This window comes from Agarivorans litoreus (genome assembly GCF_019649015.1).
In the GTDB taxonomy this organism is placed as follows: domain Bacteria; phylum Pseudomonadota; class Gammaproteobacteria; order Enterobacterales; family Celerinatantimonadaceae; genus Agarivorans; species Agarivorans litoreus.
In genome coordinates this window covers 1,267,914-1,325,584 of record NZ_BLPI01000001.1, presented here as the reverse complement: position 1 = coordinate 1,325,584, position 57,671 = coordinate 1,267,914, and the positions used below count along the sequence as shown (strand labels likewise).

General features: G+C 44.9%; 55 protein-coding genes and 1 tRNA gene (2 of these 56 cut by a window edge). 31 read left to right on the top strand and 25 right to left on the bottom strand.

The genetic code is table 11. From position 1 onward, the window contains the following. Positions 1-46: the 5' portion of a 30S ribosomal protein S21 gene (rpsU, locus tag K5L93_RS06175; protein ID WP_016403353.1), read on the bottom strand. It extends 170 nt beyond the left edge of the window; the window shows 46 of its 216 coding nt (coding positions 1-46); its start codon is at positions 44-46; its stop codon lies off the left edge, out of view. 221 nt (positions 47-267) lie between these two features. Here rpsU and tsaD point away from each other — a divergent pair, with 221 nt between their 5' ends. After that, the gene (gene tsaD, locus K5L93_RS06170; protein WP_220718932.1) at positions 268-1,290 is read left to right on the top strand and encodes a tRNA (adenosine(37)-N6)-threonylcarbamoyltransferase complex transferase subunit TsaD; all 1,023 of its coding nucleotides are present in this window, start codon (positions 268-270) and stop codon (positions 1,288-1,290) included. 32 nt (positions 1,291-1,322) lie between these two features. Here the strand turns inward: tsaD and plsY are convergent, their stop codons facing one another. Next, complete coding sequence (gene plsY / locus K5L93_RS06165; protein ID WP_220718931.1) at positions 1,323-1,916, bottom strand: glycerol-3-phosphate 1-O-acyltransferase PlsY; 594 nt, start codon at positions 1,914-1,916, stop codon at positions 1,323-1,325. A 123-nt stretch (positions 1,917-2,039) separates the two neighbouring features. Between plsY and folB the strand changes: the two genes are divergently transcribed. Genes folB through K5L93_RS06150 form a run of 3 tightly spaced genes read left to right on the top strand, consistent with a single transcriptional unit; the run spans position 2,040 to position 3,718 of the window. Continuing rightward, on the top strand, positions 2,040-2,405 hold the full coding sequence (gene folB, locus K5L93_RS06160; RefSeq protein ID WP_016403350.1) for a dihydroneopterin aldolase: 366 nt from the start codon (positions 2,040-2,042) through the stop codon (positions 2,403-2,405). Beyond that, entirely contained in the window at positions 2,405-2,893 is a 489-nt protein-coding gene (gene folK / locus K5L93_RS06155; RefSeq protein WP_016403349.1) for a 2-amino-4-hydroxy-6-hydroxymethyldihydropteridine diphosphokinase, read from the top strand. The genes folB and folK overlap by 1 nt, the downstream gene beginning before the upstream one ends. A gap of 24 nt (positions 2,894-2,917) precedes the next feature. Continuing rightward, positions 2,918-3,718 (top strand): undecaprenyl-diphosphate phosphatase, encoded by an 801-nt coding sequence (locus K5L93_RS06150; RefSeq protein ID WP_220718930.1) that lies wholly within the window; start codon positions 2,918-2,920, stop codon positions 3,716-3,718. A gap of 89 nt (positions 3,719-3,807) precedes the next feature. Here the strand turns inward: K5L93_RS06150 and K5L93_RS06145 are convergent, their stop codons facing one another. After that, on the bottom strand, positions 3,808-5,049 hold the full coding sequence (locus K5L93_RS06145) for a multifunctional CCA addition/repair protein (protein WP_220718929.1): 1,242 nt from the start codon (positions 5,047-5,049) through the stop codon (positions 3,808-3,810). Positions 5,050-5,183: 134 nt separating this feature from the next. Between K5L93_RS06145 and K5L93_RS06140 the strand changes: the two genes are divergently transcribed. Both K5L93_RS06140 and K5L93_RS06135 read left to right on the top strand, forming a co-directional pair. Further along, positions 5,184-6,806, top strand: coding sequence for an ExeA family protein (locus K5L93_RS06140; RefSeq protein WP_220718928.1), 1,623 nt, complete (start codon positions 5,184-5,186; stop codon positions 6,804-6,806). Next, positions 6,806-7,618, top strand: coding sequence for a general secretion pathway protein GspB (locus K5L93_RS06135; RefSeq protein WP_220718927.1), 813 nt, complete (start codon positions 6,806-6,808; stop codon positions 7,616-7,618). The genes K5L93_RS06140 and K5L93_RS06135 overlap by 1 nt, the downstream gene beginning before the upstream one ends. Positions 7,619-7,831: 213 nt before the next feature. Here the strand turns inward: K5L93_RS06135 and K5L93_RS06130 are convergent, their stop codons facing one another. From K5L93_RS06130 to K5L93_RS06120, 3 genes are all read right to left on the bottom strand, one after another. Further along, complete coding sequence (locus tag K5L93_RS06130; RefSeq protein WP_220718926.1) at positions 7,832-8,443, bottom strand: TIGR04211 family SH3 domain-containing protein; 612 nt, start codon at positions 8,441-8,443, stop codon at positions 7,832-7,834. Between the two features lie 110 nt (positions 8,444-8,553). Beyond that, positions 8,554-9,819 (bottom strand): inorganic phosphate transporter, encoded by a 1,266-nt coding sequence (locus K5L93_RS06125; RefSeq protein WP_220718925.1) that lies wholly within the window; start codon positions 9,817-9,819, stop codon positions 8,554-8,556. 26 nt (positions 9,820-9,845) lie between these two features. Further along, positions 9,846-10,523: a TIGR00153 family protein gene (locus K5L93_RS06120; RefSeq protein WP_220718924.1), complete on the bottom strand. Its 678-nt coding sequence runs from the start codon at positions 10,521-10,523 to the stop codon at positions 9,846-9,848. 183 nt (positions 10,524-10,706) lie between these two features. On the opposite strand from K5L93_RS06120, the gene K5L93_RS06115 reads away from it, so the two are divergent. Then, complete coding sequence (locus K5L93_RS06115) at positions 10,707-12,194, top strand: CYTH and CHAD domain-containing protein (protein ID WP_220718923.1); 1,488 nt, start codon at positions 10,707-10,709, stop codon at positions 12,192-12,194. A gap of 3 nt (positions 12,195-12,197) precedes the next feature. Further along, positions 12,198-12,962 carry a YdcF family protein gene (locus K5L93_RS06110; RefSeq protein WP_220718922.1) on the top strand — a complete coding sequence of 255 codons (765 nt, stop codon included), beginning with the start codon at positions 12,198-12,200 and terminating at the stop codon, positions 12,960-12,962. A 12-nt stretch (positions 12,963-12,974) separates the two neighbouring features. Here the strand turns inward: K5L93_RS06110 and K5L93_RS06105 are convergent, their stop codons facing one another. Further along, the gene (locus K5L93_RS06105; protein WP_220718921.1) at positions 12,975-13,721 is read right to left on the bottom strand and encodes a potassium channel family protein; all 747 of its coding nucleotides are present in this window, start codon (positions 13,719-13,721) and stop codon (positions 12,975-12,977) included. Positions 13,722-13,947: 226 nt separating this feature from the next. Between K5L93_RS06105 and glnE the strand changes: the two genes are divergently transcribed. Further along, complete coding sequence (glnE, locus tag K5L93_RS06100) at positions 13,948-16,809, top strand: bifunctional [glutamate--ammonia ligase]-adenylyl-L-tyrosine phosphorylase/[glutamate--ammonia-ligase] adenylyltransferase (RefSeq protein ID WP_220718920.1); 2,862 nt, start codon at positions 13,948-13,950, stop codon at positions 16,807-16,809. Between the two features lie 65 nt (positions 16,810-16,874). Here glnE and lpxL read toward each other — a convergent pair whose 3' ends face one another. Next, positions 16,875-17,801 (bottom strand): LpxL/LpxP family Kdo(2)-lipid IV(A) lauroyl/palmitoleoyl acyltransferase, encoded by a 927-nt coding sequence (gene lpxL, locus K5L93_RS06095; protein ID WP_220718919.1) that lies wholly within the window; start codon positions 17,799-17,801, stop codon positions 16,875-16,877. A gap of 118 nt (positions 17,802-17,919) precedes the next feature. On the opposite strand from lpxL, the gene hldE reads away from it, so the two are divergent. Beyond that, positions 17,920-19,353 (top strand): bifunctional D-glycero-beta-D-manno-heptose-7-phosphate kinase/D-glycero-beta-D-manno-heptose 1-phosphate adenylyltransferase HldE, encoded by a 1,434-nt coding sequence (gene hldE, locus K5L93_RS06090; protein ID WP_220718918.1) that lies wholly within the window; start codon positions 17,920-17,922, stop codon positions 19,351-19,353. 67 nt (positions 19,354-19,420) lie between these two features. Here the strand turns inward: hldE and tolC are convergent, their stop codons facing one another. Then, positions 19,421-20,746 (bottom strand): outer membrane channel protein TolC, encoded by a 1,326-nt coding sequence (gene tolC / locus K5L93_RS06085; RefSeq protein WP_220718917.1) that lies wholly within the window; start codon positions 20,744-20,746, stop codon positions 19,421-19,423. Between the two features lie 247 nt (positions 20,747-20,993). Between tolC and nudF the strand changes: the two genes are divergently transcribed. From nudF to K5L93_RS06035, 10 genes are all read left to right on the top strand, one after another. Continuing rightward, on the top strand, positions 20,994-21,644 hold the full coding sequence (gene nudF / locus K5L93_RS06080; RefSeq protein ID WP_220718916.1) for an ADP-ribose diphosphatase: 651 nt from the start codon (positions 20,994-20,996) through the stop codon (positions 21,642-21,644). After that, positions 21,634-22,074: a DUF1249 domain-containing protein gene (locus K5L93_RS06075; protein ID WP_220718915.1), complete on the top strand. Its 441-nt coding sequence runs from the start codon at positions 21,634-21,636 to the stop codon at positions 22,072-22,074. The genes nudF and K5L93_RS06075 overlap by 11 nt, the downstream gene beginning before the upstream one ends. A 20-nt stretch (positions 22,075-22,094) precedes the next feature. After that, on the top strand, positions 22,095-22,919 hold the full coding sequence (gene cpdA, locus K5L93_RS06070) for a 3',5'-cyclic-AMP phosphodiesterase (protein WP_246615000.1): 825 nt from the start codon (positions 22,095-22,097) through the stop codon (positions 22,917-22,919). Further along, a complete protein-coding gene (locus K5L93_RS06065; protein WP_220718914.1) occupies positions 22,920-23,504 on the top strand; it encodes a YqiA/YcfP family alpha/beta fold hydrolase in 585 nt (194 codons plus the stop codon). It begins immediately after the preceding gene. Between the two features lie 11 nt (positions 23,505-23,515). Then, the gene (parE, locus tag K5L93_RS06060; protein WP_220718913.1) at positions 23,516-25,408 is read left to right on the top strand and encodes a DNA topoisomerase IV subunit B; all 1,893 of its coding nucleotides are present in this window, start codon (positions 23,516-23,518) and stop codon (positions 25,406-25,408) included. A 14-nt stretch (positions 25,409-25,422) separates the two neighbouring features. Further along, positions 25,423-27,825 carry a putative bifunctional diguanylate cyclase/phosphodiesterase gene (locus tag K5L93_RS06055; RefSeq protein ID WP_220718912.1) on the top strand — a complete coding sequence of 801 codons (2,403 nt, stop codon included), beginning with the start codon at positions 25,423-25,425 and terminating at the stop codon, positions 27,823-27,825. A gap of 13 nt (positions 27,826-27,838) precedes the next feature. Beyond that, the gene (gene parC / locus K5L93_RS06050) at positions 27,839-30,130 is read left to right on the top strand and encodes a DNA topoisomerase IV subunit A (protein ID WP_220718911.1); all 2,292 of its coding nucleotides are present in this window, start codon (positions 27,839-27,841) and stop codon (positions 30,128-30,130) included. 74 nt (positions 30,131-30,204) lie between these two features. Next, positions 30,205-30,981 carry a 1-acylglycerol-3-phosphate O-acyltransferase gene (locus K5L93_RS06045; RefSeq protein WP_220718910.1) on the top strand — a complete coding sequence of 259 codons (777 nt, stop codon included), beginning with the start codon at positions 30,205-30,207 and terminating at the stop codon, positions 30,979-30,981. 2 nt (positions 30,982-30,983) lie between these two features. After that, a complete protein-coding gene (rraB, locus tag K5L93_RS06040; protein WP_220718909.1) occupies positions 30,984-31,355 on the top strand; it encodes a ribonuclease E inhibitor RraB in 372 nt (123 codons plus the stop codon). Positions 31,356-31,440: 85 nt separating this feature from the next. After that, on the top strand, positions 31,441-32,187 hold the full coding sequence (locus K5L93_RS06035) for a substrate-binding periplasmic protein (RefSeq protein WP_220718908.1): 747 nt from the start codon (positions 31,441-31,443) through the stop codon (positions 32,185-32,187). A gap of 177 nt (positions 32,188-32,364) precedes the next feature. Here K5L93_RS06035 and K5L93_RS06030 read toward each other — a convergent pair whose 3' ends face one another. The 4 genes from K5L93_RS06030 to pepA all read right to left on the bottom strand — a co-directional run bounded on the left by K5L93_RS06030 (position 32,365) and on the right by pepA (position 38,095). Beyond that, positions 32,365-33,066 carry a DUF445 domain-containing protein gene (locus K5L93_RS06030; RefSeq protein ID WP_220718907.1) on the bottom strand — a complete coding sequence of 234 codons (702 nt, stop codon included), beginning with the start codon at positions 33,064-33,066 and terminating at the stop codon, positions 32,365-32,367. Between the two features lie 60 nt (positions 33,067-33,126). Beyond that, positions 33,127-36,000, bottom strand: coding sequence for a valine--tRNA ligase (locus tag K5L93_RS06025; protein ID WP_220718906.1), 2,874 nt, complete (start codon positions 35,998-36,000; stop codon positions 33,127-33,129). A gap of 14 nt (positions 36,001-36,014) precedes the next feature. Next, on the bottom strand, positions 36,015-36,461 hold the full coding sequence (locus K5L93_RS06020) for a DNA polymerase III subunit chi (RefSeq protein WP_220718905.1): 447 nt from the start codon (positions 36,459-36,461) through the stop codon (positions 36,015-36,017). 125 nt (positions 36,462-36,586) lie between these two features. After that, entirely contained in the window at positions 36,587-38,095 is a 1,509-nt protein-coding gene (pepA, locus tag K5L93_RS06015; protein ID WP_220718904.1) for a leucyl aminopeptidase, read from the bottom strand. 192 nt (positions 38,096-38,287) lie between these two features. On the opposite strand from pepA, the gene lptF reads away from it, so the two are divergent. Beyond that, the gene (lptF, locus tag K5L93_RS06010; protein ID WP_220718903.1) at positions 38,288-39,403 is read left to right on the top strand and encodes an LPS export ABC transporter permease LptF; all 1,116 of its coding nucleotides are present in this window, start codon (positions 38,288-38,290) and stop codon (positions 39,401-39,403) included. Then, complete coding sequence (lptG, locus tag K5L93_RS06005) at positions 39,387-40,454, top strand: LPS export ABC transporter permease LptG (RefSeq protein ID WP_220718902.1); 1,068 nt, start codon at positions 39,387-39,389, stop codon at positions 40,452-40,454. Before lptF ends, lptG begins: the two co-directional genes overlap by 17 nt. A gap of 2 nt (positions 40,455-40,456) precedes the next feature. Here the strand turns inward: lptG and K5L93_RS06000 are convergent, their stop codons facing one another. Continuing rightward, positions 40,457-40,927, bottom strand: coding sequence for an RDD family protein (locus K5L93_RS06000; protein WP_016401644.1), 471 nt, complete (start codon positions 40,925-40,927; stop codon positions 40,457-40,459). Between the two features lie 208 nt (positions 40,928-41,135). Between K5L93_RS06000 and K5L93_RS05995 the strand changes: the two genes are divergently transcribed. Next, positions 41,136-41,222, top strand: a tRNA-Leu gene (locus K5L93_RS05995). Between the two features lie 176 nt (positions 41,223-41,398). Beyond that, a complete protein-coding gene (locus K5L93_RS05990; RefSeq protein WP_220718901.1) occupies positions 41,399-41,767 on the top strand; it encodes an integrase arm-type DNA-binding domain-containing protein in 369 nt (122 codons plus the stop codon). Here K5L93_RS05990 and K5L93_RS05985 read toward each other — a convergent pair. Beyond that, positions 41,719-42,078: an ABC transporter permease family protein gene (locus K5L93_RS05985; protein WP_220718900.1), complete on the bottom strand. Its 360-nt coding sequence runs from the start codon at positions 42,076-42,078 to the stop codon at positions 41,719-41,721. The genes K5L93_RS05990 and K5L93_RS05985 overlap by 49 nt on opposite strands. A 278-nt stretch (positions 42,079-42,356) precedes the next feature. Here K5L93_RS05985 and K5L93_RS05980 point away from each other — a divergent pair, with 278 nt between their 5' ends. Next, positions 42,357-43,154 (top strand): LysR family transcriptional regulator, encoded by a 798-nt coding sequence (locus K5L93_RS05980; protein WP_220718899.1) that lies wholly within the window; start codon positions 42,357-42,359, stop codon positions 43,152-43,154. Between the two features lie 42 nt (positions 43,155-43,196). On the opposite strand, the gene K5L93_RS05975 is transcribed toward K5L93_RS05980, so the two are convergent. From K5L93_RS05975 to K5L93_RS05965, 3 genes are all read right to left on the bottom strand, one after another. Further along, positions 43,197-44,228, bottom strand: a complete 1,032-nt coding sequence (locus K5L93_RS05975) for an HlyD family secretion protein (RefSeq protein ID WP_220718898.1) — start codon at positions 44,226-44,228, stop codon at positions 43,197-43,199. Beyond that, positions 44,225-44,737: a magnesium transporter gene (locus K5L93_RS05970; protein ID WP_220718897.1), complete on the bottom strand. Its 513-nt coding sequence runs from the start codon at positions 44,735-44,737 to the stop codon at positions 44,225-44,227. Before K5L93_RS05970 ends, K5L93_RS05975 begins: the two co-directional genes overlap by 4 nt. A 166-nt stretch (positions 44,738-44,903) precedes the next feature. Further along, a complete protein-coding gene (locus K5L93_RS05965) occupies positions 44,904-45,098 on the bottom strand; it encodes a hypothetical protein (protein WP_220718896.1) in 195 nt (64 codons plus the stop codon). Positions 45,099-45,340: 242 nt separating this feature from the next. Here K5L93_RS05965 and K5L93_RS05960 point away from each other — a divergent pair, with 242 nt between their 5' ends. The 4 genes from K5L93_RS05960 (at position 45,341) to rimI (ending at position 47,964) form a co-directional block, all read left to right on the top strand. Next, positions 45,341-46,168: an HDOD domain-containing protein gene (locus K5L93_RS05960; RefSeq protein WP_220718895.1), complete on the top strand. Its 828-nt coding sequence runs from the start codon at positions 45,341-45,343 to the stop codon at positions 46,166-46,168. A 72-nt stretch (positions 46,169-46,240) separates the two neighbouring features. After that, positions 46,241-47,107, top strand: coding sequence for a 23S rRNA pseudouridine(2604) synthase RluF (gene rluF / locus K5L93_RS05955; RefSeq protein WP_220718894.1), 867 nt, complete (start codon positions 46,241-46,243; stop codon positions 47,105-47,107). Positions 47,108-47,146: 39 nt separating this feature from the next. After that, positions 47,147-47,533, top strand: a complete 387-nt coding sequence (locus K5L93_RS05950; RefSeq protein ID WP_220718893.1) for a DNA polymerase III subunit psi — start codon at positions 47,147-47,149, stop codon at positions 47,531-47,533. Further along, positions 47,494-47,964: a ribosomal protein S18-alanine N-acetyltransferase gene (rimI, locus tag K5L93_RS05945; RefSeq protein ID WP_246614999.1), complete on the top strand. Its 471-nt coding sequence runs from the start codon at positions 47,494-47,496 to the stop codon at positions 47,962-47,964. The genes K5L93_RS05950 and rimI overlap by 40 nt, the downstream gene beginning before the upstream one ends. Positions 47,965-48,002: 38 nt before the next feature. Here rimI and K5L93_RS05940 read toward each other — a convergent pair whose 3' ends face one another. From K5L93_RS05940 to K5L93_RS05910, 7 genes are all read right to left on the bottom strand, one after another. Further along, positions 48,003-49,235, bottom strand: a complete 1,233-nt coding sequence (locus K5L93_RS05940) for a MipA/OmpV family protein (protein WP_220718892.1) — start codon at positions 49,233-49,235, stop codon at positions 48,003-48,005. A 67-nt stretch (positions 49,236-49,302) separates the two neighbouring features. Further along, positions 49,303-49,875: a thioredoxin family protein gene (locus K5L93_RS05935; protein ID WP_220718891.1), complete on the bottom strand. Its 573-nt coding sequence runs from the start codon at positions 49,873-49,875 to the stop codon at positions 49,303-49,305. A gap of 170 nt (positions 49,876-50,045) precedes the next feature. Beyond that, positions 50,046-52,283 (bottom strand): endo-1,4-beta-xylanase, encoded by a 2,238-nt coding sequence (locus tag K5L93_RS05930; protein ID WP_220718890.1) that lies wholly within the window; start codon positions 52,281-52,283, stop codon positions 50,046-50,048. A gap of 224 nt (positions 52,284-52,507) precedes the next feature. Next, the gene (locus K5L93_RS05925) at positions 52,508-52,792 is read right to left on the bottom strand and encodes a DUF2986 domain-containing protein (protein WP_373869968.1); all 285 of its coding nucleotides are present in this window, start codon (positions 52,790-52,792) and stop codon (positions 52,508-52,510) included. Between the two features lie 22 nt (positions 52,793-52,814). Further along, positions 52,815-53,507 (bottom strand): tellurite resistance TerB family protein, encoded by a 693-nt coding sequence (locus tag K5L93_RS05920; protein ID WP_246614998.1) that lies wholly within the window; start codon positions 53,505-53,507, stop codon positions 52,815-52,817. A gap of 22 nt (positions 53,508-53,529) precedes the next feature. Next, positions 53,530-54,204 carry a Bax inhibitor-1/YccA family protein gene (locus K5L93_RS05915; protein WP_220718889.1) on the bottom strand — a complete coding sequence of 225 codons (675 nt, stop codon included), beginning with the start codon at positions 54,202-54,204 and terminating at the stop codon, positions 53,530-53,532. Continuing rightward, on the bottom strand, positions 54,201-54,656 hold the full coding sequence (locus tag K5L93_RS05910; protein ID WP_220718888.1) for an HPF/RaiA family ribosome-associated protein: 456 nt from the start codon (positions 54,654-54,656) through the stop codon (positions 54,201-54,203). The genes K5L93_RS05915 and K5L93_RS05910 overlap by 4 nt, the downstream gene beginning before the upstream one ends. A 119-nt stretch (positions 54,657-54,775) precedes the next feature. On the opposite strand from K5L93_RS05910, the gene nhaR reads away from it, so the two are divergent. Next, on the top strand, positions 54,776-55,666 hold the full coding sequence (gene nhaR, locus K5L93_RS05905) for a transcriptional activator NhaR (protein WP_246614997.1): 891 nt from the start codon (positions 54,776-54,778) through the stop codon (positions 55,664-55,666). 145 nt (positions 55,667-55,811) lie between these two features. Further along, positions 55,812-57,671 carry the 5' portion of a TIM-barrel domain-containing protein gene (locus K5L93_RS05900; RefSeq protein ID WP_220718887.1) on the top strand. It continues 858 nt past the right edge of the window, so the window shows 1,860 of its 2,718 coding nt (coding positions 1-1,860); the start codon lies at positions 55,812-55,814; its stop codon lies off the right edge, out of view.

Below are 57,671 nucleotides of genomic sequence, written 5' to 3'. Positions count from 1 at the left end.
GAGCTACGTCAAATGGTTCGTTTTCACGTACTTTAACGATTGGCATATGCCTATCACCTTCCGGTTTATTAACGGCCGAACAAAAATCAGCCTGAGTGTTTAAAAATGGTGCGGAATTTTAAGCCGAACTAGGGGGTAATGTAAAGCCTATTTGTAATCCTCTGGTGAAATAAGCCGCTAGCAAGTAATATAGCTGCGATTTTAAGCGGGCTTAAGCATTAAAAACACCTATTTTTAAGCCAGTAACTAAGCAGGAAAAGCAAGATTATGCGTGTACTAGGTATTGAAACGTCGTGTGATGAAACAGGCGTGGCCATTTATGATGACCAACAAGGTTTATTGGCCGACGTTCTTTACAGCCAGGTTAAATTACATGCCGATTATGGCGGAGTTGTGCCAGAGTTGGCCTCGCGCGACCATATTCGTAAAACCATTCCTCTTATAAAAGAAGCGATGGAGAATGCCAACTGCACGGCAGATGACATTGATGCAGTAACTTACACCGCAGGCCCAGGTTTAGTAGGCGCCTTATTGGTTGGCTCGCTCACAGCACGCAGTATTGCGATGGCGTGGAACAAACCTGCCGTGCCGGTTCACCATATGGAAGGCCACTTATTAGCCCCAATGCTAGAAGACAACCCTCCAGAGTTTCCTTTTTTAGCCTTGTTAGTGTCTGGTGGCCATACTCTATTAGTAGAAGTAGACGGCATTGGTGAATATCAAATTCTCGGTGAATCTATTGATGATGCAGCCGGTGAAGCCTTTGATAAAACTGCCAAGCTATTAGGTTTAGATTACCCAGGTGGCCCAGCTTTAAGCCGCTTGGCCGAAAAGGGAACACCAGGCCGCTTTACTTTCCCTAGGCCAATGACTGATCGCCCCGGCTTAGATATGAGCTTTTCCGGCCTTAAAACCTTTGCTAAAAACACCATTGATGCCGAAGGTAAAGATGAACAAACCCAAGCCGATATTGCCTTAGCATTTCAACAAGCCTTGGTTGAAACCTTAATCATTAAGTGTCGTCGCGCCTTAAAGCAAACTGGCTTAAAACGCTTAGTGATTGCCGGTGGCGTAAGCGCCAATAAATCATTGCGTGAGCAGCTCGGTGAGTTACTAGAATCACGTGGGGGTAAGGTGTATTACCCGCGACCAGCATTTTGTACCGACAATGGCGCTATGATTGCCTACGCAGGTATGCAGCGATTTAAAGCGGGGCAAACCGAAGGTTTATCAGTAAAAGCGATGCCTCGTTGGCCGCTTGATGAGTTACCGCCCGCTAAAGTGATTTAGATGTTAAAAGAGCGCCTTAAATAGGCGCTCTTTTATTGGTCTTTATTGACTACTTTGCTTTCGGTGTGATTGCGCAGGCGAGTAATGTTGCCTTGGTGGCGAATAATAATAAGGCAGGCTAGCATCGCAACGGGGAGCGTGTATTCAGGTTTTATTAGCCAAGTGTATAAAGGCGCTAAACTCACACTCACAATAGCAGCTAACGATGAATAGCCGCGCAGTTTTAAGGTAATAATCCAAGTTACTATCAGTAAAGCCGCTAAGTCTAAGCCAATTGGCAGCACGCCACCTAAGGCCGTTGCAACACCTTTGCCACCTTCAAAATGAAAGAAGATGGGGTACATGTGGCCTAAGCATGCAGCTATACCTACAAATCCTAATACTACTGGTGCTAGCCCTGCGTAATAACCCAGCCAAACCGGCACCATGCCTTTTAGTAGATCACACACGAGTACTAATACTGCAGGAGTTTTGCCGCCGATGCGGTAAACGTTGGTGGCGCCTGGGTTGTTTGAGCCGTGTTGGCGAGGGTCGGGTAAGCGATAAATTCGACATATTAGTACGGCACTGGATATAGAACCCAGCAAATAAGCTGCCGTAATAAAAAATAAACCGAGTAAACCCATTAGCTTAGAAGCATTCCACCAATTGTCGAATTGCGGTATTATCGCGCTCTCTCAAAGGTCAAATCATACGCTGTTTTTTTAGCTAAGGCTAATAAGCACGTTTGCAGCACAGCAGCCAGAACTATGGATAAAGTATTTATTAAAGATCTCACCGTATTAGCCACCATCGGTGCTTACGAGTGGGAAAAAGAGATTAAGCAAAAGTTGCTTATCGATTTAGAAATGGCGTGGGATAACAAACCTGCCGCCCAAAATGATGATTTATCGCTAGCGCTCGACTACGCCTCGGTGAGTCAAGCGGTAAGTGATCTTGTTACCGGGCAAGCCCACGAGTTAGTTGAAACCGTGGCCGAAAAAGTGGCGAGCTTAGTGATTCAGCAGTTTTCTGTGCCGTGGCTTAAGGTCACTATCAATAAACCCGGAGCCGTTCCATTTGCTAGCAACGTGGGTGTGCAGATTGAACGTGAGCAAAAGGATTACGCTTCGTAATGGCCGATATTTTTGTAGGCATTGGCAGTAATATAGAACGTGAGCAATACATCCAACAAGGTGTGGCTGCATTACGCGCACAATTTGGCGAGTTAACTTTAAGCCCAGTTTATGAAAGCCCAGCCTTGGGTTTTGATGGGCCCGAGTTCTACAATTTGGTGGCTAAATTTACTAGCCCTTTATCCTTACAAGCAGTGTTTGAAGCGATTAAACGGATTGAATTTGAACACGGGCGGGCAATGGATGCGCAAAAGTACTCGTCACGCACCTTAGATATCGATATTCTTTTATATAACCACTTAGTGGTAGATTCACCCTGTGTATTACCCAGAGCCGAGATAAGTAAAAGTGCTTTTGTATTAAAGCCGCTGGCAGATATTGCTGGCGAGTTGGTACATCCAACACTTCATCAAACTTACACGCAACTATGGCAAGATTTTGATCATAGTAGCCAAGTGCTCACTCTTGTAGAGAGTTTCAACTTTTAATTTTTTAGCAGCAAGGAACCAAGAATGAGTACATTTGAGACCATTTTTTTGGCTATGATCCAAGGCTTGACCGAGTTTTTACCTATTTCCAGTTCTGCCCATTTAATTTTGCCCTCGCAGATTTTTGGTTGGGATGATCAGGGGATTGCCTTTGATGTAGCGGTGCACGTAGGTAGTTTGTTTGCCGTATTGGGTTACTTTAGAAAAGAAGTATGGGCCATGCTTAAGGCGTGGTTAAGCTCGTTTACTGGTAACCGCAGCCCCGAAGCTGTGCTTGCTTGGTTAATTATCTTAGCCACTATTCCTGCGGTACTGTTTGGCGGCTTGTTTAAATCGTTGATTGAAGAGTACTTGCGCTCTGCGTATGTGATTGCAACTACCACCATCGTATTTGGTGCTTTGTTATGGTGGGCCGATTCGCAAGCGAAGCTCGTGCACGATGAGTATAAAATTGGTTGGAAACAGGCCCTGTTTGTGGGTGTTGCACAAGCGATAGCGATTATTCCAGGTACTTCGCGTAGTGGTATAACAATTACTGCTGGCTTAATGTTGGGTTTAACCCGTGAAGCCGCGGCGCGCTTTTCATTTTTAATGTCTATTCCGGTAATTGTTGGCGCTTGTGTTCTTATGGGCAAAGACATGGCTGATAATCCGGTGGATATTGATTGGTCGGCTATGTCGCTGGGTATATTGGTGTCGTTTATCAGTGCCTATTCTTGTATTCACTTATTTATTAAGTGGGTTAACAAGGTGGGTATGAAGCCGTTTGTTATCTACCGCATGCTACTGGGTATTACTTTGTTTGCCTTTTTAGCCTTAAGTTAAACGACCTTTAGTTCGAACCAAAAAAGCACGTCAATCGGCGTGCTTTTTTATTGTAATGAACTGCTTGGCTTGGTTACTGTTTGATTAGCTTATTGCTCAAGATGCTGTAAATAACGCTGTTTTTCTTGCTTAATCAGCTTAAGCCGCGCTAGGTGCACCTGTTCACGAATTGCCTCACCTTTATAACCTTGTTGCACAATGGCTTGAATATTCACGCTGTTGGCTACCTCGAGTTGCGATAGCAAATAGTTGTAAGCAGGGTAATCGTTTTGTTCAAAGCCTAAACGACCACGAATATCGGCCACGCCAGCTTCTAATATTTGGGTAAAACGCTCTGGCTTGCGCCAAGCATCGCAGCGGTTAAACAGCTTTAATATAGTTTCGGGACGAAGTTCCAAAGCGCTGTGAATGGTAATGTGGTGCTCAGCGACAAGTAGCGCTAAATCTCGGTACTCGTTAGGTACTTTAATGCGTTGGCAAAAGGCTTTAATTAACTTTACCCCCTTAGGCCCGTGGCCTGGATGAGAGGGCAGCTTTTCTTCAGGGGTTAAGGCTTTGCCAAAGTCGTGGCACAAGGCTGCAAAGCGCACTAGGTCGCTATAGCCATGTTTAGCACTTTGCTCTATTACCATTAAAGTGTGAATACCGGTGTCTATTTCTGGGTGCCATTTGGGACTGGCTGGTACTCCAAATAAGTCATCCAATTCTGGTATTAAGGCCGCCAGTGCGTTCGCTTCTCGCAATACTGCAAAAAATACTTGTGGTGATTGGCTGCCAAGCGCCTTTTCTAGTTCTCGCCAAATACGCTCTGGGGTTAAGCTGGCTAATTCGCCCGAGTGAGCAATTTCTTGCATTAACTCGATGGTTTCATCGGCAACTTTAAATCCTAGGTGATGGAAACGCGCGGCAAAGCGGGCCACTCGTAATACTCGCAGTGGATCTTCTACAAAGGCGGGCGATACATGGCGTAGTAGCTTTGCGTCTAAGTCGCGTTGGCCACCGTAAGGGTCAATTAGCTCACCATTTTCTGCTCGGGCAATGGCATTTACGGTAAGGTCGCGGCGTAAGAGATCGTCTTCTAAGCGAATATCATCGGAAAAATCACAACTAAAGCCAGTGTAACCTGTGCCTTGTTTACGCTCGGTGCGCGCCAATGCATATTCTTCTTGGCTGTGAGGATGCAAAAATACCGGGAAATCTTTACCTACTTGGCTGTAGCCAAGTTTCAGCATTTGTTCGGGAGTGGCGCCAACCACAACGTGATCGCGGTCTTTTACCTGTAAACCTAGTAGTTGATCTCTTACTGCTCCGCCGACTAAATAGGTTTCCACTTATCACTCCTCGTTAACTAATATCCACAAACGCCTCGCGTGGGGGTATTATACACCTATCAATGCTCAATAGGGCTTGGATTGCGACTTGTCATATAAGTGGCAGCCATAATCGGTGAAAGGATAGCGGTTTAATGTATTTGGATTACTTTGGCTTAAAGGAAAGTCCCTTTTCGATAGCGCCAAACCCTGATTTCTTGTTTATGAGCGAACGTCATAAAGAAGCCTTGGCGCACCTTACTTTTGGTTTGGGCGAGACTGGTGGCTTTGTATTGCTTACTGGTGAAGTAGGTACCGGCAAAACCACGGTATCGCGCGCCTTGCTTAAACAAGTGCCCGATAATACCCAAGTGGCCTTGGTGTTAAACCCAAGCCTTACCGAACTAGAGTTGTTAGCCACGGTGTGTGACGAGCTGAGCATAGAATATGACCGTGACTCTTTTAGCGTAAAAGATTTTGGTGATGCGATCCGCCAGCGCTTGTTAGAGAACCACTTCCAAGGTGGTAATACTATGCTGCTGATTGATGAAGCGCAGCACTTGTCGGTAGAAGTCCTCGAACAGTTACGGCTATTAACCAACTTTGAAACCGATACGCGCAAGTTATTGCGGGTGGTATTAATTGGTCAACCCGAACTGCAACAAAAGCTTAAGCAACCTGTTTTACGCCAATTGGCTCAGCGTATTACCGCTCGTTACCATTTGCTGCCATTAACCGTAAATGAAGTAGAAGCCTACGTGCGCCATCGCTTAATGGTGGCGGGGTGTGAACGTCCTCTATTTGCCCCCTCGGTGATTAAGCAGCTGTTTAAGGCTGCCGACGGTATTCCGCGAGTGATTAACTTACTATGCGACCGTGCGCTGTTAGCTGCCTACGGCCGCGACCAAATGCAGGTAGACAAAAAAGCGCTTAACCAAGCGATTGAAGAGGTGGCCTTAGGCGAGCCTAAGCCTCAAAGTTTTAACCTTAACTATGTATTGAGTGGCGCTTTATTAGGCTGCTTGATTGTGGCGGCTTGGTTTATCTTGCAGCAAACGCCAGTAGTTGAAATCGAAAACCAGCCGATAGCTGCGCCAGTTGTTGAGCGCCCAGCCGAGATTGTTGCTGTAGAGCCTGCTCCAGAGCTTGAACAAAACCAAGATGACATTCAAGCAATTAAACAAGAGTGGCAGCAACTACGAGCGAATAACAGTTTGCCAGCGCGCTCATGGCAATTATTGTTGCGTACTTGGGGTTACGATGTGGCGAATGCGCAAGCAAACTGCAACCTAGTAACAAGCTTAGATCTATATTGTTTAAACCTTACAGGCGGCGAGCGGGCACTGCGAGAAGTGAACCTTCCTGCGGTGGTTGAACTAGAAGAAGACGGTCATTACTTTTATGCGGTGGTGCGCCATTGGGGGCCTAAATTAGAACTATGGGTGGGTGACCGCGCAATTATGGTTAGCAGCTCTTGGTTTAACCAACGTTGGAACGGCGAGTTTCAGGTTCTTTGGAAGCAACCCCCAGGCTTTACTGGGGTGCTTAAACAGGGCAACCAAGGCGAAGCAGTTTATTGGTTGGAGCAAAGCTTGTCGTTAATTCAAGGACAGCGTCCACGCAAAATCTTTAACTTTGATGCTCAGTTAAGCCGCCAGGTGCAGCAGTTCCAGCAGCAAAATCGCTTGAGTGCTGACGGTATAGCTGGTGTATTTACTTTATTACGTCTTAACCAACAGATTTACGTTGACCAACCGCGCTTGCAGGAGTTGAACTAATGTCCAGTATTTTAGACGCACAGCGCCGCAGTCAGCCAAGCGAAGCGGTTGCTTTAGTTGCACCCTCGTCAGTTAATCCAGTATTAACCGCAGTGCTAAGTTCGGTACTCACCTTATCTTTAGGCGCTGGCGGTTTTTGGTTGTGGCAGCAATCAAATACAGATACTGCAGCGACTAAGGTTGAAGCTGCGGTTCAGCCTGTAACTAAAGAGCTAGAAACCAAACCAATAATGCGGGTCTCTCGGGTGGTTGAGCCTAAGTTAGAGATTGAGCTGTTGCCTTTGCCTCTCTTAGAAGGGCTAGAAAAGGTTGATTTGCTGGCACTACGCCAAAAACAGTTTGAAACCTTATTAAATGCACCTATTCCGCAGTACCAAGCGCCAGAGCCAATGGCTACGCTAAACTCCAGCTCTAATGTGGTTGCCAGTAAGTCTGCACCAGTGCAGCAGTCAGCGCCTGCTAAACCTAACTCGGCAGAAGAAAAGGGCTTAGAGCAACGTTTTGCCGCGGCTGTGCAAGCAACCAATACCTTAAGTTGGGCTGAAGAACTTGATCCCAGTAATTATGATGATGTACCAATGCTAGGTGCTCTCGACCCTGAAGTGCAAAAACTGGTTCCAGCGATAACTTTTAATTCACATGTGTTTTCCTCAGATCCTGCTCGCCGTTATGTCACTCTTAATGATAAAGAGTTGGTAGAGGGGGATTTTGTCAATAAGAACATTGAGTTGGTGGCTATTCGCTTGGATGATATTGTATTGCGGGTGGCAGGCAATCTGTGCCGGCTTAATGCCTTATCAGATTGGGGCTAATATCAATCGAACTAAGTAACAGCTCATTCTATCTGGTTAAGATGCTCGATAACTGCCTTAGGATTTTTGTTTATATAATAACTACTTATCGAAAAATCCTGGCTTATTCTCGAGTGTTTTTCTTGCGTTATTTCTGCTCACTGACTTAGTGTGATTGGTATAATAAAAAAAGGCGCACTAAGCGCCTTTTTTGTTGGGGAAAAGCAACAGTGATTACATCCACTGATTATCGCGTTTTTTACGACGTGGGATCATTGGCAGCAATATGCCTAGAATTAAACCAATACCCGCTACGCCTGCACCACGCATAAACCATTGCATTTGCACCGCTTCATCTTTGGTGTCTAACTCATGTTGAATGGCGTTATTTTGCTGGCTTATTTGAGCAAGCTGCTCGTTTAACTGATCGTTAGTAAGCTGCAGTTGTTCAATTTGCTGTTGCTGTGCCTCAATTTGGGCAGCTTGTTCTGCCGATGCTGCACCGCTGTCTTGCTGTTGTTGCTTCAGTGCCGTTTGGCTTTTTTCTAGCTGGCTTTTAACTTGCTCTAGTTGTGTGGCTAAGCCTGGAGAGCGATTAAGGTATTTAGCTTCTACCCAGCCTTCTCGACCACTTTCTAAGACAATTTTGGCGTAATTATTTTCTTGGTTGAATTCAACCTGATTAATTTTAGTACCCGCATTTACGCTACCTACTATACGAAATTGGTTGCTAGGGCCAGAATGCATGAAGACATACAAGTCATCAGAGATGTAACGAGTTTGAGCAAAAGCTGGGAGGGCGAGGGCAAGCGATAAAATAGCAGCAGATAAGGTTCTGACGATCACGGCGAATCTCTTTATTTAGAATAGTTTCGCCGTTAGTGTACGAAACAACGTTACTAGTCTCAACCAGCAACGTTGTTAATGTGAGTAAAGTTAACTAGTTTAGGGGGTAACTAGTTAAAAATAGCCAACATAATGTAGTAAAACACGATAGATAGTGCAGCACCGGCAGGCAGCGTTACTACCCAAGATATTACAATACTACGTACTACACCGAGATTAAGCGCGGCAATACCACGTGCCATACCCACACCTAACACCGCACCTACTAGGGTTTGAGTGGTAGAGATTGGCAAGCCAGTACCTGAGGCAACTACTACTGTTGTTGCAGCAGCGAGTTCTGCAGCAAAACCACGGCTAGGTGTAAGGTGGGTAATACCTTTACCAATAGTGGCAATTACGCGGTGACCAAACAGGGCTAAACCGGCCACAATACCTAAACCACCTAGTGGTAATATCCACCAAGCTAGTGCGGCTTTTGCGGCAATTTCACCGTTGTTGTTTACTACGCTAACAACTGCGGCTAAAGGACCAATAGCATTGGCTACGTCGTTTGAACCGTGAGCAAAAGCCATACAACAAGCGGTAATTACCATTAGTACCGCAAATACTTTTTCTACGTTGGTGTAGTGCATTTGACGATCGGCTTTAGGATCGATTTTTAGGCGGCTAATAATCACCTTACCTACAATAGCAACCAATACGCCAACGGCTACTGCCCAAACGTAACCTTCAACACTGCTTAGTTCTAAACCAATGTGTTTAAGGCCCTTTTTAATGGTTACTAGCGCCATCATAAAGCCAGCTAGGAACATGTAACCTGGCACGTAGCGTTTAGCAGCATCTAGTGGGTTTTCATGTTCAAAGATCAGCTTCTGGGCGCTTACAAAAATTAAGTAAGCAAATACACCTGAAATAGCCGGAGTAATAATCCAGCTACCTACAATGCCGCCCACTTTGGCCCATTCTACAGCCTCAGTGCCTACACCTACTGCGGCAAAACCAACGATGGCGCCAATAATAGAGTGCGTGGTTGATACTGGCCAGCCGTTGTAAGAAGCAATTAATAGCCATGTACCCGCTGCAAGCAATGCGGCAATCATACCGAATACTAGTAGTTCAGGGGTATTAACAAATGCGCCAGAATCAATGATGCCTTTACGCACGGTATTGGTTACCGCACCACCCGCCAAATAAGCGCCGGCAAACTCAAAGATCATCGCGATAATAATCGCTTGTTTAATGGTAATAGCGTTAGAGCCTACCGATGTACCCATAGCGTTGGCTACATCGTTGGCACCAATACCCCACGCCATAACAAAGCCAAAAACGGCCGCAATAATAATCAGCGTAGTGCCGTAAGTTGCAAGAATTTCCATTGGAGTTACCTAAGTATTTTCTTTGTTTAGCGATAGATCATCAGTTCTAAGCGAGCACCAACGCGCTGCGCTTGGTCGGCTAATTCGCCGATAGCTTCAATGATGAAATATAGGAACATTGCGTCGATAGGATCTAGTTTCTTTTCTAGCTTTTGTAATTTTCGACGAATTTTGATTTGCTGTGCGTCGGTATCGTCTTCGATAATATCGAGTTCGTGTACCATTTTTTTCACTAGTTCTACTTCACGGCCTTTAAAGCCGGTCTCTAGTAGGTCTTCTAGTTCGTTGATCACTTCTTTAGCTTTACCGGTCGCATCTAAGCAACGTGCTAAGTAAGTCATGAACATTTCCGCAAGTTTTGGCGGTAATTCCATTTTTCGGCCTAGCATTCTGCCCGAAATATCTTTTGCGTTATTGGCAATTCTATCTTGGTGAGTAAGTAGCTCGAGTACGTCTGAACGTTCTACTGGCATGAAAATACCACCAGGTAGGTTCAAGCGAATCTCACGCTTCATGCGATCTGCTTCTTTCTCTAAATTTGAAATATCTCTGCGACGCTTAGCCGCGGTTTTCCAGTCTTTATTCAGTACTGCATCGAAGAAAGGTACTAAGCCTTCACAACATTCGTGTACTACATTGATATGCTCTTCTAGAGGTTTAATTGGCGATTTTGCAAACAAACCTAGAATTGTATTTCCGGACATAATCTCAGTTCCAATTAGCTATGCAAAGGATATATTTTTTGCGAGGCGCATGGTAACGTAGCCGAGTTTAGTTGCAAGCATTTATCTTACAAATTCTTGCTTTTAACTTGAGCTGCATCAAATGTTTTGTATGAAAACTAACCACAGGGAGCCGGTTGTTGCATCAGCCCACATGGATAAACCATGAACAATGAAATTGAAATCAAGCTCTTAGCTACACCTCAATGTGCCTCTGTGTTACTTGGTCGGCTAAATCAGTATAGTGTGCTGCAAACCGAAGTGAAAACCCTCACCAGTGTTTATTTTGATACTGATGATCGTCAACTGATGCGTTGGGGCATGGGCTTACGTATTCGCAGTGGCGATGGCGACAATGTTCAAACCATTAAAACCGATGGTTTAAGTGTTGGTGGTTTACATCAGCGTCCCGAATACAATTGTGTGGTTCAGTCTAATCAACCGCAATTAACCTTGTTTGAAGAGGTTGAATGGCCTGCCGGTGCCGATCTTTCTAGTCTTAATAAGCAATTAAGCCCTTTGTTCACCACCACCTTTGATAGACAAACTTGGTTGGTTGACCTGCCTAACGATACTTTAATCGAGGTCGCTTTCGACCAAGGTTCGCTTACCGCTGGTAGCGAGCATGAAGCTATATGTGAAATTGAACTAGAGTTTGTGAAAGGCGATATTAGCCAGCTTTTTGAACTTGCCAGCGACATTGCCTCGATAGAAGGTTTACGTTTAGCAAACATTAGCAAAGCTCAGCGCGGGTATATGCTGGCGACGACACATCTGCAACAAGTTAAATCCCTAACTGCGATTAAACTAAGTGATGCAGATAATACGAGTGAATGCTTAAGTCGGATTTTTGCTGGTGCTCTCGAGCATTGGCAATACCACGAACAGCTATTTGTGGAGCAGCGAAGTTTTGCCGCTTTAGAGCAAGTCTCTCTAGCGGTGCAAATGTTGTTTCAAGCCTGCAAAATGTTTAGTGAGCGCGATTTAGTAGAATGCGCTTGGCTTAATGAATTACGTTGGCTGCGCCAACAGTTTACGTGGTTAACGCAAGCCGCCAGTTTAAATAAACTGACTGCCGAACGGGGCGCATTGATTAAGAAGTTGCCTCAGCAACGCTCTTTATTGAAAACCCTGCAACAGCGTCAGCATGAATTGCCGCAACCCGATGATGTTTATCAACTCATGCATAGTGCTCGTTACTGTAGTTTAATGTTAAAAATAACCCGCTGGCTTTATCAAGCTAAATGGCAGCACAGCCAAGCTCTACAACAAGAGAATATTCATAATTTAGCCAAAGCAATGTTACAAACCAGTTGGGATTACTTGCAACAGTCGCCTTTAGCTGAGCCCCAGCTTGATTGTAATGCTTATATGAAACAAGCCACTAAGCTGCGACGTAACCTGCTGGTGGGCATGTGTGTGGGTGAATTATTTGACCAAGAGCTGCGCCAAGAATTCCGCTTGCCTTGGGTAGATATTCTATCGGGCATTGAAGAACTGAGTTTGTTTAAACCGATGCGAGAACTATTGCCAGAGCTGGATGCTGAGTTACAGCAAGCCATTGAAAAATGGGTGCAGCGTAAAGAGCAGTCCTTACTGGATGCCTTAGAGTTTTCTCGCCAGCAAGCGCTACAACAAGCGGTGTATTGGTAAGCTGTGGACGGTTTTGTATTAAAGAAACTACTCACCGTATTGGCGATGCCCAGTACCTCTCTTTGGCTGCTATTGTTGTTGGCCATTTTTCTCGGACTACGCGGCCATAAGCTACTAGCCCGCAGCTGCGCCGTAATTAGCTTGTTATTGATGTTTTGTTTAAGCTTATATCCGATAAGTGGCGCGCTTCTTTATCACTGGGAAAAGCAATACAACGGCTTACATTCTCTGCCACCAGATACGCAAATAATCGTGGTATTGGGCTGTTTACATTATCAAGATGACAATCAGCCGCTATCTAGTCAGGTGTTGCCTTGTGGCGCAGTTAAAGTGCTTGAGGCTGTTCGTTTATGGCGCCAACAACCGCAAGTAAAAATCTTATTATCGGGTGGTGATAACGAAGGCAGTGGGGTGCAGCATGCCGATATGCTTGCCAAACTGGCCTTGTCTTTGGGGGTGCCCGAATCTCGGTTAATTCGTAGCTATCAGCTTAAAGATACTGCTGAAGAAGCCGCCAACATTGCCAGGCTTTACCCGAATACTCAATTAACCTTAGTTACTCAAGCTTCGCATATGCCAAGGGCGATGCGCTTATTTGCCATGCAGGGGCTCTATCCTACTGCAGCACCTACTTACTATCAGGTAAAGAACTGGCACGCTGGGTTTACCTGGCAAAGTTTTATTCCGCGGCTTAGCCATATAAGTAAGGCTGATACCGCCGCATACGAAGCGCTAGCCCATGCTTGGCTAGAGCTGAGAGGTAGTTAATTAAGCCTGCGCTTAATGAGGCTTCTGTTGTAGCTCATTTAACTGCTGCTGAATATTACTCAACTGTTGTTTTAGTTGCTGGTATTCTTTTTGTTGCTCTAATAATAATTGTTCAACTTGACTCTCAGAGTGAGATTTACCACGAAGCAAAATAGTAGAAATTAAACCCGATATTGCCCCAAAAAAGCCGACACCAGTTAAGATCATCACACCAGCGATAATGCGACCAGCATCGGTGACCGGTACAAAATCTCCATAACCAACCGTAGATATAGTTACAATTGCCCACCATAGCGCTTCGCCAGCACTGCTTATTTGGCTACCCGTTTCGTCTTGTTCAGTGAGTAAAATACTAATAGAGCCTACTAAAATAATCATCAATAGGGTGAACAAGATAGTGGCTGCAGTTGACTCCACTCGGCGGTGCTTTAAGTTTGCCAGCAGGTGACGCTCTGCGCTCAAGGCTTTAATTAGCCTTAGTGCATGGAAAAAACGCAACAAGCGCAGACTCTCAACCATGGGAATGCTTGCTACTAGATCTATCCAATGGTGTTTGCAATAACCCAGTGGAGATTGGCTGCGAGCAGCACTCACTACAAAATGCAAAATAAATACTACGCAAATAAGTGTATCTAGATTGATCAGTAAGACTTTAAGTTGAGAATCTGCAGGGTAAAAGAGCAAGCTACTAACAATTACAATAGCTATTAGTGACAGTAAAAGCATTACTAGGTCAAAGGCATTGATTCGCGTTTTCATGTATCGATTCCGCAGGATGAGAGGCGCTAATTTTAATATACGCCAATTCTATCAAGCAACAGTTTCTTCCTGCTCACAATTGTTAGGTGAAGTCCATTTTTGCTCAGTTTTGTGGCATAGCCTATGCGGCAGTTTGATATGGCTTACACTCCCTGCGATCTGGCTTGTACTCAAGCATGAATCATGATGATATTAAACTAAATTTTGGATTCGGGTTTTCTTCATCATGCCAAGTACTCTTCCTGTCCCTAGCAAGCTATCTACTATTGCTGAACAATCTTGGGAGCGCCTTATCGAGTTAGCGCCAAATTTATTAGAGCAACTAGACCTCCAACAACAGTTGCAGAGTAAAACAGCTTTTGCTTTGAGTGATTTTATCGCCCGAAGCTGCATTAGCCAGCCAACCCTACTAGCCGATATTTGGCAACAACAATTATTAGATCACCCCTTAAATGAACAGCAAATGCGCGAGCAGCTAGGTGCCGAGTTGGCTGAGCAAATTACCGACGATGGCGCTAAAAAGGTACTGCGTAAGTTCCGCCGTATGCAAATGGTGCTTATTGCTTGGCGCGACTTACTTCTTGAGCAGGCTGTAACCGACAGTTTTGCCCAAGTATCGGCTGTGGCTGATAGCTGCGTAGATTGTGCTAATCAATGGTTATACAAACGCTGTTGCAGTGAGTCAGGTACACCAAGCGATGCCGAGGGCAATGCGCAGCCATTAGTGGTAATTGGTATGGGTAAGTTGGGCGGGCGAGAGCTTAATTTTTCATCTGATATCGATTTGATTTTTTGTTTTCCCGAGAACGGAGAAACCCAAGGTGGCCGGCGTAGTATTGCCAATCAGCAGTTCTTTATTCGCATGGGGCAGCGGCTTATTCAACTGATTGATCAAACCACTGTAGATGGCTTTGTATTTCGGGTAGATATGCGCTTACGGCCTTTTGGAGAATCTGGTCCCTTGGCGGTGAGTTACGCAGCCTTTGAAGATTATTATCAACATCATGGCCGAGATTGGGAGCGCTATGCCATGGTTAAGGCGCGAGTGATTAACCAAGACCTGCGCTTCGACCAAGATATTCAAGCCATGCTTAAGCCTTATGTTTATCGTCGCTACATCGATTTTAGTGCTATTCAAGCACTGCGCTCGATGAAGGCAATGATTAACTCCGAAATCCGCCGCAAAGGCTTGCGCGACAATATTAAACTAGGCTCGGGCGGGATTCGTGAAATTGAGTTTATTGTACAAACTTTTCAGCTTATTCGTGGTGGGCGTGAGCCGGTACTGCAAACTCGCTCATTACTGCAAGCGATGGCTCAGCTTGCAGAGCACGGCGAGTTGAGTGAAGCTCAAATTGACATGCTGCGTGAGCATTACCTGTATCTCCGTCAGGTAGAAAATATTTTGCAGCAAATAGATGACCAACAAACCCAAACCTTGCCAGATACTGAGCATGACCAACAACGTATTGCTAGGGTTATGGGATTTAGTGATTGGGAGGGGTTTTATCTGCAGCTCCAGCAACGCCTTGCACAAGTGAATAACTGCTTCCAGTCTGCCATTGGCGAAGAAGAGCATGAAGAGCATCAAGCCGGTCAAGAGTACGATGATCTATGGCATTGCGGCGCAGATAGACAAGCGCTTGCAAGCTTGATGAACAAACATGTTTGTAGCGAGGAAGAGCAAAAAGCCCGCGTAGAAACCATGTACCACTTTATGCACGCTGTTGAGAAACGCCAAATTGGTCAGCGCGGTCGCCAAACCCTAGAGCGGATGATGCCAAGTTTGTTGCAGCAGCTGTTCGAGCATCCTCAAACCAGTTTGGTATTGCCACGGGTCATGGTATTGCTTGAGCGAATTCTATCAAGAACCGCTTACCTAGAGCTGTTAGCCGAAAACCCAGCTTCGTTGCAGCAGCTATTAAGGCTCTGCGCAGGCAGTGCTATGTTGGCGCAAAAGCTGGCGAGTTTTCCTATTCTTTTGGATGAATTACTCGATCCTAAGCTACTGTACAACCCCGCTAGCGAAGACAGTTACGCCCAGCAGCTCCGAGAGTTTATGTTGCGTATTCCGCCCGATGACATGGAACAGCAAATGGAGGCGCTACGTCAGTTTAAGCAAATTCAGCAGCTGCGTATTACTGCCGCCGATATTGCCGGTGCACTGCCGCTAATGAAAGTGAGCGATCACTTAACTGCAGTAGCCGAAGTAATAGTAAACGCGGTGGTTGAGCAAGCCTGGAGCCAGATGGTTGAGCGCCATGGTTACCCAGAGCATTTAGCTGAGCAACAACGCGGTTTCGCGGTAGTGGGTTACGGAAAAATTGGTGGTATTGAAACTGGCTATAGCTCCGATTTAGATTTGGTGTTTTTACATAACAGCGATAGCAGCACCTATACCAATGGGCCAAAACAAATCGACAGTAAGCAGTTTTATTTAAAACTGGCGCAACGCATTATGCACTTGTTTAATACTCGCACCGCTTCAGGTGTGCTTTATGAACTAGATATGCGCTTACGTCCTTCAGGTGCTTCTGGTTTATTGGTGTCCGCCATCGAAGCTTTTGAGCAATATCAAGTGAAGGAAGCGTGGACTTGGGAGCACCAAGCGCTAGTGCGCGCCAGAGTAATTTATGGCGATGCAGAACTCGCTGAGAGTTTCGCCCAAGTTCGCCATAAAATTTTAGCTCAGCCACGCGAAGCTGCAGAGCTAGCAAAGCAAGTGCAAGAGATGCGCAGTAAAATGCAGGGACATTTAAGCCGAGAAACTGAAGACGTTCTGGATCTCAAACAATCTCCTGGCGGCATGGTAGACATTGAATTTATCGCCCAATACTTGGTGTTATTACATACTCAGCACTATCCAGAATTAAGTAAATGGACGGATAACGTAAGAATATTTGAAAGCTGCGCCGAACTAGGTTTGCTCAAACCTGAACAGGCGCAAGGGCTTACCCAAAGCTACTTGGATATTCGCGACGAATGTCACCGCTGTGGCCTGCAAGGTGTGCCGCGTTTGGCCAAAAAGGCCGAGTTTAAGCAAGATCTAAGTGTCGTCACCAATACTTGGCAACAGCTATTTACTTAGTACTAAACAACTGTTTCAAGGTTTAAAAAAGGTGCTGCTTTTTAGTTAAAGTCAGCGCCTTTTTATTAGTAAACGCCTTTTTCACCTTCTGGGCGAGATTTAAAGCGGCGGTGGATCCACATATATTGCTCGGGCGCGCGTAGTATGGCTTTTTCTACCACTTGGTTGATGGTGTGGGCATCTTGTTCATCATCACCTTGCGGGTAGTTTTCTAGGGCTGGTTCAATCACCAAAGTAAAGCCTGAGCCATCTTCATTACGTAGTGCATAAGTTGGCAATACTTGCACGTTTTTCACTTTGGCTAAGGTGGCGGTACCGATAATAGTAGCGGCTTTATCTTGCGCAAAAAACGGTACAAACACTGCAGCATGGGTTCCGTAATCATGGTCAGGCGCGTACCACACAGCATTGTCTTGGCGCAGAGCTTTAATCATACCGCGCACATCGGTGCGATCTACTAAGTATTTATTGGACTTAGTGCGACCGTGATATTGAAAATACTCATAAACTGCATTTTTGTTAGGGCGGTAAATCCCAACACCGGGATCCAAAGTGCCATAAGCGCGAGCATGGCTTTCTAAGGTCCAAAAGTGGGCACTTACTAATAAAATCCCACCTTGTTGCTCACGTGCTTTTTCTAGGTGTTCAAGGCCTTCTACTTTGAAGTGTTTTGCAAAGCGCCATTGTGGCCAAAACCACGCGTTGGCGGTATCCACCACCGAATGCCCTAAATGACGAAAACAGCCTTCAACCAGTTGCTCTCGCTCGTCTTCACTTTTGTCTGGAAAGCATATTTCTAAGTTGCGGCGAGTAATATGTACGCGTGATTTCATCAATGCTCGGCCTAAGCGGCCAATGCCTAAACCCAAGTAATGCTGAACGCGATAAGGCAGTAAGCTAATACTGAACATAAAGCCAATTAATACCCAGGCCCCCCAGTTCTTTGGGTGAAAAGATTGTGCGTTAAGCTTGGGGGATGAAATTTTCGCCATATTTTACTTTGTCGCTGTAATAATGTGTAAAGTCTACTGGATATCAAGAGATTATGCCGCAGACCATAAGTTTAACTATGATAAACTGTTAATAATTATTTTTCGATGAGAGTGAACAATGAGAATAACCCTCCCTGAGTTTGCCCAAGCTAAGGTGTTAGTAGTTGGCGATGTAATGTTAGACCGCTATTGGCATGGACCTACCGGACGCATCTCGCCTGAAGCCCCGGTTCCAGTGGTTAAAGTTGAACAAATTGAAGAACGTCCTGGCGGCGCGGCTAACGTAGCCTTAAACGCCGTAGCCTTAGGCGCTGGCTCAACGTTATTAGGTATGAGCGGCGAAGACGAAGCTGGCATAGCCTTAGAAAACAAGTTGGCAGCGGTTGGTGTAGAGTGCCAATTTACTAAGTTTGCTGATTACCCAACTATTACTAAGCTACGGGTACTTAGCCGTCACCAGCAGTTAATTCGTTTAGATTTTGAAGAAAATTTTCATGAGGTTGATAGCAAAGAGTTAACCGCTAATTTTGCTGAGCAAGTTAAACAGCATCAAGTGGTTATTTTATCTGACTACAACAAAGGCGCATTAAACCAAGTTGGCGATTTAATTGCCCTGGCGCGTGAAGCCGGTGTTCCGGTATTGGTTGACCCAAAAGGCAGTGCCTTTGATAAATATCGCGGTGCAACTTTGCTCACGCCTAACTTCTCTGAGTTTGAAGCGGTGGTTGGTCACTGTAAAGATGAAGACGAAATTATTAGCAAAGGCGAAGCACTCATCGAGCAGTTAGACCTAGAAGCATTGCTAGTGACACGTAGTGAGCACGGTATGACACTAATTCGTAAGGGCCAACCAGAGTTACATTTGGCAGCTTTGGCGCAAGAGGTCTATGACGTAACTGGTGCTGGCGATACAGTGATTTCTACTTTAGCTAGCTCACTAGCGGCTGGCTCGAGCTTAGATGATGCTTGTGCCTTAGCTAACGCTGCTGCAGGCATTGTGGTGGGTAAATTGGGTACGTCTACGGTGTCTACCATTGAGCTTGCCAATGCCGTGTATGGTTCGCAGGAAACTGGCTTTGGTGTGTTAAGTGAGCAGCAGCTTAAGTTTGCTTTAGAAGCGGCTAAACGCCGCGGCGAGAAAGTGGTTATGACCAATGGCTGCTTCGACATTTTACATGCCGGTCATGTGTCTTACCTAAATCACGCGCGCACTTTAGGTGATCGTTTAATTGTTGCGGTAAACAGTGATGACTCTGTTAAACGTTTAAAAGGCGAAGGTCGCCCGGTAAATAGTGTTGATCGACGCATGGCTGTGTTAGCCGGTTTGGGTGCGGTAGATTGGGTGGTTGATTTTAGTGAAGATACGCCACAGCGTTTAATTGCTAACTTATTGCCAGACTTATTGGTGAAAGGCGGCGATTACAAGCCAGAAGAGATTGCTGGTGGGCAAGAAGTGATTGCCAATGGCGGTGAAGTGCGAGTGCTTAACTTCGAAGATGGTTGTTCAACTTCGGAAATCATCAAGTCTATTCGTCAAAATCAAATCGACTAGTTTTGTCGTTGATTCAAAAAAGGCGCCAATCGGCGCCTTTTTTATTGCAAAACTTTGACTAAAGATATTACTGGGGAGGCATTAAACCTGAGTTAACCAGTGCTAGGTCTTCTTCGGTTAAAGTACCGGCTGCTTGTTTAAGCGCTAGCATGTTAAGAATGTAATCATAACGGGCGTTGGCTAAATCGCTTTTTGCAGAGTACAAGTTACGTGTGGCGTCTTGTACGTCAACAATGGTACGAGTACCCACTTCAAAGCCTGCTTCGGTGGCTTCAAGTGCACTTTGTGAAGACACTACCGTCTGCTCGAAGGCTTTAACCGAACCAATGCTGGCTGTCACATTGTTGACGACGGAGTTTACCGTGCTTTGCACCGTGCGGAAGGTTTGCTCTAGCGCTTCCGAGGATGCGATGTAACTAAACTGGGCTTGTCTTACTTGCGAATCGATGCTGCCGCCTAGGTAGATGGGCCAGTTGAATTCAAGACCAATATTTCCAGCATTTGAGCTACCACCTTGCAGTGAGTCATAGGTATCGTTGCCGTACTTATTGTTTTCGTAGCCTATACCTGCAGTTAAATCTAGGGTGGGTAAGTGACCACTCTGTGCTAACTCAATTTGTTCTTGGGCAATTTCTTTACTGATACGTTGTGCATTTAACTGTAGGTTTCTATCGTTAGCCGTGGCTAACCAAAAGTCTGAGCCTTGTTTAAGTGGATTAGGTTCAAAACGTTGAGTATTTAGAATATTTAATTCGCGGTGTTCTAAACCAGTAAGTTCACGTAAGTCTTCGTAGCTGTTAGACAAGTCGTTACGCGCTTGAATTTCTTGGGCAAGAGTACGGTCATATTCTGCTTGGGCTTCGTGTACGTCGGTTATCGCTGTAAGACCAACATTAAAGCGTTGTTTAGTTTGCTCTAATTGGCGACCAACTGCTGTTTTGTTTGCTTCAACAAAGGTTACGTTGTCCATGGCTCGTAATACGTTAAAATAAGCATTACTTACGCGGATAATTAGACTTTGTATGTCATTGCCATATAAGGCTTCTGAACGTGTCGCGTTCTTTTCTGAAATACTTAAGCTGGTCCAATTGGATTTTGAGTACAATGACTGACTAAGACCAATAGATGCATTGGTGTTAGTAATACTGTCGATAGTGTCGTTATTGGTGGTGGTGTATTTAGCACCGGCACCAAAACCAATTTGGGGAAGCAATGATGCACGAGATGTAGTGATTTGCTCAAAGGCGATGTCACGCTGAGCTTTACTTTGCAAAATCACAGGGTCTTTTTCTTGAGCTAGTTGATAAATTTGCAATAAATCATCAGCTTGAGCTTGGAAAGCTAAAGAGCTAATTCCACAAGCTAATATTAACGATTTGATTTTCAGCTTCATTACGCCTTTCCTTTGGTCGCCGTGTTTAGCGAGGTTATTTCGGGAACTGATATCTACTTTGTATAGACTAAATCTTGATAGTATAAAACTACCACAGTTTGATTAATGCTAGTCTATACCAGCTTTATTTGTAGAGTAAGACCTAGATAACAAAGAAAAAGCAAAAATTTACGGTCAATCTGGTGTTGGATCAATAAGTTCTGACAATTTTCATACCAATCGTTACAAAAAAGGAGTCCTTGTCAGTATGACAAAGTTGCAAAATAATCATCAATTTTCACATCAGGATGTTGAAATTAAAAATGTAGAAGATTTGTATCAAGGTTTCTTTAAATTGCAACGTTATACTCTGCGCCACCGTTTATACCAAGGTGGCTGGAGCGATTGGATGCAGCGGGAAATGATGGATCGCGGCCATGCTGCTGGCATATTATTGTTTGATCCAAAATTAGACCAAGTGGTGCTGGTAGAGCAGTTTAGAATTGGTGCAGTGGAAACTGGCGCAAGCCCTTGGCTATTAGAAATTGTAGCCGGCATGCTCGATAGTGATCAGCCTCCTTTGGATGTTGCGGTTCGTGAAGCGGAAGAAGAAGCTGGTCTTAGTGTTAATCGCGTACTGTCTTGTAATAGTTTTTTGCCTGGAGCTGGTGGTTTAAGCGAGCGTATCCATTTGTACATTGGTGAAGTGGATGCTAGCCAAGCAGGCGGTGTTCATGGCCTAGATAAAGAAAATGAAGACATATTGGTCAAAGTTCTAAGCCGCGAGCTTGCTTTTGAATGGGTGCAACAAGGGGTAATTGATAATGCTGCAGCGGTTATTGCGATTCAGTGGCTGCAGTTGAATTTGCAGAAGGTGCGCCAGCAGTGGCAAAATGATGGCGACGGTGATGCCTCATAACACTGGCTCTGCTCGTTATCGAGTTAACTTAAACCAGTTGATGCAGCTCTATGCTGCTAATTATAGCTTGATGACGCGTTTGTTTCCGGGGCCGCTGGAGGCGGGAACGATATTACGTTTGGTACCCAAACTTGGTGAAGATTATTTGCTTGAAAGTAAAGAGCTGACTCGCTATACCTCGCTTTATGAGATTAGGCAAGCCAGCGACCAAGTATTTAATTACCTACAGCCTCAGTTGCTAGTGCGTTTGTATCACGATGCACGGTTGGCGGAAGTGTGTGCTAGTCAGCAGATTTATAAGCTTAAACCAAGGTATGATTACCCCAATAAAAAGATGCATCATCAAGATGAAAAGCATCAGACAAATCAGTTTCTTAATGACTGGTTAGTATTTTGTTTAAAACAGCGGATTAAAGTTGAGTTTGCTTAAGCAAACTACAAGAAAACATTGTGGCATTTACTAAATTAAACATAAACACAGCAGCAGACGGAAGTGTGCATTTATTGCAGGTCACCGATACGCACTTGTTTGCCGATGAGCAAACAGGTTTGTTGGGGGTTAATACCAACGACAGTTTCAGTGCAGTCATAGAAAACATTAAAAGTGACAATACCCCCTTCGACTATATTCTGGCAACGGGTGACTTATCTCAAGATCACACTAAACGATCTTACCAGCGCTTTGCCGAACGGATCGCTGAATTAGAACGTCCCTGTGTATGGCTACCAGGTAACCATGACATGCAAGAAAACATGCTTACTCTTGAGCAACACGGGGTACTGGCTGCTAAGCAACTGGTGAGTGAGCATTGGCAAATCATTATGTTGGATACCCAGCTAGAAGGTGAACCTCATGGTGTAATGAGCCAACGTCAGCTAGACAACTTGGCAGAAGCTTTAGCCGAGTATCCTGACAAACATGTGCTGATTGCTATGCACCATCAAGCTATTCCTGTGGGCAGTAAATGGTTAGATCAGCATAACCTTAAAAATGCCGATCAGTTTTTTGCGGTTATCGCCAACTATCCGAATGTGCGTGGGGTAATCTTTGGCCATGTTCATCAAAATTATGAGTTCCAATTTGATGGTATTGCCTACATTGCAACACCCAGTACTTGCATCCAATTTTTGCCGCTGTCGGCTAATTTTGCTTTAGATCACCAGCAACCCGGTTGGCGGTATTTGCAGTTAACTGTTGAAGGACGCATTGCTACTCGTTTACGGCGTTTATCGGAACGCAGTTTTCTCCCAGATCCTAAATCGAAAGGTTATTGAGTGGAGCCACCTTCAGTATTATTGTACTTACATGGATTTAATAGCTCTCCTAATTCGGCTAAAGCGCAAGCAATGGCTGAGTACCTTGAACCTTATCAAACTCACATCCAGTGGGTGTGCCCGCAGCTAGCTTGCCACCCTAATGATGCGTGGCAACAAATTGAAGATATTCTTGCTTTACACCGTGGTAAAAAACTCGGTGTAGTGGGCAGTTCTTTGGGTGGCTTTTTAGCGACCCGAGTGGCTCAGCAAACTACAGCTAAGGCAGTGTTGGTTAATCCAGCAGTTAAACCCTATCAACTGCTAAAAGACTACTTAGGCGAGCAACAAAACCCGTATACTCTGCAACACTACCGGCTCGAACAACAGCACATAGAACAATTAAAGCAGTTAGAAGTAACACACTTAAGTTGTCAACAACGACTTTGGGTGATGTTACAAACGGCAGACGAAGTGCTGGACTTTAACTTAGCGGTCACAGAGTATAGGGGAGCAACTTTCACCATCGAAGAAGGCGGCGACCACAGTTTTCAGGGATTTGAAAAACACTGTGCGGCCATTCTCGACTTTTTGGCACTTAGGTAACAATTTCTATCATGGCTGATCAATATAATTCAGACTCTATTGAAGTATTAAGTGGTTTAGACCCGGTTAAACGCCGCCCTGGCATGTATACCGATACCACTCGCCCCAACCACTTAGCCCAAGAAGTTATCGACAACAGTGTCGATGAAGCCTTAGCTGGCCATGCGCGTGCTATTACCGTTACCTTGTTTGAAGATCAGTCCATCGAAGTTATTGATGATGGCCGTGGTATGCCTACCGATGTTCATCCTGAAGAGAAGGTAAGCGGAGTAGAGCTTATTTTTACCCGATTACATGCTGGTGGTAAGTTTACTAACGATAATTACCAGTTCTCTGGTGGTTTGCATGGTGTAGGTATTTCCGTAGTGAATGCCCTGTCTTCACGAGTCGAAGTACAAGTGCGCCGCGATAGCCAGCTATTTGAAATGGCTTTTGAAAACGGCGATAAGGTTCAAGAGCTAACCGTCACGGGTACGGTTGGCAAGCGCAATACCGGAACTCGCGTGCGCTTTTGGCCAACTGCCAGCTACTTTGATAGCCCTAAATTTTCAGTCTCTCGTTTACGTCATTTATTGCGGGCTAAAGCGGTACTTTGTCCTGGCCTAAACATTAAGTTTGTCGACAAAGTTAACAAACAAAACGACGAGTGGTTTTTTGAAGACGGCCTAAAAGATTACTTAAGCCAATCATTTAAAGATTACATAAGCTTGCCCGAAGATCCTTTTACTGGTGCATTTTCGAGTAAAGACGAAGCAGTGGATTGGGCAGTAAGTTGGTTGCCTGAAGGTGGCGAAAGCATTACCGAAAGCTATGTAAACCTTATTCCTACCGCGCAAGGCGGTACGCATGTAAATGGCTTACGCCAAGGTTTACTTGATGCCATGCGTGAGTTTTGTGAATTTCGCAATATCCTGCCGCGTGGCTTAAAACTAACCCCTGATGATATATGGGATCGCTGTTGTTATGTTTTATCGGTAAAAATGCAAGATCCACAATTTGCCGGACAAACTAAGGAACGCTTATCCTCGCGCCAATCAGCAGCCTTTGTCTCAGGGATTGTTAAAGATGCTTTTAGCTTGTGGCTCAACACCCATACCGACCAAGCTGAGTTGTTAGCCGAAGTATTTATTAGTAACGCCCAACGCCGACTTCGCTCAAGCAAAAAAATTGCCCGTAAAAAGGTCACTTCTGGCCCGGCATTACCCGGCAAGCTCACCGACTGTACTAGCCAAGATCCACTTACCGGTGAGTTATTTTTAGTGGAAGGAGACTCGGCGGGGGGGAGTGCTAAGCAGGCTCGAGAACGTGAGTTTCAGGCTGTGATGCCACTGCGCGGAAAAATTTTAAATACCTGGGAAGTGGATGCGACAGAAGTATTGGGTTCACAAGAAGTTCACGATATCTCAGTTGCTATTGGTATTGACCCAGACAGTAATGACTTAAGTGGATTACGCTACGGCAAAATCTGTATTTTGGCTGATGCGGATTCTGATGGCTTACACATTGCCACGCTGTTGTGCGCCTTATTTATGATGCACTTCCGTCCATTGGTCGAGCAGGGGCATATTTACGTCGCTATGCCGCCCTTATACCGAATTGATGTGGGTAAGGAAGTTTTTTATGCACTCGATGAAGATGAGAAGCAAGGTATTTTAGATCGCATAGAAGCCGAGAAAAAACGCGGAAAAGTTAATGTACAGCGCTTTAAAGGTTTGGGTGAAATGAACCCTCTGCAATTGCGTGAAACCACTATGGATCCAAATACACGCCGCCTAGTTCAACTTACCGTTGAAGAGGAAGAGGCCACTGTGCAGCTAATGGACATGTTATTGGCTAAGAAGCGCTCTGGCGACCGTAAACAGTGGCTGGAGACTAAGGGCGATATGGCCTCTGATTTGGTATAGGGAATAGATTGAGCATGCGCGATTTGCGATTAGGTTTAGCGAGTAAGGCACTGCTACTGTTATGCGGTGTTTTATTGGTGACCTTGGTTGGCTTAATTAGCTTTAACCACGACAATTTGAAGAGTTTTTTTGGACTTGGCCGAGCGCAAATTATTGATAACCAACAATACCAGTTACAAAAGTACTATCGTGATGTGTTTACTCGTTTGCAAGGCGTAACCTCTAGTCAATCTTACCGTTTTGACTCGTATCAAAAAGAAAACCTTGCTTCGATATTTGACTCCTTTTGGCAAGACTTGCGAGCCAATACTGAGCTACCAGTGCGCAGTATTGCGGTGGTCGACCCTTTAGAGGGCTTAAAGTATCAGTTTGGCTATATTGCCCATAGTGAAAAAGCCCTTGAATGGATGCTAAAAGACCCTGATGATGTCCAAGCCAAGTGGATACTAGACTGTCCACTAAGCTGTCGCATTATCATTGCTACTAATTTAGATAAAATGGAGGAGCAGGGCAGCTACAGAATTTTCTACAGTATCGACTCTTTACGCCTGCTAGAGCTTTTCCCTGCAAGCCAAGGTAGCCACCACTTTTTAGTAGAGCTTAACGACGATAGTACCCTCAATTTACTGTACGCAGAATCAGCTTTTCGCGACATGGTTCAAGACCTGTTAGTTGGCTTAAATGCCGAAGATATAGTCAATGGAATTGAACAGTTTAATACCGAGATGGGGCTGACTGAGCTACATGCCTTTAAAGTGAACAATACTAGCCAACAAAAGCCTGTTTACTACGCCATTGTTAACGACATAAATACTCAGCTAAATCAGCTTAAGCGCGCCGACTACAATAACTTGCTATTTGGCATTGGGGCGTTACTTTTTGCTGGTGCCATTGTGATTGTTGCACTAAGTCCTTCCTTGAGACGGATCCGCCGAACCATCGATAACTTGCCACTGCTGGCTCGTTCTTCTCACAATCTATTTCGTCGAAATTTAGAAAGTAATGGTAAACGTTTTTTACAAGATGAGTCAGATGAGTTAAACCACACCCTTATACGTCTTTCTTATCAGCTAGAAGCCTTGGAGCAACAGCTTAAAAGCCGCGCCGAAGAACTAGAGTGGGTAGCTAACTACGATAACTTAACCGATTTACCTAACCGTCGTAAGTTTGAGCGAGTCATTACTCAAATGGTGAAAGAGAAGCGCTACGGCTGTTTGCTGATGGTGGATCTTGATAATTTCAAATATGTAAACGATATCAGTGGTCACGGCGCGGGTGATGAAATGCTGCGGCAGGTATCTTCCAGGTTGGAGCGCTTACTGCCAAATGATACTTTATTGGCGCGTATTAGCGGTGATGAATTTGCTATTTATTTGGAGGGCACTAGCCTTGCCTATTCCGAAGTAGTGGCTCAACGAATCATTAGCATGTTGGCGCAGGTGAGTGTGCCAGGACATAAGATTATTCATACGGCGTCTGCCTGTGTGGGCATTGTTGCCTTCCCTGAGCACGGTAACGGCTTTGAAGATTTAATGGCCAAGGCAGATATTTGTAACAACCAAGCAAAAGAGTTAGGTAAAAACTGTGTGGTTACCTTTCAAGCGGAAAACAGTGATACAGAACTAGCTAAAAAACATTACTGGTTAGACTTAGCCCAAAACGCTATTGAGCGTGATCGCTTAGAGTTGCATTATCAGCCGATCATGAATAACAAACTCAACAAGGTTGAGCACTACGAAGTGCTATTACGAGTGCGTGATGAAAAGGAACAGCTGCATTCACCTTATCAATTAATCTTGGCCGCAGAGAAAAATGGCCAAATTGATAAAATTGATTTGTGGGTGGTGCAACAAGCTCTGCAACAAATGGAAACTAACCTGCGTAACGGCTTTACCGATAAACTTGCGATAAATTTGTCGGCACGCTCTTTCTGTAGTGAAAAAGTCATCGCACGCATTGCCCGCGAATTTGTTAGCCGCAATATCGCTGGTGATATGATTATCTTTGAAATTACCGAAACTGCTGCATTGCCAAACATGAAACAAGCAGAAGAGCATATTCGTCGTCTTAAAGCCTTAGGCTGCGCCATCGCGCTAGACGATTTTGGTGTAGGCTACTCATCTTTCCATTCGTTGAAACATTTGCCTTTTGACTACCTCAAAATTGATGGCTCATTTGTCCGCGAAATTCTTAATCAAAATGAAGATAAAGTCTTTATTCAGGCCTTGGTAGATATTGCCAATCAGCTTGGCCATAAAACCGTAGCTGAGTTTGTAGAGTCAGAAGCATTAAACAACGAACTTATCAACTTGGGAGTCGATTACTCGCAAGGCTATTACATCGGTAAACCAGCTAGCGCACGCTATTTCTGGCAATTTGACAAAGCATCAGCAGTGCTAGCTTTGCAAGGAACATAAAGGTTATTAAAGCATGAGTGATGCTAATGAACTCAGTTTAGAGGGCGTAGAACGCCTATCAATGAGCAGCTTTACTGAGCAGGCGTATTTAAATTATTCCATGTACGTGATCATGGACCGCGCCTTACCGCATATTGGTGACGGTTTAAAACCAGTACAACGACGTATTATTTACGCCATGTCCGAACTAGGTTTATCGGCCAATGCAAAATACAAAAAATCGGCACGTACAGTAGGTGATGTGTTAGGTAAGTATCACCCTCATGGTGATTCGGCTTGTTACGAAGCCATGGTGTTAATGGCTCAGCCCTTTTCTTACCGTCACCCTTTAGTTGATGGACAAGGTAACTGGGGCGCGCCCGATGACCCTAAGTCTTTTGCCGCTATGCGTTATACCGAAGCTAAGCTATCTAAGTTCTCGGAAGTATTGCTGAGTGAGTTAGGCCAAGGGACCTGTGATTGGATCCCTAACTTTGACGGCACCATGAATGAGCCGAAGGTACTGCCTGCGCGTTTACCACACATTCTATTAAATGGTGTTACTGGCATTGCGGTGGGCATGGCTACCGATATCCCGCCACATAATGTGAAAGAAGTCGCCAACGCATGTGTGCATTTGTTGGATAACCCAAAGGCTCAATTAGAAGATTTATTAGAGCACGTTCAAGCACCTGATTACCCTACCGAAGCTGAGATTATCACGCCAGCCAAAGACATACGTAAAATTTATGAAACTGGTCGAGGCTCGGTGAAAATGCGCGCGGTATTTCATACTGAAGATGGTGAAGTAGTGATTACGGCACTGCCACACCAAGTGTCGGGAGCCAAAGTCTTGGAGCAAGTCGCCGCGCAAATGCAGGCTAAAAAGCTACCAATGGTGGTGGACTTACGTGATGAGTCAGATCACGAAAACCCCACCCGCATCGTCGTTGTTCCTCGCTCAAACAGAGTAGACGTTGATCAGCTGATGAATCACCTGTTTGCTTCAACAGATCTGGAGCGCAATTACCGAGTTAACCTCAACATGTTGGGCTTAGATAATCGTCCACAAGTGAAAGGCTTAGTACAAATATTAAGTGAATGGCTACGCTACCGCCGTGATGTAGTGCGCCGCCGCCTCCAGTATCGTTTAGATAAAGTGCTGGCACGCTTACATATTTTGGATGGCTTGTTAATTGCCTTCCTTAATATTGATGAGGTGATTGAAATAATTCGTAGCGAAGATGAGCCTAAAGCCGCCTTAATGGAACGCTTTGGTTTATCTAATAAACAAGCTGAAGCGATTCTAGAAATCAAGTTACGCCAACTTGCCAAACTTGAAGAAATCAAAATTCGGGGCGAACAAGCCGAACTAGCCGAAGAGCGCGATAAGCTTGAAAAGCTATTAGGCAGTGAGCGCCGTATGAGCACCTTGCTTAAAAAAGAGCTGTTGGCTGATGCAGAAGCATACGGAGATGCGCGTCGCTCACCCTTAGTCGAGCGCTCAGAAGCAAAAGCGCTTAGTGAAAAAGAGCTAATGCCTAACGAAGCCATTACCGTTGTGTTATCTGATAAAGGCTGGGCGCGAGCTGCCAAAGGCCACGATGTAGATGCTCAAAGCTTAAGCTACAAAGCGGGAGACCACTTCTTAGGCAGTGCCTGTGGGCGGAGTAACCAACAAACGGTATTTTTTGATACTGCAGGACGGAGTTATGCGCTTGATTCACACACCTTACCTTCGGCGCGGAGTCAAGGCGAACCTTTAACAGGTCGCTTTAACCTAGCGCCTGGAGAATTGTTTAGCCATGTGGTTATGGCCGATGACGAACAACGCTATTTAATTGCCTCTGATGCTGGTTATGGCTTTATCGGTAAATATGCCGATATGCTTAGTAAGAATAAAAACGGGAAGGCTTACCTTAATCTTCCCGCTGGCAGCAAAGTATTAGCGCCAATAGAAGTGAGTAATTACGATACCGACAGTTGCTTGGCTATTTCTAATGAAGGGCGAATGCTGGTATTTCCGTTAACCAGCTTACCTGAGTTGGCAAAAGGTAAAGGGAATAAATTAATAAGCATTCCAACGGCGCGGGTTAAGAATAGAGAAGAGTATGTCACCATTCTTAATGTGGTTCCGGCAGAAGCTTCCGTCACCTTGTTTGCCGGTAAGCGTAAACTTACCCTGAAGCCTAGTGATTTAGATCATTACCGTGGAGAGCGAGGTCGCCGTGGTAATAAACTGCCGCGTGGTTTGCAACGTGTTGATGGCATTGAAATTGAGGCCACTGCTACAGAAAATGATGAGCTTACAACAGATGACGCTTAGATTAAGTTTTTCAGCTTACACTTGTTCACCTAAATGACTGCGCGTATACTGCGGGCTGTTTTAATGGGGGTGTCATGTTAGCCGTAATTCGAATTTTGTTTATAGCCTTGGTAATGCTGTCGGCATTTCCGTTTGTGATTTTGTATTGCTTAACCCGACCTCGTCATCCTGATTTAGTGCATCAAATTGGTGTACTTATCGCTAAATGTGGTCGCTTTGTGGGTATCGATGTTGAGCTTCGTCACTTAAGCCAAGATATCCCTGACAAAGCAGTGTGGATCGCTAATCATCAAAACAGCTACGATATGTTTACTTTACCCTTTGCTTTGCGCAAAGGAGTGGTGTCGATTGGTAAAAAAAGCCTGGCCAAAATACCATTTTTCGGTCAAATCTACTGGATTACCGGCAACATTCTTATTGACCGAGATCGCCGTAGCAAAGCTGCTGATACGATAAAACAAGCCGCTGAAGCGATTGATAAACGCCACCTTTCGGTATGGATGTTCCCAGAAGGAACCCGTAGCTATGGTCGTGGTTTGCAAGCCTTTAAAACTGGAGCCTTTCATTTGGCCATGCAAGCTAAAGTGCCGATGTTACCTATTTGCTGTTCATCTACCCATGGTCAAGTAAAGTTAAATCGTTGGAACAACGGAAAGGTGATTGTAGAAGTTGGTAAAGCGATCGATGTGAGTCAATGGAAGGGCAATTTACGAGCAGAAATTAGTCAGTTACATGACACGATGGAACAACGTATCTATGAGCTAACCATGGAAGCCCGTGGTGAAGCTGCCGATTATCAAAAGATTCATAATAAGCAGGTTGAAGCTAATAAAGACGCGGTGGGAGAATAAACATGAGCATGCAACAAGTAATTAATGACTGGCAAGAAGAGACCGATCTGATTATCCAAGAGTTGTTAGCCGATGGCAGTGATCCTGACGCTGAGTACACTATCGAGCATCACATCGCCAGCAAAGACTTTAAAGTGCTAGAGAAAGCCGCCGTAGACGTTTTTAAAGCAGGTTTTGAAGTAAGTGATGCCGAAGAGGCCGAACTTGAAGACGGCGGTAAAGTGTGGTGTTTTGACGTGATTGTTGAAGCCTCACTTGAGGCTGATGGGATTAAAGAAGATATTGAAACTCTAGCCAAAATTGCTGACAAACATAAAGTGATTTATGACGGTTGGGGTACCTACTTTGAATCTGGCGAAGAAGACGAGCAATAAGCTTTAGCTATTCATTATTAAAAGGCGCATTTAGCGCCTTTTTTTTTGACTACACTATTAACAACATAAGCCTAAAGGACTAACTGTGAATCTGTTGCGCATTTTTCTGTGTTTGCTGCTTAGCTACCCAGCTTGGGCACAACAAACCCTTACTACCGCAAATGCGCATTGGCCGCCATGGCGAACCATTGAATCCGACGGTAGCTTAACTGGGATAGAAATAGAGCTGCTTAAGGTTTTAAGTGCGCGCCTAGATTTACAATTACATACCAAAGGGTGTGGCTGGAGGCGTTGCCTAAAGCACATGCTGATGGGCGAAAGCGATGTAATGACGGGACTCTATAGAAACGCTGAGCGCGAACAGTATATGACGTTTGTGGAGCCTGCTTATCGAAGCTTGCAAAGTAATTGTTTTTACTTGAAACGCGATAGCTCACTTGACGTTGATAGCTATCAAGACTTGTACTCATTAACTATTGCTGTGCAAATTAAGGTGGCTTACTTTGAGCGTTTCGACCAAGACCAAGGGCTAAGCAAACATGAAGTCATTGATGACCTGTCGGCGTTTCGTTTACTCAAAGGTCAGCGAGTTGATGCCGTAGTAATGTCTTGTGTGGAAGGAGATTACTTCTTAAAAGAGCAGGGAATGGCTTCTTGGTTTAAACATGCTGATTATCGCCAGCAAACACAGCGTCCTGTTTATTTGGCTATCTCAAAGTTGTCACCGTTAGTTAAGCGTCAGCAAGAGATCTCTAACTTACTACAAGCGATGTTAGATAGCGGAGAGATAGACGCCTTGATAGCAGGAAAACAGCTAGCTGACAGCAACTAGCTGGATGTTATACCAATTGTAATAAGTACTAGTTCATTCTATTTGGTTAAAATACTCGATAACTGCGTTAGAATTTTTAATTGTAGAATAACTACTTATCGAAAAATCCTGGCTGGTTCTCGAGTATTTTTCTGGCGTTATTTCTGACCACTTACTTAGTGTGATTGGTATTACAACTTACACTAGGCCGTGTATTAGGCCAAATACTCCACCAAAAACACCGCCCCAAACGACCAGCCAGCCTAGGTGCTTACGAATCATCTCTTGGATGATTTGTTTAACTAATTGTGGGGTAAGCTCAGCAAGCCGCTGTTCGATAATTAAGGTGATTTTTTGTTGCACATCGCCTAAGTGTTCAGGTTGCTCTAATTCTTCTCTGAGTGCTTCGCTAAATTGCTCATCTTGGCTAATTTCAATCACTGCATCTTTGAGCTTTTCTACAAAAGGCTGCTCAAGCGGAGTGAGTGCTTCTTTGCCACCAACCATCGCTAGCATTCCGCCAAAAGATGAGTTTTCGATAGTATCTACTAAGGCATGATAAGCGGGGCTAAAGTCAGTTTTATCAATCACTGGGCGCAGATTTAATTGCACCGCTTTTCCACTCGCATCAGAAAGAAAACGGTCGATGTTTTCTGCAGTAAAAAATTGGGTCAACATTAACTGTTTAATGCCTGCTTTAAAGTCGTCAAAGCGCGCCGGAATAACCCCAGAGCCATATAAACCGGGCACTTTTTCAAACAACATATGCACCGCTATCCAGTTGGTAAATGCGCCGGATAGAGCAAACAAACCAATCGAGAAGATTAAGTCATTGGCAGTAAAATAGCCTACAGCTACCAGTAGCAAAGTGGCTAAGTTAGTGAGTAAACTCTTGTTCATTGTTTATCCTTTCACAAATAAAAAAGTCCTCCACTGGAGGACTTAGTCATAAGTTGCAAACTAAAGGGCGGCGATGGTCTCTTGCTGAGCAACCAACTTAGCCTTAGCACTTTCCATTTCGTCTAGTTTGGCACGTTCTTTAGCAATAACTTGCTCAGGTGCATTGGCGACAAACTTTTGATTTGATAGCTTGCCAGACACTTTTGCTAGCTCTTTTTCTAGTTTTTCAAGTTGCTTGCCGATACGTGCTAGCTCTGCATCTTTATCAATTAGGCCAGCCATAGGGATAAGTATCTCCATGTTGCCTAAAATAGCAGTTGCTGAGGCTGGAGCCGCTTCGCCTTCTGCCAATGGGGTGGTGCTTTCTAGTTTAGCTAGAGAAGCCAAGAACGGTGCGTTATCGTTTAAGCGGCGTAAGTCTTCGCTTGAGGCGTTTTTCAATAGGACGTTAAGCGGTTTGTTCGGGCTAATGTCCATCTCACCGCGAATATTTCGAATCGCCAAAATAAACTGCTTAAGCCATTCTAAATCGGCCACAGCGGCTTCATCTATACGTGAGGCATCAAACTCTGGAATGCTTTGCAGCATAATGCTATCACTGGCCTGCGCTTTACCGGCTAATGGCGCAACTTGACGCCAAATGGTTTCGGTAATGTAAGGCGTGATTGGGTGCATTAAACGCAGTAAGCTTTCTAAAATGTTTAGCAGGGTATAGCGAGTACCACGTTGCTGCACCTCGTTGCCTTTAAACAGAACTGGCTTAGTTAATTCTAAGTACCAACCACAGAACTGGTTCCAGGTGAATTCGTAGATTAGCTGGGCAGCAATGTCGAAGCGGTAAGTATCTAATGCTTCACGGTAAGCTTTGATGGTTTGCTGATATTGGCCTTCGATCCAGCGGTCTGCTAGAGAAAATTCCATTTCACCGCCCTGCTCTTGTGAAGAGAGGCCGCAGTCTTGCTCTTCGGTATTCATTAATACGTAGCGGCTGGCATTCCATAACTTGTTACAGAAGTTTCGGTAACCTTCAAGGCGGTTCATGTCCCAGTTAATATCACGACCAGTGGTCGCCATAGCGGCTAGGGTGAAACGTAAGGCGTCGGTACCGTGAGCTTCAATGCCGTTTTCGAAAGTTTTACGGGTATCTTTTTCGATTTTCTTAGCAAGTTGTGGCTGCATCATGTTGCCACAACGTTTAGTTACTAAGCTTTCTAAATCGATACCGTCGATCATGTCTAATGGGTCAAGTACGTTGCCCTTAGACTTCGACATTTTGTCGCCATTTTCATCACGAATAAGCCCCGTTACGTATACCGTTTTAAAAGGTACTTGAGGCTTGTTATTTTCGTCTTTGATGAAGTACATGGTCATCATGATCATTCTGGCTACCCAGAAGAAGATGATGTCAAAACCAGTTACCAATACATCGCTTGGGTGGAAGGTAGCAAGGTTTGGCGTTTTCTCTGGCCAGCCTTGAGTCGCAAATGTCCATAAACCTGAAGAGAACCATGTATCTAGTACGTCGTCGTCTTGGCGTAGGCTTACTTCGTCACCTAAGCCGTGTTTGCTACGTACTTCTGCTTCGTTACGACCAACATACACTTTGCCGCTTTCATCGTACCAAGCGGGAATGCGGTGGCCCCACCAAAGTTGGCGTGAAATACACCAATCTTGAATGTCGCGCATCCATGAGAAGTACATGTTCTCGTATTGCTGTGGTACAAATTTGATGTCGCCATTTTCTACCGCTTCGGTAGCAGTTTTGGCTAGCGGCGCGGCACGTACATACCATTGGTCGGTTAGCATTGGCTCAATTACTACGCCGCCTCGGTCACCGTAAGGTACAGTGTTGTTGTGGTCGGCTACTTCTTGTAACAGGCCTAACTCGTCAAACTTGGCCACAATGGCTTTACGTGCTGCAAAGCGCTCTAAACCTTGGAACTCTTCCGGAATATCCGTTGAATAAACCTCTGATGGCTCACCATTGCTAGTGAATACTTCGGCTGCATCACGAATGTCTGCATTCAAGGTAAGAATGTTGATCATCGGAAGTTTGTGGCGCTTGCCAACTTCACAGTCATTAAAGTCGTGAGCGGGAGTGATTTTTACACAACCAGTACCTTTCTCCATATCGGCGTGTTCGTCACCTACGATAGGAATGCGGCGACCAACTAATGGTAGCTCGATGAACTTGCCTATTAGGGCGTTGTAGCGAGGATCTTCTGGGTTAACCGCAACACCAGTATCACCTAGCATGGTTTCTGGACGGGTAGTGGCAACCACCAAATAATCTTTACCTTCACTGGTGGTTTCACCATCGGCTAGCGGGTAGCGCAGGTGCCACATGTGGCCTTTCTTTTCTTTGTTTTCAACTTCAAGATCAGAAATAGCAGTGTGCAGTTTTGGATCCCAGTTAACTAGGCGTTTACCGCGGTAGATAAGATCGTCTTCGTAAAGGCGTACAAAGGCTTCTTCTACGGCTTTAGACATGCCGTCGTCCATGGTGAAGCGCTCGCGCTCCCAGTCGACCGAGGCGCCTAAACGGCGTAGCTGCTTAGTAATTGTGCCGCCAGATTCTGCTTTCCAATCCCAAATTTTGTTGATAAAAGCCTCACGACCATAGTCGTGTTTGGTTTTGTCTTCTTCAGCGGCAATTTTACGCTCTACCACCATTTGGGTTGCAATGCCGGCGTGGTCAGTACCTACTTGCCACAAGGTGTTTTTACCTTGCATGCGTTGGTAGCGGATCAAGGTATCCATAATGGTGTCTTGAAACGCATGTCCCATATGCAAGCTGCCAGTGACGTTTGGCGGTGGGATCATAATGCTGTAGGCGTCTTTAGTGGTATCGCCATGCGGCTTAAAGTGGCCTTGTTGTTCCCATTCTTGATATAGCGCTTGTTCAATTGCGCTTGGGTTGTAGGTCTTTTCCATTGGATGTACTGACTCTATGTAATTTCTGGGTTTGTGTACGCTGCGGTGTCTAATTGTAGACCCTGTTGGCGATACACTCGATAACGTTCTCTAGCCGCAGCCTTGCCGGTTTCATCTGCTGGCACAAAATCGATAATATGTTGAAAATTTCTGGCAAAATCTGGTGCCGTATCTGTGAGATTCACTAAACACTGACGACGTTGCCTAGGTGCCTGCCATGATATTTCGACAGGCGCCCCTCCTTTGGGGCCTTCACCACTGAGGTTGTGCGGCACAAATTGCTCGGCTTCAAATTGCCAAAGCACTTCGTCAATCCGCTCTGCATGCTGCTTGGAAGAGGTATACACCTGTATGCGCTCCCCGTTTCGATAGTATTGTGCAAGCACATCACACACTATTTTATCGAACGCTTCGCTGTCAGTGATGACAGAATCGGGCATGATATAAAATTTCGCTTTCATACGCTAGAGACTACTTGTTTGAAATATGCACGGCAATGCTTAGTTTTAGGCCTTTGAGCAAGAAATTTTGCCCTGAAAAGAAAAGAGGGAGCAAATGCTCCCTTTTAGTGAATAAGCGTATTGGCTTATTCTTCTATTTCTTGATCAGTTTTGCTAATTAAGAATTGAGTCAGCAATGGCACTGGGCGACCGGTTGCGCCTTTTTCGCCGCCAGTCTTCCAAGCTGTACCGGCAATATCTAGGTGAGCCCAGTTGTACTTTTTAGTAAAGCGCGACAAGAAACAAGCTGCAGTGATAGAGCCTGCGGTTTTACCTCCAATATTGGCCATGTCGGCAAAGTTACTGTTTAGTTGCTCTTGATACTCTTCACCTAACGGTAGTCGCCAGGTTTTATCACCACTTTGCTCAGCACAGTTAAGTAAGTCGTGTGCAAGGGGGTTGTGCGGCGTCATTAAACCGGTGGTGTGGTGGCCTAGCGCAATGACACAGGCACCGGTTAGGGTGGCTACATCAATCACTAACTCAGGCTCGTAACGCTCTACATAGGTGAGCACGTCACACAATACCATGCGCCCTTCGGCGTCGGTATTTAGTACTTCTACAGTAATGCCCGACATCGTGGTGATAACATCACCAGGGCGATAGGCGTTGCCGCCAGGCATGTTTTCACAGCCTGCAAGAATGCCGGTCACTTTAAGCGGTAACTGTAATTCGGCCAGTGCTTTCATGGTGCCATAAACACCTGCAGCACCGCCCATGTCGTATTTCATTTCATCCATGCCTGCGCCGGGTTTTAGTGAAATACCGCCAGAGTCAAAAGTAAGCCCTTTACCTACTAATACAATTGGTTTTTGGTCTTCGCAGCCTGGTGCACAGTACTCGATCACACTCATAATTGATTCGTTATCTGAACCACGACCCACAGCCAAGTATGAGTCCATTTTAAGTGCCGCCATTTGCGCTTCACCTAAGGTGGTTACTTTTACGTTGTCGTAGTTGCTTTGTAACTCTTTAGCTTGTTCGGCTAAATAAGCAGGGTTACAAATGTTAGGTGGTAAGTTGGCTAGATCTTTAGCGTGTTTAACCCCTTGAGCGACTGCTAAACCGTGTTGAACCGCGCTTTCACCAACGGTGAGCTCGCGGCGAGTAGGCACGTTAAATACAATTTTGCGCAGTGGGCGACGGGTTTCTTCGCGATTGCTTTTTAGCATATCAAAGCTGTAGAGCGTTTCTTGAGTGGTTTCTACTGCTTGGCGAACTTTCCAGTAGGTATTGCGAGACTTAACATGCAACTCTGGTAAGAAACATACCGCCTCCATAGAACCCGTTTCGTTTAGGGTATTAATGGTTTTAGTAATGATTTGGCGGTACTGACGCTCGTTTAGTTCGCGCTCTTTACCACAACCAACTAATAATACGCGCTCGCTTAATACGTTAGGTACATGATGTAACAACAGTACTTGGCCAGCTTTACCTTCTAAATCACCGCGACGTAATAAGGCGCTAATATAGCCATCGCTAATTTTGTCGAGTTGTTCGGCAACGGGCGATAAACGACGTGGTTCGTACACACCTACAACTATACACGCACTACGTTGCTTCTCCGGGCTACCGCTTTTTACGCTAAACTCCATGAATACTCCTACAATCTCCAAAACTGGGTTAAGATAGCTTACCTGCTAGAACGGGTGGCCGATTCTATCTACTGTTTAAATAAATATGAGCTATACAGGCACATATTGCTATGTGAAACTGTAAAAAATAGAAAGTTTATCTGAATTTTTTGCTATTACCAGCAAAGTTCTATGTTTGAAGTGAATGACTGAGTGCTAATATTCCGTTACTTATTTAGAGAAACAGCAAAAACCCAACTGGCGGTGTTGGCTGTTTTATTATTGATTTTTACCTCGCAAAAGTTTGTTCGAGTCTTATCTCAAGCTGCCGAAGGCAACGTTGCAGGTGAAATTATCGCTAAGGTTATGTTATTGAACATGCCTGCCTTTTTGATTCTTATCCTACCAATAAGTATGTTTATCGGCGTTTTGGTGGCTCATGGCCGTTTATACGCAGACAGTGAAATGGTGGTGTTGCAAGCGTGTGGTTATAGCACCGCCCAATTGCTGCGCGATACGATGGTGCTGGGTTTACTGTCTACCGCGGCTGCAGGTTTTAACACCTTGTATTTAAGCCCGTATACCAATGAGTTAGAGCAACAGCTATTTGACCAAATGGATGCAGAAGCCGGCATATCGGTATTGGTGCAGGGGCGCTTTGAGTCCTTGGGCGGCGGGGTGGTGACCTTTGTGGAGCAAATTGAAAACAAAGGCCAACATCTTGAAAAAGTATTTGTAGCGCATACACCTGATGAAGGCAGCGATACTCGCCCTTCTGTTGTTATGGCGGAAAAAGGTGGTATTGAACGTCGCACCGATGGCTCGCAATGGATGGTGCTAAGTAATGGTAAGCGTTATGAGCAAGCGCCAGAGGAGCTTGATTACAGCATTCTACACTTTGAGCGATATCGGGTGTATTTGCGCGAGCAACAAGGCAACCAGTCGCAACGCCGTTTGTGGTCTTTACCCACAAAACAGTTAATTGGCTCTGAGGATCTAACCCAAATTGCCGAGTTGCAATGGCGTATTTCTTTGCCGCTTACTATTCCTATTTTAACTTTAATGGTGGTGCCCTTAGCGGCAGTTAATCCACGCCAAGGCCGTTACGCCAAATTGCTGCCGGCTATTTTGTTGTACCTAAGTTATTACTTGATGTTGAGTGCTGCAAGAAGTGCGTTAGAAGAAGGTAAAATACCACCAGAAGTGGGCTTGTGGTCAGTGCATGCCTTAATGCTGTTTATTTCGCTCAGCTATTTGTTTTTACGTAGCGAGTATTATCTGAAAATTCGCGGAAAAGTGAAAGGAAAGGCCTGTGTTTCGAATTCTTGATTGGTATATAGGCCGCACCATCATCATGTCGAGCTTGTTGGTACTGGTTACCTTGCAAAGCTTAAGCATGATCGTAAAATTTGTTGAGCAACTAGGCAGCGTAGGACAAGGCGATTATCAAATTATCGACGCCCTTTGGTATGTTTTGCTTAGTGTGCCTCGCGAACTTGAAATCTTTTTTCCTATGGCCGCGCTGCTTGGCTCACTGATTGGTTTAGGCTCTTTAGCTAGCACCAGTGAACTGGTAGTGATGCAAAGCTCTGGTTTATCACGGTTTAATATTTCAGTCGCAGTGTTAAAAACAGCGGTGCCAATGATGATCGTGATGATGTTGCTGGGTGAGTACGTCGCGCCTCGCGCAGATATGGCCGCTAAAGAATTGCGCTCAAGTAAAATGTCGGGCGGAGCCATGGTTGCAGTGCAGCGTGGTGTGTGGGCAAAGGACGGTGAAAGTTTTGTAAATATTGGCGAAGTACAAGAGAGTAAACAGCTATTCAATATCACTATTTATCGCTTTAATGATGACGCAGAATTGTACCAGCAAGTTGAGGGTGATCAGGCGGTTTATGATAGCAACCGTTGGTTGATTAAAGACGCCAAAGTTATCGACTTTAGTGATGATGGAGTTGTTGAGACTTACTACGAAGATTACCCTTGGAGCAGTACCTTAACTCCCGATAAATTGAGTGTAGTAACCGTTAAACCTCACGATCTGTCTATCTCTGGCATGTACTCTTACATTGGCTACTTAAAGCAAAACCGCCAAGACCCAGCCCGTTACGAGCTAGCATTGGCGCGTAAGTTAATGATGCCGATACTTACCGGTATTATGATGCTTTTGGCTTTGTCGTTTGTATTTGGCCCGCTGCGTAGCTCGAGTATGGGAGCAAAAATCATGTTGGGTGTGGTGGCTGGCTTTAGCTATTACATCTTAGATCAGGTGCTTGGTTCAATGAGTCTAGTTTACGGAGTACACCCTTACATTAGTGCTTCAATACCTAGTGTACTCGTACTAGGTATTGCGTTCTTTTTGATTAATCGTAGAACCTAGCGTTACTTTTTAGGCAAGGTCACCACTTGGCATCTGCCCCAAATATCTTGGAAAGCAGTGTTGTCTTTGGTGACGATTACCATCAAATTTCCTACCCCAAGTGCCGAAGTAAATAAACGAATAAGTGCTTGGGTGTAAGAAATGTTCGAGCCGTCTTTATTTTGCACCCGTAAACGCCAAGCTCGCATTCCAATGGTTTGGCCATGGTTATGCCAAAACCAAATATAAAACATGATTATGCTGCCCCAAATTAAGCCCTGAAACCAAATTTGACCAACTAGGTAAGTAGAGTGTTCAACCCCTTCGGGGAGCGTAATAAGCCCTATGCTGGTACCTATGGCTACTGCAGCTAAACCAAGCATGGTGGCTACCATGCCAATAGCAATGGCCATTAAAGCATCGTAAATATAAGCCCCTAAACGACGAAAGAAACCTGCGGTTGGCAGTGAAGTGGTAGCGCTAGCGTTAGCCATGGTTTTGTTGCCTCTAAGAAATTTCTTGTATGGTAGCAAATCTGCGCTGGCTGAGAATTAATCTGAGCAGCAAAATCTTCGACTTTCTTTAACTAACCCGCTGCTAGCACAATTCTTAAACACTTAGTGTGCTTTAAACTAAAAAGCACTTGCCAATCTAAAAACGCAGCTTATAATGCCAATCACTCGCCAAGGCGGGTAAACAAATGCCAGAGTGATGAAATTGGTAGACATAGGGGATTCAAAATCCCCCGCTAGTGATAGCGTGCCGGTTCAAGTCCGGCCTCTGGTACCAAATTAAGAATTGAGGATGTCCTAGGACATCCTTTTTTCGTTTTAAAATCAACGTTTACCTCCGCTTTTAGTCTTGAGACGTTTTTTGTCGTCTTGTTAAATCCAGATCTTTATGTAACCCTGAATGTAACCCCAGATAAATTCCAAGTAACCCCATGTCAATGGAGACTTGAACGAATGGCCAGAACAGCGGTACCGCTTACTAACACTCAAATTAAACAAGCTAAAGCTAAACAAGCTGAATATTCTCTAGCTGATGGAGATGGGTTGTCGCTGAGAATACGCCCCAATGGTAGTAAATCGTGGTTTTTTAATTACGTTGTACCAGTCAGTGGCAAACGCTTTAAAATCAGTTTTGGTCAGTATCCTGAAGTTTCACTTGCAGATGCCCGCCGAAAAAGAGTGGAAGCAAGAGCATTGGTGGCGGCAGGGGTAGATCCTAAAGTTCATAGTCAGCAAATGAGAAAAAAGGCAGAACAGGAATATAGCCAAACTCTTCAAGTGGTAGCTAAACACTGGTTTGAACGTTGGAAGCAGCAAATATGAACGATACCAATGGCAATCACAATCCCTACAACAGAGCCCAAAAAGAAACCAAGCATGGTCGAGTTTAAGGTGATTAAGCTATGGTGAACTAAGAAGTGCTTAGAGCTAATTGCAGTATCAAAAACCGACTTTTTTAACTCCAAGGCTACTTGATGCGGAGCTGGCAGTATTGGCCGTTTTACTTGATAGGCTTGGCTAATAACTTGGCTGTATGTCCACTGTTGTTTTTTCCGTTCTAGCTGGTTGATTAGCTGGTTACCATTCATCAGCAAGGCGGCGATATACCAAATGCCAATAATGGCTAATATCATGCTGGCGAGTGGTAGCTAATTGGCTAGGAAGTTGAGATTTTTCATATCACTACTCTCCCATGAATCTAATTAATGGCATGGTCGTTGGACGTAAGATCCGCTTAGCTCCTACGCAGAGATGCTTCTTGAAATCAACCCGTTCTAGTGTCTAACTCGCAGCCTCCATATTATTTTGGAGGCTTGTCAGTTTAAGCCCGAGCTAAATGTTATAGTCCATAATATGAGAAGAAAGGGGGGAAGGCAGCCCTTCAATTGATGAAACAAGGGTTTGATAAACAATGACCGACTATAACGCGCTAACGGTGTTTTTAGAGCTAATGCAATCGAGATCTACCAGCAAGGCGGCTAAAAAATTAGGGCGCTCGCAGTCTTATGTATCTAAGGTGTTAGCGCAGCTGAGAGAAGAACTTGATGACCCTTTATTTGTTCGGGAAGCTGAGGGACTAACCGCTACGGACTACGCTAATGCTATTGAGCCCAAACTTAAGCTTGCTTTTGAACAAGTAAGTTTGTCGTTAGAAGCTGAAAGCTTTGACCCTAAGTCATTAGAGCGAGTTTGCTTGCACATTGCTGAACCTTATTTGGTGGAAAAAGGTAAAGCCTTAATTCAAGCAATTCGGCAGCAAACTAATGCTGTCATCGAAATGCGGGTATGGAGTGAGCATAGCGAGTCGTTAATTTTACAGGGTGAGGTGGATATCGGCCTGCATGTAATTAGTGATAAGCCGCAATCTTTGTATCAAAAGCGTTTACACAGTGGCTCTGGGTATTTTGAGGGTAATCAGCAAGGCGAGTATGTAAAGTTTATCGTGTCTGGAGTCAATCAATATACCAACCACTTTGAAGTATTAGATCCCAAGATTAAAGCTTCTATTTGTGTTGATAATTACCAACTTATGTCTCAACTGTTGGACGAGTGCTTTACCTTGCGTTATGCGCCTTACAACGCTAAAGATGCCTTGCCAAAACTTAACTTCGATGTCGCTTTAATCATGAAGGCATCTAAGCGATATTCCAATAAAACTCTATGGTTGATGGAGCTGGTTGCGCCGATTATCAATAAAGGTGTGAAATAGTACTGGGAGACATGCTCCCAGCTAGAGGTATATTGCTTGGCTTTAAATAGCCGATAAGTAGGCTTTGTAAGCTTTTAATCTTACGGTTGCGCCACCAATAATGTCCATAAAGCCCAGTGCTGGGTGCGGTTTGGTGGCAGATATCCAACCAGAGCCTGTTGCACCTATCGGAATGCTATAACCCTCTGGCTCATCAAATTCGATAATAACGGTACGGCCATGGCTACCTGCATTATTGCCTACGTGTTGACGCACATGTTGCGAACCGTTGATTACAGGTACGCGTGCTTCGCCGGTTCCAGTGGAGATGCTATGCACTCGGCCTCTAAATATCTCCCCGGGGTAGGCATTGACATAAAATTCGGCAAATTGTCCTACTTTAATGTGCCCGTAGGTTTGGTCAGCAATGCGCATTTCAACAAACTTTTTATCATTGTTGTAAAGGTGCATGTTACCAATGCGAGTGCCATTTACGATGTTAGAAATTGATAATTGTCCGTCGAAGGGGGCGCGCACTTCACGGCGCTCATTTTGCCAAGCTGCGGTTTTTAATTGCGCTTCTATATTCAGTACTTGGGCGTTAGCCGCAGCGACTTTAGCATGGCTGGTTTGTAAGCGAGTTTTTACTTCATCACGCTCTGCCTCGTTGGAGAACTGATTCAGTGACTCCAGCCGATATAGGGTTTTGTTGTCATTATCAATTTGATGAGTTAAGGCTACAATTTCGGCTTGTGCCGCAAGTTTTTGGGCATGTAAACTTTGCATTTGCGCCTGCGAATCTACCGACTTTAAGGTGTAAATTAAATCGCCTTGCTTGACTTTTTGGTTGTGTTCAACGAACACTTGTTCAACTTCTTGGCCCAATAGTGGGCTAAGCACAGCGTGTGGTGCCTTAACCGTGGTGCTGTCGGTTAAGTCGGCTGGAGACCAAAAACGATGGGCGGTAAATAAGGCAAAGGCTAATAAAAAACCTAAGGCAACAATGATGGTGGCGTTTCGCAGCGTCCATTGCACCACTCCCATCTTAACCAATAACCAGCAGATCAAAATGTAAGGCAGCATTACCTCTTTCATGATTGCTCTCCTTTAGCTTGCAATGTTGAGCGGCCTTTTCTAATAATTTCTGACAAGGCATCAGACAATACGTCCCAGCGAGCAAAGGCAATAATTATAGCTATTACCCACCAGGTTTTATCGATGAATAAGCCACAAAGAGACAGGGCAAAAACAATTTGAGTGTGAGCACTCGACATTTGCGAGGCCTTATGAACAGCAATTTCGTGCAGTTGCCAAAGTAAATAAAGCATGTAGATGATAATGGCAATGGTGACAAAAAATACAAATCCCATAAATACTTCTGAGTCAAGCAGAGCAAGGATAGTCGGGTATCCGTCAGCAAAGTAGCTTTCGGGGAGTTCTTTGCCGTGTACCGTGCCAAGCTTAGATAAGCCTAGCGAAGCTAGTACAAGACAAGCTAAGCCGATTGTTAGTTTTAGGGTTTTGCTAAGTATGCGTTTAACTGTCCCTCGGGTGTTGCTGCTCAATCCTTTGGAAGTAATACGGCTTGGTTTGTTTATTGCCATTGTTAACTGCCTAGGTAAATAAAGTAGCATTAGTGTACTTAAGCCAAAGGCTTAAATTGGAATAATCGATATTCCATTTGTATCACTGCAGGATGGAAGCATTCGAACAGTTACTAGGGGAGGCGCTTGTTGGGGGAGGTAAAGCAGCCAAAGTCGTCATCAAGAATTATGAATCTAATGCCGCTAAACCTTGGTCGGTTTGTTCAAGCGGATTTAATCTCCAGTCAATTACTGCCTCTGCGGGCTTGATATAGTAGAGGTTTTGGCCACTAGCGTGGTTAAGTATTTTGGCCGCGCACCAAGTGGCTAAGCTTAGCTGTAGCTCGGCAATGCCATGGCTGTGAATGCCTGCGTTAAGCATGTAAATGTGTTTAACGCTTGCGTGATACCAACTCTCGGTATAATTTGAGTAAAGCGCCAGTTGGTTCTGTTTCTTTTCTCAAAAGCTTCGCTGACCATTCGCCTCTTTACCGGTCTAAATCATACTGATAGTGTTGTTATTTATTTGTTTCGCTTGAACTATGTATTAAGCTTGACTTAACTAAGCGTGTACACGAGAAAATGGCATTGCTTTGATGTGGTATTTTCTAGCAGGAGGGTTGGATGACCGAACAAGAATTACTATCCCGTGTAAATGAATTGCCTAAAGTTTCCAGTGTGGTTCAAGAGCTTGTTAGTATGCTTAATGATCCTGATTGTGATTTTGCCATGCTGGCCAAAAAAATATCCATGGATCAGGTTATTAGTGCGCGAGTGTTGCGTTTATCTAACTCTGCTCACTTTGGCCGCAGCCGCACCATTGCCTCGATTAATGAAGCAGTGATCCGTTTAGGCATTGCGCCACTTAAAACCATGGTAGTGGTGTCGTGGCTTACTAGTGCTTTTCCCCGAGTGCCTAAGCTAGATATGCAAAGCTACTGGAGCGATACCTTTGAAATTGCCAGTATCGCCAGCAAAATAGCTGAAAAAGTACGCATCGATGCCAACGAAATGTTCACTGCCGGTATTTTGCATAATATTGGTGATTTGATGATGTTTACTTTGGCCCCTGATATTGCCGAACAGGTGGTTGCTCGAGTGGCAGAAGGTGAAGACCGACAAACTGTACAGCAAGAGCTTCTCGGCACTACCACCGCAAAACTGGGTGCCGAGCTTGCGCGAGCTTGGAAGTTTGCCCCGCGCTTGGTCGATACCATCGAGTTTCATGTAAATCCCGATGCCGCAAAAATTGAACCGTTGCGTGCCTTGGTGCTTAACTTTGCTTGTCGCTTGCATCAAGATTGGGATCATTTGGAAAGCAAAGCTGCCAAAATTGATTACTTTGCCAGCCATGCAAATTCTGGCGCACTGGTATTGCCATCCTCTTTTTATGTGTCTATCGACAAAATCCGCGGCCAAGGCCGAGAAATGGCGCTGCAAATGGCGAGCTAGTTCTAAAAGCGCTTATTGAGCTAGCTATTCTATGGTTTAATAGGCGCGTTAATTAGCTAGTGGGTCCTTGTAGTGAGCGCATCAAACGAAAAACGTCTAAATAAATTTATCAGTGACTCGGGATTTTGTTCCCGACGTGAAGCCGATAAATTGATTGAACAGCAGCGAGTAACCATTAATGGTCAAAAGCCTGAGTTAGGGACTAAAGTTCAACCGGGCGATAAAGTTGCAGTAGACGGTAAACTGATAAAAGCTATCGCTAGCAATAAATCTGATCGTGTTTACATTGCCTACAACAAGCCCATTGGCATCACCAGTACCACAGAGCGTCATGTTAAAGGCAACATTATTGATGCCATTGGTCACAAGCAGCGCATTTTCCCTATCGGCCGTTTAGATAAGCCTTCCGAGGGGCTTATTTTTCTAACTAGTGACGGCGACATCGTGAATAAAATTTTGCGTGCCGAGAATGCCCACGATAAAGAATACGTAGTGACGGTAGATAAACCCCTAAGTGAGCGTTTTGTTGAGCGGATGCAGCGTGGCGTGCCTATTTTAGATACTGTGACTAAGCCCTGTAAGGTGAAGGTAAACAGCAAGTTTGTCTTTACCATTGTGCTGACTCAAGGGCTAAACCGCCAAATTCGCCGCATGTGTGAGTACTTGGGATATGAAGTTACCAAGCTTAAGCGCACCCGTATTATGAATGTGCACCTAGATAAACTTCGCCCTGGTCAATGGCGCAACTTAACTGATGCGGAAATGGCCGAGATTAATCAAGCGGTAGCCCATTCAAGTAAAACTGCACCAGAAACCTCACCAGCCACCGAGAAAAAGGTGTTTGTGAATAAAGCAGCAAGCAATAAGGCGCGTGATAAGTTTAAAAAAGCGCGTAGCCAAGGGGCGAATAAAGCTACCTTAAGCCTAAAGAAAAAGTAATCTTAAGCGGATGAATATTCAGCAACTTAGAAGCTTATTATGATAGATAAACAAGCGCGGCAATACCTGCAAGAGATGGATATCGATGTGTGGCTCAAGCGGGCCACTCCGGTAAGCAAAACTCTGCGAGCGTCGCCGTCGTGGCCGCTAGTGCTAATTATAGAGCCTGCAGTTTTAGAGCAGCATTTAGCGCTGTTTAAAGGCATTGTTGCGGCGATGAAGTTAGAGTGGGCCGATATTCATATTTGCAGCGCTGCACATTTTCCAGAAGCTATCGATACTTGGGTGTTATGGGCAGATCCTTCGAGCACCGCACCTAAGCATTCCAGTATCTTGTTTTGCGATCCACAGCAGTTAGCTAGCGATAAGCAAGCAAAGCGTATTTTATGGCAGCAGATATGTGCTCAGATCTTAAAACAAGCTTAAGCCCTCTATCGGTGATGGATGTGCCGATGATGCTAAACATAGAGCAACAAGCACATTCGCACCCATGGAGCCGCGCTTTACTCACCAGTAACTTTGGTGGTTTGTATCGTAACCTTGGCCTTTGGCAAGGAAACAGCTTATTGGCTTATATTATTTTGCGAGTGGTAGCTGGAGAAGCCGAGCTTATTAATATCGCGGTAGCTCCAGAGCAGCAAGGTAAGGGCTTAGGCACCCAGCTTATGCGGGCAATGTTAGAAATGGCAGACGAGCAGCAATGGCAACAGATTTTGCTGGAAGTTAGAGAAAGCAACGTGAGTGCTCAAAAGCTCTATCTGCGTTTTGAGTTTGAGCAAATAGATCGCCGCAAGGGCTATTACCCCTGCGATAAAAATGGGCGTGAAGACGCCCTTATTATGCAACGTTTTTGTTAGGCTTTATTTAGCCCTAACGGATGTTACGGCTCTCTTCATTACCAATGCCATTGAAAGTGAATACCCTGATAATTACTACCACCTTTAATTCTGCCAAACATTGATGAGTTCTCGAAAATACCCGAGCGGTGATGGATGTTATAGCCCAGCCACATTTTTTCCATTGCTGGTTTTTTGAATAAATCACCTAAGTTTACATCTAAAGAAAAGTCTAAATAATTAAGTAGTTTACTGGGTTTATAGCCTTTACCATCTTCAGCTAAATCAACGTATTCTATATAAGTAATATTGGAAACGTAAGACAGGCCTTCTGCTACGCCAAAGCGCCAACGAATTGGCCAAGTGAAGGTGTAATAAGCCTTAAAGGCAATTACATACTCTAGGATCGGATCCTGCACTTCTGAGCTGTGGTGATAAGCCAAGCCTGGCGTTAGGTAAACGTCTATCGGAAAGCCTAGCAAGGTTTCACTGAGTAAGTGACCATAAAACACCGAGCTTAACTGGTTGTTATACTGATCTTTTTTGGCTTTAAAGTGGATGATATCGCCTAAGTTAGAAGGGGTTGCCCAAGCATGGGATACCCTTAAGTAACCTTTTGGCCAATCACCGGAGGTGGTTTGATATTGCTGATTGAAAAAGCTAATACCCAAAAAGCTTTCGAATTGAAAATCTTTGTCGATGATATCTACGTTTTGTACTTCTTTACCGTAATAAGTACCCCCTAAGCGACCCACTAGATAGAAGTCTCGCCATACGTGGTAGCGCAGATCAATACCGGCTTTTAAATCCACATCGGCTTGGGTTTTAAAAAGCTCTAGGCCGTAGTAGCGGGTATTGTACTCGCTGCTTTTAAGGTGAGCGGTGGCATAGGGCGCTAGATACCAGCGATTGTAGTGCTTCTGCCAAGTAAGGCCTAAATTGCCGTGAAAATTGCCCGAATCATCACTTAATAACTCGGTGTTAAAAGAATAATTGGGTTTGAAGCGCCATTGGCTACGAATACCATAATCAATGCCGTCACCTCGAATTTGGTTTTGATAGTCTGAAGGGATGTCAAAGAAACGGTAGCGGCCCATAACCGCGATATCAAATTCGTCTTCTTTCCAAAACTTATAACCGGCTTCTAAGCCGTCTAAGTATGCGTGGTCACCTTTATAAAAAAGCAGTGGGACCACATCTGCTACGGTGCTGGTTTCTGAGCGAAAAGCAATCGAGGCATGTCTAAGGCCAAAGGCTATGCCCCAATCATTATCGATGAGGCTGTCAACCATATCGCTAGCATGGCTAGCTAAGCTGAAACAGCATGAAAACACAACGAGGTAATTTGAAAATAAGAGGTTAAGGTGGTGCTTCACTAGTTTGTTTATCTACATTGGCTGCTTGACGGGCCAATATTGTGGCACGGGTCACAGATAAACTAAAGCTAGCTTCAGATAGCGGCATAAAGTTCCCTTTTTGTAGGGTGTCTTGCGCCACCCAAATTTGATTCATTTCTAATACCAAATAGCTGGAAATAGGGTGCTCGGGATCAAACATAACGAACAGTGAGGGGTAGGTATTAAGGTTGAATTGATCGGCAAAGCGTTCGTGGGTACGGTCGGTATCAATGTTTACTTGAACCTTCACATAGTCTTCAAGTATACGCTTTATATGTGGATTGTTTAGATAGTCATACTCAAATGCGATACAGCGTTGGCAGGCCTCTCTGCGTAAATATAAAAATAACGGTTTTTCAGTGAGTTTTGATTCTCTAATGCCTTGGTGGTAGCCCTGAATATCAAACAGCCAGCCGTCTTTAGCGCTCACCCCGCGGCCATGAACATGGTAGATAAAAATGTAACTAAGAGCTGCACCACCTAAGGCTATCAATACCAAAGTAAAGAAGACTTTTTTGAATAGCTCAAAGCTCATTGCTTGCCCCTTGGTTAAATAACTAAGCATTTGTTTATAAAAGCACTTAGTTAGCTATCGGCTCAATAATAGTAAGCTTTAGTTTGTTGATAAATCAAGCTAGGGTTAGCTTGGAAGGTTTGCTTAAAAAAAAGCCTCGCGAGTGCGAGGCTATTTGTAGGAGAGCTTAGCTATTTAACAAATTCTAGAATAGTAAGTTGCTCACCTAAATAGGCTGTGTTGTTTCCCGGTACAGGGTACAACTGAGAACTGCGGCTACTGCCATCATCGTTATCTGCGAGGGCAATGTTCCAATCGATGGTTTTGCCTTTTAAGCTGTCTACAGGCAGTTCGATGGAAAATTGCATGATGGTGCCGTCTTCATTCCATTTAGCAACACGCTTACCGGGGAAAGTGTTTTTCTGGAAGTCTTGACCCACAATGCTACGGAGTTGCACAAACTCTTCGCCAACTCTGATGAAAATCTCAATGTTATCGGTTTGCCAATCATCACCGGTGGTTACAGTTTTGTTATCATGACGGTGAACCACACCATACAAAGTATTACCAGAGTAGGCTACACGCCAACTTCCACTAATAATGTCTTGGCTTGGTGGCGTTTGGTCTGCAGGGTTTAGTTGGTTAAATGCAAACGGGTAATGGTAAGCATTGGCCCACTGTGATGCATCAAATGCAGTATTGATATCTAAACCTTCTACAGGCTCAGCTTTAAAGCTCACTACCTGACCTTTCAGCTTGTCACTAATCTCGGTGTTTTGAGCAGTAAAGAATACTTCCCCGAAGTCGTGGCCTTGCCAGCCGTTGTTAGTACCTGGTACAGGGTACAATTGCGCGTGACGCCCCGCATCTGGGCCTGCGTCATTATCGGCTAAAGCAATGTTAAAGCCTAAAGTAGTACCTGATAAGGTATCGGTTTTCTTCGGTGTTATAGAGAATTCTAGAACAGTGCCGTCTTCGCTCCAGTAGTTTTCAATATCCGCTTGGAAGGCTGTTGGAGCAAACTTTTCGCCAACTAAGGCACGAATTTGCGCAAACTCTTCACCAAAGCCGAGGAATACTTCAACCGAGTCATTTTCCCAAACTTGTGCTTTGTTGCCGGTTACGGTTTTGTCGTCTCTGCGCTCAACGCGCCCATATAGCGTGTTGTCATCGTACAACAGTGCAAAGCGACCAGAGATATTGCTCTCAGCTGGCAGGGTTAAGTCTTTACCGCCTAACTGGTTGTAAGCAAATGGGTAGAACACTGCATTGATCCATTTTGCTGGGTCACCGTCTAGCGGCATAGGGCGTTTGGCTTCGTTACTAATAAAAGCTTCGAAACGACGTCCGGTATCAGCTAATGGTGCTGGTGGCTCCCAATCAAAATTACCTTGGGCTTTGTCGGTGAATACTTTGTTTACCGCTAGGTATGCTGGTTTAGGCTTGTATTGTTTATCAAACATTAAGCCGTGGTCGTAACCTTTAAACCAAGATGGGATCCAACTGTACTTGTCAGTAATCCCCCAAGTGGTCAAAAAATTCACGTTGTCATAGTAAGCGGTAAGTTTAGCTAGCTCTTCATACATGTTAGCTTGTTGCTGCAACGCGCGGTCTGTTGCTTCACCTTGAATGCGCATGTCTATTTCAGTGAAGTGGAATTCTAGGCCAAGCTCTTTTATCCGCTCAATATTAGCCGCAATGTCTGCTACTCGAGGTTGCACGCCTACCACTAAGTGAGCCTGCGTTCCTATGCCGTGAATAGGTACACCTTGCTCTTTTAGCTTTTTGGCTAAGCGGTAGGCAGCATTTGCTTTAGGGCTTTTACCTTCGGTAGAGTAATCGTTGTAAACCAAAATCGCATCAGGGTCAGCTTTGTGGGCAAACTCAAAGGCTTTTGCTATGTAGTCTTCACCTAAGGCTTCATACCAAATAGTTGGGCGCCAGCCACCATTATCATCTAAAGCTTCGTTTACCACATCCCAGTATTTCACCTTACCTTTGTAGTGGCTCACCACAGCGGTGATATGCTCTTCCATGATTTTTAGCATTTCTTCTTTTGAGAAGTCGCCATTTTCTAACCAATCCGGGTTTTGGATGTGCCATACCAGTGCGTGGCCACGCACGGTCATGTTGTTCTTTTGCGCAAACTCAACCAGTTGGTCTGCTTTGTCAAAGGTAAACTTACCTCGTTCAGGCTGTAGGTAGCTCCACTTCATTTGGTTTTCAGGGGTTAACTGATTAAATTCGCGAACTAGCGTTTCGGCAAACTGTTTATCTTGGAGGTGGCGAGTCTCTAGGGCCGCGCCAATAAATACATCTTGATCTTTTACAACATCACGCAGTGGGGCTGCGCTTAATTGCAAGGTACAAAAGGCCGCTGCTACCGCGGCTAGCTTAAAAATTCCTGTCTTTATAGCATGCTGACGCATGGTCGTTACTCCTTAAACCGTTCTTAGCTTAAGGCTACCTTAGCTTTCCTTTTATCTCGGGAGCACTGCGAAACTTGATAATTTCGTTGCGAAAAATCACTAATGTGAGCTCTCTCATGCTTGTATGATAATTAATGAATGTCTCAGTTGTAGATGAAACTTGCCAGTGTTTGTTCTGCGCAGTCATCACTATTTGCTTGTTTAGTAACGATATTTAGATTGAGCTAAGGCTTGGTGTTGTTTTCTTCCGTTGGGGGAGTTGTCGCCTGTTCACCATTTGCTTGCTCAGCTTCTAAAGCGGCGCGCTCAGCTTTTGAAATATAGCGCGGCTTGTTGCTATTTTGCTTTTTAGCGTTGGCTTTTTTGGCCTTTTTCTTCAGCGTTTCGTTGATTTTCTTTTTGCGGTTCACGAGCTTGTGCCTGTAGTAAATGAATGGCGCAAGTTTAACAAATTGTAGCAATAAGTTCTTTAGCTTATACCTGAGGAATAAGTTAGCACCAGCATCCATGCCGGTTTGCTAAACTCAATGCTTATGCTGCCTCATGTATGGCTTGATGGGCTTGTTTTTGTAGCTGTTCGGCTAAATCGAAGGGCAGGCGCAGTGCGTAGGCTAGGCCATCTAAATGCGCTTGCTCGGTAGCGTTGTCTAGGTTTATTGCAAAGCAAGAGGCCAAATAAAGCTCAGATTTTTGCTCGATGGTGTCTACTCCATTGGCTAGATCACCGATGGAAATAGGCTGGCGCATCAACTCATATAGGGTCGCTTTTGTAGACTCGCTTAATTGCATTTGTTCTAGCGCTTCAAAAATGCGTTGTTGTTCTTGCTGATCGATGTGGCCATCTGCTTTGGCCGAAGCAATCATTGCTTGGAGTAGCTTTAGTTGGAAGTTGTTGTTGTCGACAGCAGCAGTAAAGCTAGACTCATTGATTTGTTCCAATTTTTGGCTGTTATGGTGGGTGTTAGCGCCATTAGACTGTTTTTTCCAATTGCTAAAGGCGCTGTAAGCTAAGCCTCCTAGCACCGCCGCACCGCCATAGGTAGCGGCTTTGCCAGCAAATTTTCGTGCGGATTTGTTACTTACTAATAAGGCCATTATGCCACCCGCAGCAGCGCCTCCGGCTAAACCACTTGGCATTGCACCTAACACACCGGCTCCTCGAACAGCGGTTTTGGGAGCATCGCCAGAAGCACCTAAAAACTGGTTAAGTAAATTGTTAATCATGATAAAGCCTCCTCTTGCCTAGTTAGTCTTCTCCGTTAAGAAAACCAAGAATATGCAACAAGCTGGTGAATAGGTTGAAAATAGCAACAAACAATGAGGTTGTAGCCATAATGTAGTTGGTTTCTCCGCCATGAATGATGTTGCTGGTTTCATACAAAATTAGCCCCGACATTAGCAAAACAAACATGGCCGATACGCCTAAAGACAGTGCTGGGATAGCAAAGAAAATTGCGCCTAAACCGGCAAGGAAAGCCACAATAATGCCTACCATTAAAAAGCCGCCCATAAAGCTAAAGTCTTTTTTACTGGTAATGGCATAGGCAGATAGCGATAGGAAGATCACCGCGGTAGCTACCATGGCTTGGCTCACAATCATGCCGCCATTTGGCAGGCTTAAGTAAGCGGTAAGTATCGGCCCTAGGGTTAAGCCCATAAAGCCAGTTAAGGCAAAAATGCAAACTATGCCCCAAGCACTATTGCGCAGTTTCATAGTGGCAAACAGCAAGCCGAAGTAGCCCACCAAGGTGATAATGATACCGGGATGGGGGAGGTTCATTGCCATTGAAAATGCTGCGCTAGCGCCACTAAACATAAGCGTCATAGAGAGCAGGGCATAAGTATTGCGAATAACTTTATTAGTGGCTAATACGCTCTCGTTAACATGGCTAGGGGTATTGCTAATAGGGTGATTGTTCATCTTGTCACTCCTTCCTCAGCTGGTTTTGTTGGGTATTCAGTGAACTCTACAAATTCGCTATTGAGTGGATCGTTATCGTCTTCATCAGTTAAACCGTAATAGTCGGCAACACTAATGTCGGGAGCACGCAGCGCCTTGTTGCGTACGCGAGCTATGCGTCGGGTTACCGAGCGACTGGCGCGGCTAGCTGCGCGGTCTATGGCAACATATATTTGAGCTTGAATATCTTCTATCACCACATCGGCTTGGCCAGCTAACTTCACCAGAATTTGGCAACGTTTGCCGCTGGCACCGTTGCTCTCTTTGCTATCTGACAGCTTGACCGCAATGCGCATAATGTTGTTGTACTGCGACCCAAGTGCAAAGTTAATCCGTCTTGTTATGTATGCTTGCAACGGTTCACTCAGTGGAAAGTGTTGTGAATGCATATCAATTTTCATACTACCTGGCATGGTCTGCTCCTAAGCTGAATCAATACTTTGAATCACGAGTCTCTACCTTAATGGGCTTTTATACTTTGGTATACTCGAATATACTTTCCTTATAGTTCGAAAAATACGAAGTGTTTGCTGTGATAAATTATAAACATCTGCATTATTTTTGGGTGGCTGCCAAGCAAGGCGGTATTGCTCGAGCCAGTGAATTGCTGCATATCACCCCACAAACTATTAGCGGCCAGATAAGCTTGTTAGAGCAGCATTTTGGCAGCGCCTTATTTAGCAAAGTGGGTCGAAACTTAGAATTAACCGAAACCGGCCGTTTGGCTCTTAGTTACGCCGACGAAATATTCACTTTAGGTGATGAACTGGAAGATAGCCTAAGGCAAGGGTCAGCAGAACGTCCGCAGTTGCTAAAAGTGGGCATCGCCGAAGTGGTTCCCAAAACCATTGCATACCGTCTGTTAGAGCCGGCCTACAACATGGGTGAGCCTTTACGTATGTTGTGCAAAGAAAACACCCTAGAGAATTTGTTGGCAGAGCTGGCTCTAAACCGTTTGGATTTAGTGTTGGCCGATGGCCCTGTGCCTCCTGGTTTAGGCGTGCGTGGCTTTAATCATGCGTTAGGGGAAAGTGGCGTGAGTTTTGTAGCCAGCCCAAACATTGCTAAGTCACTACACGCTAACTTTCCGGCTTGCTTAGATGGTGCGCCATTGTTGATTCCAAGTGAAATAAATCTTATGCATGTGCGACTATTGCAATGGTTTGATAAGCAGAATATTCACCCGCAAATTATGGGTGAGTTTGATGACAGTGCATTGATGAAAACCTTTGGCCAAGCTGGCGTGGGAGCGTTTATTGTGCCGACCGCCATTGCCGATGAAGTGGTGAATCAATATGGGGTTGAATTAATTGGCAGCATCCAAGATGTGCGAGAACAGTTTTTTGCGATTACTGCCGAGCGCAGAATCGCCAATCCAGCGGTAGTGGCCATTACCGAGTCGGCGCGCGAATGGTTAGCGTAGTATTTTTAGCTAAGCCAGCTTAGAACACTTTTGTGCTATGTGCTCCAAATTGATTAATTTGAGTTTGTTTGCTGCTTTACTAAACCGCTAAATGTTATCGAGTGATTTACACTTAGCGTATCTTTGTATGCATTAGGTTTATTGTATGTCACGCCAAGTGTTTCCCTTCTCTATTCTTCAAGATGGCAAACCAAGTAACGGGCTTGCCGAACTGAGCTTGCTTAACTCAAATACGCTTAGAGTGAAGATTGCCCCTGATACCGAGAGTTTAAGCAAACAGCAAATGCTAAGTGAGTTGGTGGTATTGCCGCAATCAACGGTTGACCCGCTGTATAGCTCTGCCGAGCAAATGCGCAGCGAGCACTTGAATATAGCGTTTAGCGAAAACGGCTTGAGCATTAGCACTGCCGAAGGTGAGCTACTACGCGTAGCGCAAACTACTTTTAAGCAACAAGGTGATGATAGTGCGCTTAGTCAGCACTTTGTTAGCGCTGGTGAACAAGCTTTTTATGGCTTAGGCCAATATCCCGATGGGATCTTTAATTACCAAGAGCAAAGCCGCGAGATTTGCCAATCTAACAAAGGTATAGCAGCCCCTTTGCTGCTATCCACCAAAGGTTATGCAGTGTTATGGAACCAACTTGCGTTTACCCAGTTTACTAGCCAAGGTGAGGGCTTTAGTTTTAGCTCAGTGGCTGGAGAGTGCATAGAGTTTTACGTTATTTATGGCCCCGAGTTTGACCAAATTATTCAACATTATCGAAAGCTTACTGGCGCTGCGCCGCTATTTGGCCGGTGGGCTTATGGCTACTGGCAAAGCAAAGAGCGTTACGTAAATGCTGCCGAGTTGCTAGCCACAGCCAAAACCTATCGCGATAAAAAAATTCCCATCGATAACATCGTGCAAGATTGGAAATACTGGGGAGATTTGGGCTGGAGCGCAATGCAGTTCGACCAGCAAGTGTTTGGTGATGCTGCCACTACTATTGCGCAACTTCATGATATGCACTTCAAACTTATGGTGTCGATTTGGCCAATTGTTGGCAAGGGCAGCCCAGTGTTTAAGGCCTTGTTAGAAAATGGCTATTTATTTGAAACCGAACATTGGGCCGATGGCCATATTTACGATGCTTATAGCCAAGGCGCACGTGATATTTATTGGCAACACGTTAAAGCCGGATTAATGGATCTGGGAGTCGATGCGTTGTGGATGGATGGCACCGAGCCAGAGTTTATCTCAACTCAAAATCCAAAAGATGGTGTGGAGTTTTGCCATCAGCAACGTGATACCGAGTTAGGCTCTTGGAAGCTGGTGCTAAATGGTTATTCCTTAATGACTACGCGTGGGGTTTATGAAGCGCAGCGCCAGCAAATTTTGCAAGGTGCAGAAGACAAGCGTGTTTTCACTCTTAGCCGCTCCAGCTATTTAGGTCAGCAACGTTACGCTGCAGCTTGTTGGTCGGGAGACATTAGCGCCACTTGGCAAGTATTGCGTCAGCAAATTCCAGCAGGCTTAAACTTGTGTGCCGCGGGTTTACCTTATTGGACTACCGACATTGGTGGTTTTTTTACCAGTGGTTTTGGTGCGAATTTCCCAGAAGGTGTAGACGATGATGCCTATAAAGAGCTGTATGTTCGCTGGTTCCAATATGGGGCTTTTTGTCCGCTATTTCGCTCTCACGGCGCCAATACACCGCGCGAAATCTATCAGTTTGGAGAGCCCGGTGATTGGGCCTTTGATGCCCTACTTAAATTTGACCACTTACGTTATCGCCTATTGCCTTATATTTATTCACAAGCTTGGAATATTACTGAGCATGGCGGCACCATGATGCGTTTGTTGGCCTTTGATTTTAGACAGCAAGCACAGCTGCATAACATTAGCGATCAATTTATGTTTGGCGACAGCTTGATGGTGTGCCCAGTTACCCAAGCTATGTTCCATCAACAAAGTTTGCAGCAACAGTTGATTGCTCCAGAGCATTTGCACACAGCGGAAGGCTTG

Bases quoted from the DNA above. Each gene is read 5' to 3' on its own strand.
- K5L93_RS06025 (WP_220718906.1), bottom strand. From the start codon at position 36,000: ATGGAAAAGACCTACAACCCAAGCGCAATTGAACAAGCGCTATATCAA.
- K5L93_RS06045 (WP_220718910.1), top strand. From the start codon at position 30,205: ATGTTAGCCGTAATTCGAATTTTGTTTATAGCCTTGGTAATGCTGTCG.
- K5L93_RS05910 (WP_220718888.1), bottom strand. From the start codon at position 54,656: ATGCCAGGTAGTATGAAAATTGATATGCATTCACAACACTTTCCACTG.
- K5L93_RS06030 (WP_220718907.1), bottom strand. From the start codon at position 33,066: ATGAACAAGAGTTTACTCACTAACTTAGCCACTTTGCTACTGGTAGCT.
- K5L93_RS06075 (WP_220718915.1), top strand. From the start codon at position 21,634: ATGCCTCATAACACTGGCTCTGCTCGTTATCGAGTTAACTTAAACCAG.
- K5L93_RS06115 (WP_220718923.1), top strand. From the start codon at position 10,707: ATGAACAATGAAATTGAAATCAAGCTCTTAGCTACACCTCAATGTGCC.
- tolC (WP_220718917.1), bottom strand. From the start codon at position 20,746: ATGAAGCTGAAAATCAAATCGTTAATATTAGCTTGTGGAATTAGCTCT.
- tsaD (WP_220718932.1), top strand. From the start codon at position 268: ATGCGTGTACTAGGTATTGAAACGTCGTGTGATGAAACAGGCGTGGCC.
- K5L93_RS05950 (WP_220718893.1), top strand. From the start codon at position 47,147: ATGATAGATAAACAAGCGCGGCAATACCTGCAAGAGATGGATATCGAT.
- K5L93_RS05970 (WP_220718897.1), bottom strand. From the start codon at position 44,737: ATGGCAATAAACAAACCAAGCCGTATTACTTCCAAAGGATTGAGCAGC.
- K5L93_RS06150 (WP_220718930.1), top strand. From the start codon at position 2,918: ATGAGTACATTTGAGACCATTTTTTTGGCTATGATCCAAGGCTTGACC.
- K5L93_RS05965 (WP_220718896.1), bottom strand. From the start codon at position 45,098: ATGCTTAACGCAGGCATTCACAGCCATGGCATTGCCGAGCTACAGCTA.
- K5L93_RS05940 (WP_220718892.1), bottom strand. From the start codon at position 49,235: ATGGTTGACAGCCTCATCGATAATGATTGGGGCATAGCCTTTGGCCTT.
- K5L93_RS06105 (WP_220718921.1), bottom strand. From the start codon at position 13,721: ATGAAAACGCGAATCAATGCCTTTGACCTAGTAATGCTTTTACTGTCA.
- K5L93_RS05975 (WP_220718898.1), bottom strand. From the start codon at position 44,228: ATGAAAGAGGTAATGCTGCCTTACATTTTGATCTGCTGGTTATTGGTT.
- K5L93_RS05915 (WP_220718889.1), bottom strand. From the start codon at position 54,204: ATGAACAATCACCCTATTAGCAATACCCCTAGCCATGTTAACGAGAGC.
- K5L93_RS06055 (WP_220718912.1), top strand. From the start codon at position 25,423: ATGCGCGATTTGCGATTAGGTTTAGCGAGTAAGGCACTGCTACTGTTA.
- nudF (WP_220718916.1), top strand. From the start codon at position 20,994: ATGACAAAGTTGCAAAATAATCATCAATTTTCACATCAGGATGTTGAA.
- hldE (WP_220718918.1), top strand. From the start codon at position 17,920: ATGAGAATAACCCTCCCTGAGTTTGCCCAAGCTAAGGTGTTAGTAGTT.
- folK (WP_016403349.1), top strand. From the start codon at position 2,405: ATGGCCGATATTTTTGTAGGCATTGGCAGTAATATAGAACGTGAGCAA.
- K5L93_RS06135 (WP_220718927.1), top strand. From the start codon at position 6,806: ATGTCCAGTATTTTAGACGCACAGCGCCGCAGTCAGCCAAGCGAAGCG.
- K5L93_RS05980 (WP_220718899.1), top strand. From the start codon at position 42,357: ATGACCGACTATAACGCGCTAACGGTGTTTTTAGAGCTAATGCAATCG.
- K5L93_RS06125 (WP_220718925.1), bottom strand. From the start codon at position 9,819: ATGGAAATTCTTGCAACTTACGGCACTACGCTGATTATTATTGCGGCC.
- K5L93_RS05960 (WP_220718895.1), top strand. From the start codon at position 45,341: ATGACCGAACAAGAATTACTATCCCGTGTAAATGAATTGCCTAAAGTT.
- K5L93_RS05985 (WP_220718900.1), bottom strand. From the start codon at position 42,078: ATGATATTAGCCATTATTGGCATTTGGTATATCGCCGCCTTGCTGATG.
- K5L93_RS06000 (WP_016401644.1), bottom strand. From the start codon at position 40,927: ATGGCTAACGCTAGCGCTACCACTTCACTGCCAACCGCAGGTTTCTTT.
- parE (WP_220718913.1), top strand. From the start codon at position 23,516: ATGGCTGATCAATATAATTCAGACTCTATTGAAGTATTAAGTGGTTTA.
- lpxL (WP_220718919.1), bottom strand. From the start codon at position 17,801: ATGGCGAAAATTTCATCCCCCAAGCTTAACGCACAATCTTTTCACCCA.
- rimI (WP_246614999.1), top strand. From the start codon at position 47,494: ATGGCAGCAGATATGTGCTCAGATCTTAAAACAAGCTTAAGCCCTCTA.
- K5L93_RS06020 (WP_220718905.1), bottom strand. From the start codon at position 36,461: ATGAAAGCGAAATTTTATATCATGCCCGATTCTGTCATCACTGACAGC.
- glnE (WP_220718920.1), top strand. From the start codon at position 13,948: ATGCCAAGTACTCTTCCTGTCCCTAGCAAGCTATCTACTATTGCTGAA.
- K5L93_RS06120 (WP_220718924.1), bottom strand. From the start codon at position 10,523: ATGTCCGGAAATACAATTCTAGGTTTGTTTGCAAAATCGCCAATTAAA.
- K5L93_RS05925 (WP_373869968.1), bottom strand. From the start codon at position 52,792: ATGGATGCTGGTGCTAACTTATTCCTCAGGTATAAGCTAAAGAACTTA.
- folB (WP_016403350.1), top strand. From the start codon at position 2,040: ATGGATAAAGTATTTATTAAAGATCTCACCGTATTAGCCACCATCGGT.
- pepA (WP_220718904.1), bottom strand. From the start codon at position 38,095: ATGGAGTTTAGCGTAAAAAGCGGTAGCCCGGAGAAGCAACGTAGTGCG.
- rraB (WP_220718909.1), top strand. From the start codon at position 30,984: ATGAGCATGCAACAAGTAATTAATGACTGGCAAGAAGAGACCGATCTG.
- parC (WP_220718911.1), top strand. From the start codon at position 27,839: ATGAGTGATGCTAATGAACTCAGTTTAGAGGGCGTAGAACGCCTATCA.
- plsY (WP_220718931.1), bottom strand. From the start codon at position 1,916: ATGGGTTTACTCGGTTTATTTTTTATTACGGCAGCTTATTTGCTGGGT.
- K5L93_RS05920 (WP_246614998.1), bottom strand. From the start codon at position 53,507: ATGATTAACAATTTACTTAACCAGTTTTTAGGTGCTTCTGGCGATGCT.
- K5L93_RS05990 (WP_220718901.1), top strand. From the start codon at position 41,399: ATGGCCAGAACAGCGGTACCGCTTACTAACACTCAAATTAAACAAGCT.
- K5L93_RS05930 (WP_220718890.1), bottom strand. From the start codon at position 52,283: ATGCGTCAGCATGCTATAAAGACAGGAATTTTTAAGCTAGCCGCGGTA.
- K5L93_RS05935 (WP_220718891.1), bottom strand. From the start codon at position 49,875: ATGAGCTTTGAGCTATTCAAAAAAGTCTTCTTTACTTTGGTATTGATA.
- K5L93_RS06140 (WP_220718928.1), top strand. From the start codon at position 5,184: ATGTATTTGGATTACTTTGGCTTAAAGGAAAGTCCCTTTTCGATAGCG.